Below are 57,671 nucleotides of genomic sequence, written 5' to 3' on the forward strand. Positions count from 1 at the left end.
ACTATTCTATCCTGAATACTCTGTTTATCGTTGTCAAACAACCACTGTTGGAAAGCGAGCGACTTCTGTGAGGACTAGCAAGGTTTTATATTGCTTTTTATTCAAACCTTCTAGGGTGGCACCTAAATCAATTAGCTGTTCAATATGACCTAGGTTTCTTTTGATATATTGGAGTTGTTTTTTAATTGCCTGTCTTCTTTTGTTGCGTGTGGGTCGTCTTTGTTTCGCTACTGCTAAGTAGTCTTTTCTAGCCTTATTACGGTAGGTTCTTGGTTTTTTAGGGGTTTTTTCTTTGATTTGTTTATACAGGATGTCTAGGATTTTTTCTGTATGAACTCTGGCTCTGTTTAATAGTCCTAAGTCTGTCGGATAACTAATGTCGGCTGGGGCGCAGGTTGCATCTATGATTAGTTTACCGCGATTGGGGGACTCATTTTTGCCGTCCGAATCCTTTTTTTTTTCGGGTGTGACTGCCGTGATTTCTCGCATTTTTTCAACCATCCGTTCGTTCACTTTATTAATTAGGTTCGGACTAATTCTTTGCCGAAAGTGTACTAATAGGGATGGATCAAATGCGACTTCATTGCTGTAGTTTGATTGACCGATAAAGTATTGTAGATAGGGGTTTTCACGGATTTGTTCTACCGTTTCGCGATCGCTAATTCCCAGCTTTTCTTTAATAATTAACGCCCCCAATGCCATCCGAAAGGATTTGGCTGGTGCGCCCTTTTCTGTGGGGAAGTTTTCAGCATATTCTGATTCAAATTCTGACCACGGGATTAGTTCGGCCATTTTCACCCAACGGTTGTCTGATGACAACCTTCCTCCAAAGGGTAGTTCAAACTCGGATGGGGGACTTGGAGCAAGCTCAGCTTTTCTGTACACAATCGCAGGTGGTGATGCACGACTTTTGATCTATTTTAGCCGTTTTTCTTGCACACTTCTCTCGATCGCCCGCTCGAATAATCCAGGTCCGTCAGCTTTTGGCGCTTATTCAGCAAGCCCTAATTACATTTGTGTCTACCGGGAAACTTCTAAAATAGTCGGGTTCTGTTTTCTCACCTTCGCACACGATTAAAAACCATCTTCTACTTTTATCTTTTCGATTGTAGTAATCAATCTTGCTTCTAGACGAACTTTTTTTACTCATGAAGTTCACCTATTAGTTCTTTAAAATTACCAATAAAAGGGATAGCGCCATACTTGCCGATAATGTAATCGCGCTCGAATGAGGCATCTTTTCCGACTTTATACTCTACCAAAGAGTACAAATCAGTAGCGCCCTTGTTATCTTTTTCGGTAAACCATATTTGATCTTTGCGAAAACTTTTACTACTGAGCAAGTTTGTGTCGTGTGTAGTGAATATAAGCTGTGCGTTGTGCGGATTAGTCTCGTTAGAATTGAATAAGCAGATTAATTCGCGAGTAATCAGCGGATGCAGTCTGGCATCAAGTTCATCAATTAATAAAATTTTTCCTGTTCTTAAAGTATCCAGGAGAATGCCTGCTAATGCAAATAGTTTGTTGGTTCCCTCGGATTCGTGCGTTTCGATATCAAATAATTCTATAGCAGCCTGTTTCCCATCAGCATCATATTTCCGGTGAACTGTTTTCACGCCTACTTCATATATACCGAACATAGCGGTTTTCTGGGAAATATACTTGTTGATTTGAATATCAGCAATCCCTAAGTCTAATTTCTTGATAAATTCAATAATATCATGTCTGTGGCGATCGTTCTCAAAAGACTCTAAAGTTGCCTCGCGGTATTGTGTATCTTGCAAGCCTGATATCAATTGCAAAGTTTTACTGAACCACAGCAATATTTTGCCAGAAATTTTACCATTAAATTGTGCGACTACAGAAAGAAATAAAGCATTAATTCGGGTTTTATCGCTAATGCCTTGTCCCTCTGGGAAATCATCTAATATATAATTATCAAAATCCCGTTCAAAAATCATTTTTTCTTCACTGTCATCGGCTTGAAATAGCCACTCAGAAACAACTTCCCGCGCGTTCACCTCAAAACCGTACCTAAAAGTTTTGTCTTCTAGTAGAAAAACGATTTCAAAGAAAGACGGCTCTTTTTCTGTCTCCGTACTTAGCCTGAATGCTTCAATATCGATCGCGTCTGAAACTTGCGTTTCTTTGGATGAGTTGAGGACAAACCATTTCATAAAGTAAATTGCAGCAACAATGTTGCTCTTACCACTGGCGTTAGCTCCATAAATAGCAGCACTTTTGAGTAAGCTTAACTTATCATTAATGGGGAATACATTATTTTCGTCCAGCTCTTTCTCTTCCTCAGTAATTGACGAAGCTACCATGCTGAGGGTGACAGTTTCTTTAAAAGATTTGTAGTTGCCGACGCTGAATCCAATCAGCATAACTTGCCTCCGATCGCCTAAATTAGTATAACGTGCAAATTTTGCAATTCTTTCTATAATAACACAACCAGCTACCTCAGCTAACACCAAGTGCTAACCATGCGAATTCTCCAAATTATCCCCTCAATTTCCCTCGTCTACGGCGGGCCGAGTCAAATGGTACTCGGACTGTCTGCGGCCCTCGCGGCAAAAAACATTGATGTGACGATTATCACCACAGATTCTAACGGAGATATCGGTCAACTTCCCTTAGATGTTCCTCTAAATCAACCAATACAACAAAACGGCTATCAGATTATTTATTTCCGCTGTTCTCCGTTTCGTAGATATAAGTTTTCTCTCTCGTTATTGCAGTGGTTGAATCAAAATGCGCGACAATTTGACCTCGCTCACATTCACGCTCTTTTCTCGCCAGTAACTACCCTCGCTGCTACAATTGCTAGATATCACAAGTTGCCATATATTATGCGTCCCTGCGGTATGCTTGACCCCGCCGACTTGCAGAAAAAAAAGCGCTTGAAACAGATTTATGCCACGCTTTTAGAACGCCCTAATTTAGCAGGGGCAGCAGCAATTCACTTCACAAGTAAAGAAGAGGCTAAAATCTCAGAAAGATTTGGTTTGGGTAGCACAGGCAAGATGCCTGTGCCACGGGATTTGGACTTCACAGGCAAGATGCCTGTGCCACGGGCTTTGGACTTCACAGGCAAGATGCCTGTGCCACGGGATTTGGACTTCACAGGCAAGATGCCTGTGCCACTGGATTTGGACTCCACAGGCAAGATGCCTGTGCCACGGGATTTGGACTGCACAGGCATCTTGCCTGTGCCACTGGATTTGGACTCCACAGGCAAGATGCCTGTGCCACGGGATTTGGACTCCACAGGCAAGATGCCTGTGCCACTGGATTTGGACTCCACAGGCAAGATGCCTGTGCCACGGGATTTGGACTTCACAGGCAAGATGCCTGTGCCACTGGATTTGGTGATTCCATTGGGGGTGACAGCAGGTTTGTTTCCTAAGAGATTGCGGGAATCTGAAGTGCCAATCATCTTATTTATGTCGCGAATTGAACCGAAAAAAGGGCTGGATTTGTTAATTCCAGCATTAGAAAGTATTTTGGCATCGGGCATGGAGTTTCACTTTATTTTAGCTGGTTCAAATCCCCAAGATGCTGATTATGAAACACAAATTAAAGTACAAATTCATAATTCACGCTTAGCAAAATACACAACAATAACTGGCTTTGTGAGCGGTGATTTAAAAGTTGAACTATTGACAAAAGCCGACTTATTTGTATTGCCTTCTTATTACGAAAACTTTGGCATTGCTGTAGCAGAAGCGATGGCCGCCGGTGTACCTGTCGCGATTTCCGATCGCATACATATTGCGGAAGACATACAGCAAGCAGAAGCTGGTTGGGTGGGGCCTTTGGAAGTAGGGGCGATCGCCAATTCAATCAAATCAGCACTTCTCAATCCACAGGAATGCCAACGCCGGGGATTGAACGGCCAAGAGTATGCCAAAAAGCATTATAACTGGGAGGCGATCGCCCAACAAACCATCGATGCTTACCAGCAGATTTTGTCATCTATAGCAGAAGGAAGAAGCAAGAAGGAAAAAGCAAGAAGGAAGAAGCAATAAAATCCATCATTTCAGCCATTAACAACGTCCTAACCGTCTTGGCGGTTCCTATATTGACTAATGCAACAGCCATTTACCTTTTACTTCTTCTCCTGCTGCGAGTTCTTGTGCTGCTGCTATCAGAATATGCAGGCAATATTTTTTCAACGCTGCTATTGCTTTTAACATCAGTAGACTCAGAGTTTGAGGTAGCAGTCGGGGATTTTCTTCTAATTATAATCGGAACATTAACAGAGCGACCGCAGGGTCTGCCGAAGGAGTCTATGTTCCTTCGATAATCGCATATTGCAGACTCTGCACTCGGTTCTTGACAATCATTAATAAAGCTTTGCGCTAATTTGTAATTATTTCCGTCTCCCTGCTTTAAGAAAAGTTCTCCCGCTTGTTGAAAATCTGATACGGCTGGCGATTTTGTTCCCAACATACAGCGAATAGCACCTCGTTCCAAATAAGCCAAAGCATAATTAGGATTAACGCGAATAGCTTGTTCGTAATCCCCGAGCGCCTGTTGCTTGTTTCCCAATTCATAGTATGCTTGAGCGCGACCGAAATAAGCTTCTGCCAAGTTAGGATTAAATTGCAGCGCTCGCTCGTAATTGTAAATTGCCTGCTGCTTGTTTCCCTGTTTTGACGTAGCAATCCCCAATCCGAGGTAAGCTTGAGGTATGTTGGGATTCAGCGTTAAAGCTTGAGTAAAATTTGCGATCGCCCCCGGAACATCTCCCTTTTGAACTTTCAAAGAACCTTGGTTGCTAAAATTTGCAGCTTTTTGAGAGATCGCAACTCTTTGACTGATCACAGCGTGATTGGCTCGGTAATTAGATAACTTATTTTGAGCTAGATTATAAACAGGTGTACGTGAATCTATCGCTTCTAAAAGTGCGATCGCCTGTTGCCATTTACTTTGCGACTGCTGCCAAACTTCGATCGGATGAGGCGGTTTTTGCACAACCACAGCAGCTTCCATCGCCAATTTTTGAGCCGTTGCTAGACTTTCTGCCGCCTGTAAGTTTTGCTGTACAGGAACCAAACTCGGGCGCAGTTTAAGCAAATCAGCTCTAGCTTGTTGATATCCAAAGCCGGGAAAGTTAGGAATTTTCTCTAAATTCGCGATCGTTTCTTTAAGTCGTTTATCGAAACTTCTGAGCAGATTTACATCGGTGGCTTTCCCTGCATTCTGCGTTTCCACTGCCAGTATTTTCGCTTGCTTCAGCGTTTCATTTCCCGATCGCATAAACGCGATCGTCCCTACACTTGTTCCCAACACCAAAACCCCTAAACCTGCTAATAAAGCTGCGGGTATTTTGCGACTTCGCGAATTATTATTAACTTGATTGTTAATTCGTGATGGCTGTACCCTTCGAGTCTGACGAGAGTGTTCCGCTTCCGGTTCTGAATCCACCTCCAAATCCCAAGCCGGCAACTGCAAATCATCTGCTGCTGTTCCCGCTGTCAACTCGCTACTCATGGGAGAAATATTATTGCTATTTCCGCTGTAATACTTGTCCACCAAACTCTGCAATCCTGCCTGATATCCTTCTCCTACCGCCTGAAATCTCCACTGTCCATTCTTTTTATACAAACGACCAAACTCTACAGCACTCTCTCGCGAAAAATTCTCTTTTAATTCATACCGAACCAGTTCGCTTCCCGTATCCAAATTGGTAATTTTGATAAAAGCATTTTTGATCTCGCTAAAATTGGCTTTAATTTTATCTGCTTCATGAATAGTGACCGCAAAAGTTATTTCCTCAATTTCAGGATTAATTTTCTCTAAAATAATGCCGTAAATAGTCTTCTTTTCTTGACCTCGGTTATTTTTGTCAGGAATCGATTGCAGCACCGAACCGTCACAGGATTGCAGATTATTGTAAAAGATAAAATATTTATCGTTAGGTATTTTGCCGTCAGCACCTAGCATAAAAGCAGAGACATCAATCTCGTAGCTTTGTCCTGCCTCTGTCACCTGCCAACCGAGGGCGATCGCCATTTTTTTTAAACCGGGCGCTTCTTTAGAGATATTAAATCTCTCACCCTTACTTAATTGCATTGCCATCTGCTTATTTGTTTAAGATAAAAATTTATACTACTCATCTTAAGGTTAAGTGGCATAAGAAGTTCTTTAATTAATGAAATTTAACAGAGTTTCTCTAATCGCAGGCTTGATTAAAAATATCTGGTGTCTGTATCTGAATTTATTGAGATTTACTTAGAGAGAATTACCTAAGTGAAAACCGGGCTTTCTTCCCAAGCGGTTTCTACAATTGAACTTAATTTGACATTGGTTTGGAGCATTTTCAAAACAAGGTAGCAAGTTAACAAAGTTACCAAATGCTCCAGACGAGACTGTTCCGCTTCCGGTTCTGGCTTCACCTCCAACTCCCCAGCCGGGAACTGCAAATCATCTGCTGCTGTGACCGCTGCCAACTCGTGATTAATTGGAGCAATATTATTACTACTTTAGCTGCAATACTTGTCAACAAAACTCTGCAATCCTGCCTGATATCCTGCTCCTACCGCCTGAAATCTCCACTCTCCATTCTTTCTATACAAACGACCAAATTCTACAGCAGTCTCTCGCGAAAAATTCTCTTTTAATTCATACCGAACCAGTTCGCTTCCCGTATCCAAATTGATAATTTTGATAAAAGCATTTTTGATATTGCTAAAATTTGCCTGGATTTTCTCTGCTTCGTGAATAGTGACAACAAAAGTTATTTCCTCAATTTCAGGATTAACTCTTTCTAAGATAACGCCGTAAATAGTCTTATTCTCTTGACTTCGGTTGTTTTTCTCAGGAATCGATTGCAGTACCGAACTGTCAAAGGATTGCAGATTATTGTAAAAGATAAAATATTTATCGTTAGGTATTTTGCCGTCAGCACCTAGCATAAAGGCAGAGACATCTATCTCGTAGCTTTGTCCTGCCTCTGTCACCTGCCAACCGAGGGCGATCGCCATTTTTTTTATACCGGGCGCTTCTTTAGAAATATTAAATCTCTCACCCTTACTTAATTGCATTGCCATCTGCTTATTTGTTAAACATCAAACTTTATAGCGTTAATGTTAATATTAAGTGGGACAATAAGTTTTCTTCTTTAAGAAAACTTAATATTTTGTCTCTAATAGTTGGCATAATTAAAAATATGTGCTATTGCTCTCCGAATTTATTGAGATTTACTGAGAGAGAATTACGTAAGCAAAAACCGGGCTTTCTAAAAAACCCGGTTTCGGCAATTGAACTTAATTTGACTCTAATTTTGAGCATTTTCAGAACTAGGTGGCAGCGTCACAAAATTACCAAAAGCTCCAACCGTTTGATAGCTTTTTTTGCCCAGTTCAGTTGTATAAATGCTGACAACGCCTAAATTCTGACGCTGCGTTGTATTGTCGAGCAAGCTTTCGATCGTGCCCCGCTGCGAAGTCAGCAAATTCTTGCAACTGCCGATCAAAGTATCTGTAATGCCGCCCAAAGCTTTCGGCACGCGAGAATCTTTGCACACAGTGTTTTCCAACTCGGTTTGGAGTACGCCGGAAGCATAAGTTAGGTATTGATCTCTCCCAGGATTTGTAAATGCCATGCCGGCAGCCAGAAGAGTCAGGGCGATCGCGACTTTTCCCACATTGCCGAAAAAATTAGAAGTTGGCTTCTTAGTATTCATTGCGTTATCAATAATCATTTTTTTTAGCCCCGTTGATTTATAAGCTTCTCTTGATTTAAACTACACCTCCCCAGATACAGATTTCCGAAAGGAGGGGACAGTTTTTAGATTGGAGGCGAGTTGCGAGTAAGTCTCTCACTGGTTTACCTTCCTTTTACGTTTCCCCCTCCCTCAAATCCGGTAAATTTTCAACAAAACATTTAGCTGGTTCCCAAGCAGAGCCTGGGGACGACGAAACTTAGTTTCGCTTTGATTTTTGCCGATCGATCTCCCGCTGCAACTCTTCAATCTGACGGCGCAAAGCCTCCGTCTCACTGTTAGGCGTTTGGGACTTCACATCAACCGCACCCTCAGCTACAGCCCGCTTGTAGTTCCCCAGCTTAATTTGGCGGTATTCTTCGGAACTTGCCCAGTCTCGCAAATACCGCAGGCGTTCCACGGGGAAAGGGTGACTCAGCATCACACCTTGACCGCCGTTGTAAAGTAAAAACTTATACACTTGGTTGAGATTGTCTCGATCGAGCTCTTGATAGTTGTCAGACTGGCGGATAAATTCTTGCAAACTGCATTGGTCAGCATATTTACTGCTAACTCCCGCAAGTTGCATCATCGTCTTCATCACACTGTTCAAGTCATCCGTCACCAACAAAGCCGCCCGATCCGCCGACAATTCTGCCTTGCGCCGCCACTCGTAAAAAGCGAAAATTAAACCGCTACCGACCATATTTCCCAGCCCGAAAGTCATCTCGCCAATTGTCGATGCCACGCTCATCGCCCACATCGCCATTTGATTTAAAGTTGGATGACCGCATTTAATGTGTCCCAACTCGTGAGCCAATACTACCCTAATTTCTGACTCTTCTAATAAGTCTAAAAGACCAGTGTTTAATACTACATAAGGTTGGTTTTTTCCCAGGGCATAGCTGTTAACTGAGGGATTCTGAGAAACAAACAAACCTGGTTCTGGAAAAACATCTAAAGCCTGCACGCACTCGCGAAATATATGATAAATGCTGGCATATTGGCGTGGGCCGACTTGAATGCTATTTCCCATTAGGTAAACGAATTGCGGTCGTTCGTAGATAAATTCTACAAATTTGCTGGCAATTAAGTCAAATCCAGGCACGCTTCGCAGCGCTTCCTCAGCTTGGCGATCGAGGGGATGCTGAAATGCTTCGCTAGAAATTCCCGTATAAGTAGGCATAGTTGTTGCAAAAGTTACATTTAAGATATCAGTAATGCCATCGCTGCGGGTGCTAGCTGGCGCCTGACTTATCAATCTTATCTTGACAAATATTCAACTGTTGTGGAACAGGGTGGAAAGCCTGTTCAAATTAGCGTTAAAATTGTGGTTCTGGTACAGGCGCGATCGACAAACATCTTTCACAGTGCCTGTGTATCGCCTCACCCCAAAATTGGAACGTGCAAAAATGGCTATCCTGCAACTCGAAAACGGTACAACCTACACTCAACAAAGCGACATTACCCGAGAACTCGCTTCCTTAAACATTCAACTCAACCGCTGGCCCGTGGGTGACAGCGCTGAAATTCAAAATTTGTTAGCTAAAGATGCTCTTGACGACAATCAAAAAGAGCAAGTGCTGCAAGGCCTCGACGGCTACTTTCAACAACTCAAGGAAACGGCAGGCTATCAATCGCGAGACTTAATTGTACTGCACCCAGACATTCCCAACCTCGACACCTTGCTGTCCAAATTCAACAAGTGCCACATCCACGCCGATGATGAAGTCCGCTATATCGTAGCAGGCGAGGGCATTTTCGGCTTCGTGCGGCCCGACGGTAGCCAAGTCGAACTCACTGTGCAGCCGGAAGAATTTATCAACGTGCCGGCGAATACAGAACACTGGTTTTATTTGACAGCAGCCCGGAAAATTAAAGCGGTGCGCTATTTTACCACGCAAGAAGGCTGGACGCCGGAGTATACCGATACGGAAATTCGATCGGGCTTAGCCATCGTTTAAATATGCCAGCTAAAGATAAGTTTCATGAACTCGTCAAGACTGCCCTCCAAAATCAGGATTGGACAATTACTCATGATCCTTATCATATCGATCTGGGATTTGTTGATTTTTATATCGATCTGGGTGCAGAACAGTTATTAGCAGCGACAAAGGATAATGAAAAAATTGCGGTTGAAATCAAAACGTTTTTGGCACCCTCGACGATTTCAGAATTTCATACCGCAGTGGGACAATTTATTAACTATCGGATTGCATTAGAAGATGACGATCCCGATAGAACTCTTTACTTGGCAATTCCATTAGATATTTACAAAAGATTTTTCAAATACTCATTTATTCAAAGGGTGATTGAACGCAATCAAATTCCGCTTTTAGTTTACGATACCGAAAAAGAGGAGATTTCTCAATGGATAAAGTAAGTTTGTATCGTCAATATATTCAGGAGTTGCTAACTGAGCGATCCCAGCGACGATCGCCTAGCGATCCAGTTTCCAGCGAGACGATTTTCGATCTGGTAAAGGATCGCTATCAACTTGTAAATGTGGGTTGGAAAAACGGTAGCACTCGGATTTATGGCTGTGTGATTCATGTAGATATTAAAGATGGGAAAATTTGGGTGCAGCATGACGGGACTGAAGAAGCGATCGCCGATCAGTTAGTAGCACGAGGTGTCCCATCCCAGGAAATTGTGCTAGCCTATCATGCACCTCATGTCCGACAATACACCGAATTTGCAGTTGGTTGATCCAGCCTCAAACTTTGTGATTTACAGATCGCAATATGCTCAAAGCAACCGCCTCCGCCACCTTAATCCCATCAATCCCCGCCGACAGGATTCCACCCGCATATCCTGCACCTTCCCCAGCAGGATAAAGGCCTTCTGTATTCAAACTCTGATAATCTTCCTTGCGTTTAATCCGAATTGGTGAAGAAGTGCGCGTTTCCACCCCAGTCAAAACCGCATCATCCATCGCAAATCCTTTAATCTGTTTGTCAAAAGCCGGAAGTGCTTCGCGGATAGCTGCGATCGCATAATCTGGCAAACTTTCGCTCAAATCAGTCATCACAACTCCCGGCGTATAAGACGGCTGCACACTGCCTAGCGCCGTGGAAGGGCGATTCGCCAAAAAATCACCCACAAGCTGCCCAGGGGCGTTGTAAGTGCCACCTCCTAACTCAAATGCCCGTTCTTCTAGGCGACGCTGAAACTCAATTCCTGCTAAGGGATGACCGGGATAATCCTCCGGCGTGATACCCACCACAATCCCGCTGTTAGCATTGCGTTCATTGCGAGAATATTGACTCATCCCATTAGTAACAAGTCGCCCCGGTTCTGACGCAGCCGCCACTACCAAACCACCGGGACACATACAGAAACTATACACAGAACGATTGTTTTGGCAATGGTGAACCAGTTTGTAATCGGCGGCACCCAAAAGCTTATGGCCCGCGCGATCGCCAAAACGACAGCGATCGATCGTAGTCTGCGGATGTTCCACCCGAAAACCAATGGAAAAAGGTTTAGCCTCGATGTAAACCCCGCGCGAAAACAACATTTCAAAAGTATCGCGGGCGCTGTGCCCCACCGCCAGAACTATATAATTACTAGCAATATATTCTCCACTGGCGAGGGTAAGTCCCTGCACTTTTCCATTTTCGATGTGGATATCTTCTACACGAGTTTGAAACCGAATTTCTCCGCCTAATGATTCAATTTGGGCGCGAATGCTTTGGACAATTCCCACCAGTTTGAACGTGCCAATATGCGGTTTGTTAATATATAAAATTTCCGGTGAAGATCCCGCATTCACAAGTTCCGTCAGCACCTTGCGTCCATAATGCTGAGGATCTTTAACTTGGCTGTAGAGTTTGCCATCGGAAAAAGTACCCGCACCACCTTCGCCAAACTGGGCGTTAGATTCTGGGTTGAATTCTGCTTTTTTCTTCCAAAATCCAAACGTGTCAACCGTGCGATCGCGGACTGCTTTTCCGCGTTCTAAAAGGATAGGGCGAAACCCCATTTGTGCCAGCATCAGACCTGCAAACATACCGCACGGCCCTGTACCAATCACAATGGGGCGAATCGTCAAATTGCTGGGGGCTTTGGCTACCAAGCGATAACTCGTATCTGGCGTCACCATCACATGAGGATCTTTTTTGAAGCGTTGGAGAAGTTGCTTTTCCTGTGTCGTCTCTACATCCACAATATAGACAAGGAGGATTTCTGCTTTTTTACGAGCATCGTAGCTGCGCTTGAAGATGGAATAGCCGAGTAATTCTTCGGGGGGAATTTGCAGCTTTTTGAGAAGGGCACTGGCGATCGCATCTTGAGGATGATCTAAGGGGAGTTTTATTTCAGTTATTCTTAACATATAGTGGAAGGAAGAAGGAAGAAGGAAGAAGGAAGAAGGAAAGAGGAAGAAGGAAGGAAGAAAGAAGAATAAAAATCCCGAACAGAAGTATTATAACTATTTAACCGGAGATCCTACGGGCGATCGTCCTCGGTCGAGCAATTTTTGATTTTTGAGTGGATAATTGCAGAAGCGTTATAATAAATAAAAAATTAAGTTTTGTAAAGACCCTTGACTGCAACATTTACACCCAAAAACAGCCGCACCTGGCACGCTCTCAACCCCCTGTGGCAAGGAGCCGAAGACGCAGTACAGAAGGGTTTGCCCCACACCAAGCTCGCACCGGCGTGGCAAATACTGCTCCTGGGCGACGGTTCTCCCACCCGTCACCTGCAACTGCTGACAGGGGAACCCACAGAAGTAGATGTGATCGATATGTCTTTAGTGGGTGAAGACGCAGACGGCGCACCAGAGCAAATTGTCGCGGTTCCGGGGCCGCGCCTGCGGCGACAAGTGTGGCTGCGGACTGCTTCGGGACAGCGCTTGGCCTATGCTACTTCTTGGTGGGAAGCGAGCCACGTAGACGAATATTTACAAAATAAATCTTTGCCAATTTGGGCTAGTTTAGCGCGGCTGCGGACAGAATTGTATCGCGATGTGCAGGGCATTTATTGCGGTAATTCGGTGGCTTTGGAGTCAGCTTTTGAACAGTCGGGGCCTTTTTGGGGGCGACACTATTTGTTTTGGCATCATGGTAAGCCCTTGACTCTGATTTATGAGGTTTTTTCTCCTTATTTAACTAAGTATTTGGGGCCGATGCAATTGGATGTTGATTGAGACTGAGATATTGCACCATTATCAAGAACAGGCAAGATGCCTGTTCCACAATAAAATTAACTCTTTGTGGAACAGGCATCTTGCCTGTTCATAAACAGCTTATTGAGAATGGTGCAAGATTTCAGTCTCAACTGAGATATTGCACCATTCTCAATAAGGCTTTCAGGGCGGGCTAGAAGCAACGGCCCACAAGAAAATTTACCGATTGTGGAACAGGCATCTTGCCTGTTCTTAAGAATTGTTCCGCCGAAATTTCACTCGCAAACCGTCGCGGGGATGCGGAGTCGGTACTCGGATTAAATTCAAATCTTGATCCGGTAAAAGCTCCCATTCAAACTCCCGAACAATCTTTGCCGCAAACAACTTCATCTCTAACCGGGCAAATTCTTTGCCCAAACATTCTCGCAAACCGCCACCAAATGGCACGTAACTGAACGGTTTAGCCGATCGAGCCGAGCTAAATCGATCGGGGTCGAATCGATCGGGTTCGGGATAAACGGCGCTATCCTGATGCGTCTGATTGATTTGATAAAGTACCATCCAACCCTTGGGAATTTCGTAGCCGCCGAACTCGCAAGCATTAATTACCTGCCGAAAGCCGCCTCCCACTGGCGGAACCAACCGCAGCACTTCTCGCATAACTTGCTCTAAATAAGTCATTTGTTTGAGTTGTTCCAAGGTTAGCGGTTCAGTTGGGGGGAACTGCTGCTGTTCGGCGCGGACTTTTGCCATCACATCGGGATTTTGAGATAGCAGAAGACAAAAAGAGGCGATCGCCGAAGTTAAAGTTTCGTGTCCTGCAAACAGCAGCAACAGCACTTGATCTTTTAACTCCTCCAAACTCAAACTATTTCCCTCGTCATCGCGAGCCGAAATCAGCAAACTCAAAGCATCCTTGTCGCTAGGGGTTCCTTGCTGGCGATCTATAATAATCTTTTCAAGTTCTGCCAACAGCAGCTTTCGGCACTTTTTCGCCTTGCCAAACTGACTCCAAGGCACATCTAAAGGAATCGAAAATAAACCATTGCACCACGTTTCAAAATAATGTCCTAGCGCCGTTTCCGAACCATTATCAATCCCTACTAACAACTTACCCGCAACATCAAAAGTATAATTCCTCAGTTCGGGATACCAAGTCATGGTTTCCATTCTGGCCCATTTTTCCAAATAGCGCTGAGTGATATCTTCCATCTCGCCGATGTAGCCTGCCAGAGCTCGCGGCCCAAACGCTTGGTACAACAACTTGCGGCGATTTTGGTGGTTAGCACCCGTTTGCAACGCCAAGGAAAGTGGCCCTAAAAGCGCTTTCGTGCTGGCAGGCCAAGTCACAGCAAAATATTGGTTTTCATTGCTTAAAACAAACAAATTAGCCTCTTGGCCACACACAAACACGGTAGGCTGTCCGAAAATGCTGGTTTTGAAAAGGGGCCCGTACTGCTGGTGGCGTTTTTTGGCAAATTGGGAATCTTGCAAAAAGTTGATAGTATCGCCAATTAGGGGTAAACCGAAACTGCCGGGAGGTAATGCCATTTTAGATTTTAGATTTTAGATTTTAGATTTTTAATATCATATCAATTTTAGTTGGAGGGTGGGCAATACGCAGCAGACAAATTTCTGGTAAAATAACTTTTCTCTGTGTGTAGCCTGTAGGGTGCGTCTTTAGATTTTAGATTTTAGATTTTAGATTTTAGATTTTAGATTTTAGATTTTTAATATCAATTTTCGTTGTCTCGTTCATATTGTCAACCCGACCACTTTCTGGTAAAATAAGTTTTATATGTTGGCGTTTGTAGGGTGCGTGTGTCTTAAGGTTAGTACAAAAAAATCATGTCTTTCCAAGTGATGCACCTTAGTATTTTGGCCAAAAAACCAATTTAAATTTTTGTTTTTTTAATCGGAATCTCGATGATAAATTCAGTGCCTTTCCCCACCACCGAGAAACACTTGATTTCACCTTTATGTTTTTCGACAATAATTGAATGGGAAATCGCTAAACCCATCCCCGTTCCTGAACCGACCCGTTTTGTAGTATAGAACGGGTCAAATATCCGATGCTTGACTTGCTCGGTGATACCTGCACCGTTATCAGCAATTCTAATCACAGCGAGACTATCTTTTACCTCTGTACGAATGCGGATAATTCCCTGATTATCGAGCGGTTCTTGTAACACGTCAATAGCGTTGGCGATAATATTCATAAACACCTGATTCAGTAGTCCGGCGTAGCACTCCACCAGTGGCAATTGCCCGTATTCTTTAACGAGTTGAATTGCGGGGCGATCTGGCTGAACTTTCAGACGGTGTTCTAAAATCATCAATGTGCTGTCGATGCCTTCGTGAATGTTAACCTTTTTCATGTCAGATTCATCGAGGCGAGAGAAATTCCGCAAACTCCGCACGATATCCCGGATGCGAGTAGCTCCCACCTGCATAGAAGACAGCATTTTAGGCAAGTCCTCTAGCACAAAATCCAGTTCTAAAACTTCTATTTCCTCCTGAATCGCTGGAGAAGGTTCCGGGTATTCATCTCGATACATTTGCAGCAGTTTCATCAGGCTCCTGGTGTATTCTTCTGTGTAGGTAAGATTGCCGAAGATAAAGCTGACCGGGTTATTGATTTCGTGGGCAATTCCTGCTACCATCTGACCGAGACTCGACATTTTTTCGGCCTGCACGAGCTGAGTTTGAGCAAGCTTAAGTTCGCACAGAGTTACTTCGAGTTTGGCTGCTTGTTCTTGCGCTATCCGGGCTGAATCAACGCTTTTAGTGTAGAGTTCCGCTTGACTGATGGCGATCGACAATTGATCGCAAATTGCCGATAGCAACTCCACTTCGTCTTTGGTCCACCTGTGCACCTCGCGGCAAGAAGTGCAGCCAACAACTCCAGTTAAACCCCCTGCACTCTTAACCGGAAAATCCAAGACAGACTTGTAACCCACCTGCAAAAAGAATTCCCTTTCTACTGGATCGCTGAAAGTTGCCACATCATCTATTTGATACATTTCCAAATTAGCTATCTTTTGCGCCAGCGTCCCCGTTACCTCAGCAGGGTAATAACCCAAAAGCGAGAGCAAGTCATCATTTTTAGCTTCATGGACGATATCCCAAGCGGGCGTCTCGGCATCGGGCGTATACCACATAAACAGGCAGCGATCGAGTTGCAGCAAGTCGCGAATTTGCCGCACAGTTGTTGCCAAGATAGTATCTAAATCTAGAGAAGCGCGGATTTGACTGCCTAGCTGGTTGAGCAATTTTTGCTGCATTGCTGCTGCTTTTGATTCGGCGGCGGCGAGGCGAGATTTTTCGTAAAGTTCGGCTTGATTAATGGCGATCGCCAATTGAGTTCCTACTGCCATTAACAGTTCCACTTCTTCGTCTCTCCACAGCCGCACCCCGCTGCAAGCACCGCAGAGGATCGCGCCAATTTGACCCGACTGTGTTTGAAGGGGAATGTCCAGCAGAGAATTGAGCCCTACAGACATTAAAAATTCCCGTTCGGCTGGATCGGTTAATGCCTCAACATCGTCGATCTGAATTATTTCCAAATTGGCAATCCGATCAGCGATAGAAGCAGTTGGCTCGACAGGATATAAACCCAAACGCGAGGGCAAATCGGCATTCTTTGCCTCGTATCTCACATTCCAAACCGGCGGCGAAGCGTCGGGTAAATACCAGATAAACTGACAGCGATCGAGCAGGAGCAACTCGCGAATTTGCTGCACAGTTGTCGCCAAAATAGTATCTAAATCCAGAGATTGGCGGATATTGCTAGCTAGCTGGTTCAGCAGCGCTTCCTGCTCCGCTAATTTGCGGAATCTCGCTTCCGACTTTTGCAACTGTCTTTGAGCTTCTTTTTGTTTGGTAACGTCCAAACCCAAACCGATTAAGCCGATCGCGTTACCACAATCATCTTTGACCTTAGTTTTAATTGTGTCAAACTGGTGATAGTCACCATCAGTAAGCTCTATAATTTCTTCCGTATAACATGGAATATCTTGGCTCCACGCTTGCGCGTCAGATGCCATGCAGCTAGCAGATTGTTCTAAGCCCAAAACTTCGGAATAGTGAGAGGCTGCTAAAAATCTTGATTCAGGTATAGCCACATCTTCGCAGAAAGTTTTGTTAACTAATAACATCCGCCCGCTAGCATTTGCCATCCATACCCAGATCGGAGCGTTGTCAATAATTGCCCTCAAAGTTTGCTTTTGTGTGGCGAGAGCAACTTCTGTTTGTTTGCGCTTAATCCCCAGGGCGATCGTATCGGCACTTGAGGCCAAAGCAATCAGCGTTGATTCGTTCAACTCGTGACGAGCAAACATCGCTATTACTCCCAGCAACTGATTGTCAACAATTAGCGGATATCCAGCAAAAGCCACCATTCCTTCTCGTGAGGCCCATTTTTTGTCCTTAATGCGAGGATCTTCTTGCACAGAATTAGTGATGTGAGGTTGTCGCTCCAGGGCGATTAAACCAATCTTGAACTCACCGACAGCAATGCGGCTGTGAGCGCCGTCAATATGAGTATATATCCCCGCGCTTGCTTGCAGTTGCAATACATTTTCCTCTTGATTCAGCGTCCAAATCCGAGCAAAGGCAACATCCAAATGGCGCACAACTGCATCGGCGCAATATTGCAAAGTTGCAAGCAAAGTCTGGTTTTGAGTTAGACCAATTCCCACATCTGCTGTGAATAAAGAAAGTTTCAATTGTTCTGCTAAGGCTTGTTCTGCTATTTTGCGCTCTGTAATGTCCGTAGCAGCACCGAGACGCTGCTTAATTTTTCCCTCCTCTGTTCTGCTAAACACAATTTCCCGGCTGACTAGCCAGCGCCAACAGCCTTTTTTGTCGCGCACCCGGTATTCGTACTCACCAACTTCGCCGTCGGGAGCAGTTTCCAATTCCTGCAAATATTCTGGAAATTTAGCTAAATCATCAGGGTGGATAATGGTTCGCAACAGACTGCTGCCCATTTTTTGAACTTCTTCGACGGTATAGCCCAGTGCGACATTGATTGCGCGGTTGTTGTACACATTTCGCTGCTCGATCTCGTCGTAGAGATAGAGAATATTCGGAGTAGCATTGGCAATTTGTTCGATAAAACGCTGGCTTTCTTGCAGCGCTGCTTCTGCTTTTTTGCGATCGCTAATATCGCGAGCAACTCCCACTACACCCGTGATGTTTCCAGCTCGATCGCGCAAAGGACTTTTGGTAGAAAGAACTCTCAGGATGTTGCCCTCGCTATCTTTTACTACTTCCTCGCTCGTTTCCTCAATACCAGATTGCAATATCCGGCGGTCATTTTCCACCAGCATATCTGCAATCTCCGGCGGAAATAATTCTGCATCCTTTTTGCCAATAATTTCTGATTTTGGCAAGCCAATAATGCCCGCCGCCGTAGAATTGAGCAATAGGTACCGGCTCTGAGTATCTTTGACAAAAATGCTGTCGCCTGTACTTTCGATTACGTTTTCAAACAGGATGTTGCTCTCTAGTACCGCTGCTTCTATTTCTTTGCGATCGCTGATGTCGCGAGATACGCCAACTACGCCGATAATATTTCCTTCGGCGTCTTTCCAAGGGCATTTTGTTGTTAGTAGCGTCCGATTTTCGCCATTTTTTGGTACAATTTCTTCATAATTTAAATATTCTCCCGCTGTCACGATCCTGCGGTCTGCTTCGATAATTTGCTGGGCTATTTCTGGGGGAAATAAATTTGTATCGTCCTTGCCGATCATTGCCTCCACCGATGTTGACAGCCAGTCAGCAGCAACGGAGTTAGCGATCGTGTAGCGACCTTGAATGTCCTTGACAAAAATGACATCCGGCGTACTGTCAATCACTGATCGCAAAAGAGAATTGCTTTGCTGGAGGGACTGTTGGGCGAGTTTGGGATCGGTAATGTCGCGGCCGACACCATAGATCAATTCTTCCTCGCAGAAACGGGTAGCAGTCCAGGCTATCCACTTGTAAGACCCGTTTCGACAGCGCCAGCGGTTTTCAAACCCAACGGTATTATTCCCCGCAGCAATACTTTCAGCTTCTTTTAAAGTAGTTTCGCGATCGTCGGGATGCACGAATTCAATGAAGAGTTGGCCAACCATTTCTCCTGGGGCATAGCCGAGGATTTTTTCTGCTGCTGGGTTGATGCGTTTTACATAACCGTCAAAACTAAGGACGCACAGCAGATCTAGCGAGAGGCTAAAAAAGCGATCGCCCCCGTTGGGTTCGCTGGATGGGCGATCGTTTTGGGCTGCGACAGCAGAAGCTTTTGAGCGCCCCGATACCCCCAAAAAGACAATATTGGCTATTCCCAAAAATCCCAGGGCGAGTGGGCTATCGTAGAAATTATCAGCGCTGCCAGCTACGAGCCACCCGTTTAAGACAAGCAGTACAATTATCCAAATTGAGAATACACTGCCAGGGGCGATCGTCCCTACGCTAATTTTTTTTTCATACTCCTTGCTGCCTTCTGCCTTTTCTATTCTGGTGACTGCTGCCGTAATTTTTGTCCACAACACGCGCAGTAAGTTCGAGAATTTAGTGCTTTTTGATTCTTCGATACGAACAGAAGATTTCATTTTTTTACTTTTGATCCCGTTTTACGTGTGGTGAGGCAAAATTACAATAAAGCTGTTTAAATATTGTAATATTTTCCTAGCTTGCGAAATCTAGCATTTTAAAATTTGCCTAAATCTACGCAACCCGACCATAGAATTAAGTGTATTTACGGAATTAGCGAGCAATCTCTTTTTAGCTGGGGTGGGCATTTTCTACTTTTTCCGACTCATAGAGAGAGTTTATCTATAATACTACGCTACATATTGCTGTTAGTCATTGGACATTTGGCCTAATCTAGCTAATCCTAGACGCAGAACCTAATTATGTAGGGTTCGGCTGAAGCAGCTTACCGCGTTATAGTAGCGTGTTATACCACTTTTTTCGTCCAGGAATGACCGGGTTTGATGTATGAAAATACTGCGTGGATCGCGCTGGCTGTGGGTTGAACAACCCGGAATATTAGTCAAGTTCAAGCAGGTTGAATTTGACAATAAATTATGAAGTTAAAATAAAGATAAACTGCGGATTTCTGAAGATAAAATGACAAAAATATTGGTAGCATTTTTTCGTTGCACTCCTATTTTCGCGCGTAAGGGCTAATTAGTAATTGGTAACGGCCAATTGGTAATTGATACGAGTTTAAAACACTAGATATCAATTTTGTTGTGATTCATCTGCAGGCGATGGGGGCCAAGGCGCCACAGCACCCAAAGCAGATTTGCGGCCTAATTGCTGTTGCCGAATTCGCTCCAAATTTCCCGCCGGAATAGAAGCTATGAGTTGCCGCGTGTAAGCTTGCTGCGGTTGGCGGTAAATGCGCTCGGCAGTGCCAATTTCCTCGATTTTACCTTTGTTCATGACGATCGCGCGATCGCTCATAAACTTGACCACGCTCAAATCGTGAGAAATAAAAATATAAGTCAGTCCAAACTCTGTTTGCAACTCCTTCAGCAAATTTAAAACTTGCGCCTGCACCGACACATCTAATGCCGAAACCGACTCATCGCAAATAATAAACTTAGGATTCAAAGCCAAAGCTCTAGCAATACAAATTCGCTGCCGCTGTCCGCCCGAAAACTCGTGAGGGTAGCGCCGCATAAAATCGGGATTTAAACCCACTCTATCCAACAAATAAGCAGCGCGATCGCGCTGTTCTTTCTGGTTCTTACCAAAGCGGTGAATCACCATCGGTTCCATCACCGCATCCCCAACATTCAGGCGCGGATCGAGAGAACTAAAAGGGTCTTGAAAAATAATTTGCAGATCCCGCCGCAGCCATCGCAATTTGCGATCGTACTCTTTTTTCATCCGATAATTAGCCATCCACTGCGATGCCGAACTACTTTTCGCAGGAGGCGTAATTTCTTGACCTTCAAAAAACACTTTACCGCTGGCGATCGGAATTAATTGCAGCAAAGCCCTCGCCAAAGTAGATTTGCCGCAGCCAGACTCACCCACCAAACCCAAAGTCTCGCCAGGGTAAACCTCAAAAGAAATATCGTTGACCGCCATAAATAAGCGTTTAGTTTCGCCAAACATTCCCTGCACCGGAAAACCGACTCGCAAGTTATCAACAGCTAGCAAAGGCTCGGAAATATTCGGCAGCCGAGGCGGTTTTCCTGTTGCAAAAGCGGGATTTCCCCCGCTGTTGTCGCCGTCTAAATCGGCATTTTTCTGGACAATTACTAATTCGCCGCTAGCATTTGTGGTGACATCCATAAAATCGGAAACTGTCGGCAAGCGGCGCCTTTGCCGATCGAGAGTTGGGCGGCAAGCTAACAGACCTTTTGTGTAAGGATGTTGGGGATTGCTGAAAATTTGTTCGATCGCACCGCACTCAACAATCTTGCCTCGGTACATCACCGCCACCGTATCGCCAATTTCAGCAATGACGCCCAAATCGTGGGTAATAAAAATCATTGCCATGCCTCTAGAGTCGCGCAACTCCCGCAGCAAAGCTAAGATTGTTGCCTGCACGGTTACGTCCAAAGCCGTGGTAGGTTCATCAGCAATTAATAAAGTTGGATTGCAAGAAATGGCCATTGCAATCATCACGCGCTGGATTTGACCGCCTGAGAGTTCGTGGGGATAGCGATCGAGCATAGCTTGTTTTTGGCCGTTGACGAGCTGCATCAAATCGCGATCGTCCTCCCGAACCGCTTCTTGCCGCAAAGCCAAACACCGCTGCCTGAGCTCATCGTCGCCCGGTAGCAGCTTCACCTCTTGCAGCAGAGAAGCAGCTTGGCGCCGCGCTTCTGTCTGCGACACCTGTTGGTGCAAACAAATGGCTTCTGTGAGTTGAAATCCGATCGTATAAACGGGATTTAGCGAACTCATCGGCTCTTGAAAAATCGTTGCAATCTGGCTGCCGCGGTATGTTTGTTTTTCCCTGTCCGGCATTTCCAGCAGATTCACAGGCCCCTTGCTAGCGCTGTCTTTTGTCGGAGAAAACCAAATTTCGCCATCGATTTTCGTTGACGAACTCGACAGCAAACCCATCACAGCCAGGGATGTTACCGATTTTCCCGACCCCGACTCTCCCACGATGCCCAGAGTTTGCCCTCGCTTGACCTCAAAGGAAATGCCGTCAACCGCTTTGACGGTTGCAGACGCATCGCCTGCGTCCGCAGATTGAAATTGAACCCGCAGGTTGCGAACTTCTAGAACGGTTTCACTCATGGAGGTCTATGGCAGTTAAATGGAGATTAAGTGGATTGTAGCAGGGCCTGTGGAAGGCAGAAGGCACGGGGAAAGTTTTAAGATTGCTTCGATCCTCGCGAAGCGTGGCAATCTGAAAACTCAGGGCTAGTTATAGATAGCGGCTCTCAATCAGGTGAGGTACTCGCCGGCTTTCTTACCAATTCCCCAATCGAAAATCGAAAATCGAAAATCCCAATCAGTACCTGACTCAATAATTGACAATTGCGATAAGTGCCTTCTGCCTGCAATTTTCCTCAAAAACCGATGATTTGAGTGTCAGCAGGCAGTGCAGTGGCCTCGGAGACCTTTTTAAACACGGTTGCCTGCTCGTTTAAGGAATTAGGTCTGGCCTGTCCGGGATTAGTGCCTTGCAACTGAAGCCGCATTTGACCTTCGGGAGTCAATTCAAAAACAGTCTGAACGGTTTCTGTGCTGCTGAGGCCGACATCAATGTGCATCGGTTTTTCACCGAGATTAACTTTGTACCTCATTTCTTTGGCGCGGGCGGCTCCGTCGGGGCCTTTCGCCATGAGAAACAATTTGCCTTCTGGGGCAAAGACGAAGGTGAAAGACTGACCGGAGGCGACTGTGCCTTGCCATTGGCCTAGGAGTTGCTGGTCGATGCTGCTAGCGGCCGGGGCTGCTGTTTCTTGGGCAATTATTGGTGCTGCTGCGGATGCGGGGCCGTGTGAAGCGGTGAAGCTGGCGAGGATGCCGAAGCAAAGGCCACCTGCGATCGCTTTACCAATCATTTTTGAATTAGACATGAGACCGATCTAAAAATTGGTTATTTGTTTTGTACACTGTAGCGGTAAAACCGTACTTTATTTAGTTTAAATCCCTTTTAAGGATAGATATAGGTTGCGGTTCCAACCTGCAACGCAGTTGTCATCCCCCGACTAAAGCTTTTCCTGAGCTTGTTGAAGCGTCACGGGGCTTTCAGTTTTTTTTATTGTAAAATCCAATACAAATTCGGCTTAAGCTGCACAGTTCGCTGTTCTGAGTAGATTGTTCTTCACTCAAAACAGCTAATTGACTATTGCGTTCGATCGCACTCCCAGATAGTTTGGCAAATCGATCGCATTAATAGTCTTTCATTAATTTTTTTCAGTATCGGGTTCGACTTGTTCTGTCGGAGATTCCGGCGCGGCTTCCTGTGGATTTCGCGATCGTTTCATTCGCTCCAATGCCTCTGCGTAAGACCAAGCCATGCTCACAATAAAAGCTTTCGCCATGCCGGACAAATTTTGTGCATCCTCGCTTTCAGGCGCTTCAGCTTTTTGGTTGCCGTCGTTCATCATGTTTTTGTTTTCTCCCGGGCAGGTTTTTCTAGCGATTTTTTGCAGTGTGCGATCGATACCCAAAAATTATGATTTTGCTTGCACCCGCACCCTACTTATCTTTGAGGGTATGACCTTGATTACCACAAATAATATCATAAATACGCTGATTCGATGACCGGATCAGAAAGAAACCTTAACTTCGCTGGTTGCCCGCAGCACTGACTCTTGCTGGAAAGTGCGCTTGTAAATTTCGATAATTTCATGAATAGCTTGATTCTTGGCCGGACTACTTTCATAAATTAAAATAACTATTTTAGAGTTTTCTCTAATCAGAATTCCAGAACTGTTGAGAAACTGCCCGGAGCCCTCTAATACGGTTAGCCCTTCCCGAAAGCGAGGGGTAATAACCGCCTTGACAAACTCCTGCCATTCGGATTCAGAAATGGTCTCGCCTCCAGGTTTTGTTAAGCCAAAATACAGTTCATCTTTGAGGAGATTTGTTTGCTTGGCATTAGTATCCGAAGTTTCGGGAATTTGAGCGTGGGCAATTGTGGCCGGACAAACAGGCAGGATGAACAGCAGGCCGGTCAAGCAAAGACTGTTAAGATGTTTATTCATCAGGAATTACGCGGAACTTCTATATTGTGGGCCGTTGTTTCTAGCGTGCCCTTGAAATGCTGATAGAGAATAAGCTGTTGGGCATCTAAATTGTATTTTTTGGGCGGGCGAGACGCCCACCCCACAAGACTTTTCTTAAATTTGACTCTACAATTTAAATGCACTTCAGCTTACTGCAATATCTCAGTTTTAACCACCGAGTCTGATCAACGGGTTTTTAACGCAAATTTGATTTAATTTAACATAAAAGACTTCCAACTCAAAAACCCAGTTTCACCTGAGAAACTGGGTTTTTGAGCGTCTGTTCTAGTTTATTTATGATCGCCTACTTGATTGCGTCTGTCGTATTAAGCTGCTACGCATCTAAATTGAATACAGAGACGGGCAGGATGCCCGTCCCACAATAATTGTAGAAAAATTGACTGTCAAATTAGATGCACAGCAGCTTAACTAGCTCAACCTATTTTAAACGTCAAACTTTTCAGGTGTTCAGAAACCCGGAAGGGCGAGAACTCTTGGCTGCGCCCTTAAAGCAATCAGGTTTCTCAGTGTTATATTTTTTTAGGTGGAGCTAGTTATCCTTTAATTCGCGGACACTTCTCTTAGCAGTGTCTTGGTACATCTCCCCCATTTCTTTCACGGCTGCTCCTGCCTCTTGCCCAATCTTCTGAACTCGTTCGCCCGGAGAGTCTGAGGTTTCGCGAGCTTCTTGCCTCCATTCCCGTGTTGTTTGGGGTCTTTCAGGATTGTTTAGATCAGCCTTTGAGCTGGCTTGCGCGCCAAAACCTTTGTTACTGCTTCCGGAATCAACATTTGTTGTTAGCAGCAGAAAACCGACTAGGACAACACTCAAAAAACTCTTGATTTGAAAGCCCTTAAGCAGGGAACTGATGCGAGCAATGGCTGTGGAAATCAAATTCATCTGGGTCATACTCCCTAAGTTTATTGGTGATATTTTTGAACATTTTTTCATCTAATAGACTGGCTCCAAAATCAGCAGCTAACGCGAGGGGAAGCCAATTTAGCTTCAACTTGCTATTAACCAGATAAATAGAGTTATAGGTTAGCGATTAAATCTGGTAAACACGCCACCTATGTGTCAGCCAATTAGTTTTTTCACACATGATTATCACGTTAACAGCAGCCAAAGAGTTCTACCTCTAACTAAAGTCATAACTTAGTTAGAAGTAAAAACAATATTTTTCAGCACAGGGTTAGAGAATTTTTAATCAATCATGCTCTGCAGCGCAAATTCTTATTGCAAGCGATCGCCCGTTTTCACGTCAAACCAGTGCAGCAACTGAGGCGGAAAAACCAGCTCTACAATTTCAGAATTCCAGTGGCGGTCATTTGGCAGCAAAGCCCGCACCGTTACTGACTCCACACCTTTAACTCGGACGCTAACTAAATTTTGCATCCCCAAGTTTTCCACTAAAAAAACCTCACCTTTAATTGCCTCTGGGGCCGACATATTGCCGGCCTCTACATCTGCAAAGCCGACGTGTTCCGGGCGAATTCCCAACACAATTTCTGGCGGCACAGTAGGTATATTTGGGAGTGGAACTCGAAAATCCCCCAACACAGCAAAATTGCCCTGGCATTTAAGCACTAGCAAATTCATTTGCGGGCTGCCCACAAAACCGGCTACAAACTGATTTGCCGGACGAGTATAAATTAAGTGTGGCGGATCTAGCTGCTGGACGCTGCCGCTGTTGAGAACTGCGACTTTTGTAGAAAGCGTCATTGCTTCGGTTTGGTCGTGAGTGACGTAAACTACAGGAGCTTTTTGAGAGGAAAACAATTGTTTGAGTTCAGCCCTAACTTTTTCTCGTAATAATGCGTCGAGATTGCTCAAAGGTTCGTCGAGCAAAAATACTTCCGGTTGGCGCACTAATGCGCGGCCAAGGGCGACTCGCTGCCGCTGTCCGCCTGATAGTTTTCCTGGTTTGCGATCGATTAATTCTGTCAATCCGAGGGATGTTGCAACTTCTGTCACTAACCGATTGATTTCGCTGGAGGAGATTTTGCGAAGTTTGAGGCTCGATGCCATATTCTCGTATACTGTCATGTGCGGATACAGCGCGTAACTTTGAAAAACCATTGCAATATCGCGATCGCCCGGTCTGAGATAAGTGACATCGCGATCGCCAATTCTAATCTCGCCTCTAGTCGGCTGTTCCAACCCTGCAATTAAGCGCAGCGTCGTAGATTTGCCACACCCTGACGGCCCCAACAAAGTCAGAAATTCCCCTTCGCTGACATCCAAACTAATGTCTTTCACGGGAACAACTTTAGGGCTGTAGGTTTTATTGAGGTTTTTGAGTTGCAATTTTGCCATGATTTTTAAAGTGTTGACTGTTGACTGTTGACTGTTGATTGTTGACTGTTGACTGTTGACTGTTGATTGTTGACTGTTGATTGTTTACTCGTTACCAGGCTCTGCTTGGTCACGCATATCCGGAGGCTCTGCCTCCAATTTTCCTGTTTAAAAAGCGAGGCAGAGCCTCTAGATATCGGTTCCCAGGCAGAGCCTAGGAACGAGTTCTAAACTATCCTTTTACCGCCCCGGCTGTTAAACCCTGAACAATGCGCCGCTGGAACACCAAAACCAGCAAAACCAAGGGCAAAGTTCCCAAAACGGTAGCTGCGGCGATCGGCCCGTAAGGAATCTCAAATACTGACACCCCGCTGAGTTGAGCCGTGGCAACGGGGATTGTTTTTAGAGATTCGCGAGTCATAAATGTTAGTGCAAATATAAACTCGTTCCAAGCTGAAATAAATGTCAAAATTCCCGTTGTGACTAAAGCTGGAAATGTCATCGGTAGCACGATTTGCCACAGCATTTGAAAAGTGTTGTATCCGTCAACTTTAGCCGCATCTTCCAAATCTTTTGGCAACTGTTGAAAGAAACTCCGCATCACCAAAATTGTCAGCGGCAGATTGATCGCTGTGTAAGGAATAATTAATGCTAAATAATTATTGCCTAAATCCAAAGCTTTGACAATTTCCAGCAGTCCCAAAAATAGCAGCACCGCCGGAAATAGGGTTACAATCGTCACACTTGCCAGGATGATTCTCTCGCTCCACAGCCGCAACCGGGCTAAAGCGTAAGCTGCGGGAGCGCCTACTGCTAAACACAGCAATGTTGAAGTAATGGAAACAAAAGCGCTATTTAATATGTAAAGTGCAAACGGGCGACGCTGGAACAGCGACAGGTAATGCTCGAAAGTAATTCGTTTGGGAATGTAGACGTTGGGAATCGCTGAAATATCTGCATTTACTTTGAATGAAGTTAGCACTTGCCAGATAATGGGTGCGAGAAAATATGCGACGATTAATATCGCTGAGATTGCCAAGATTAATTGCCGGATGTCAAAGGTTTTTTTGGTGGGTTGTTCGCGGGCGATCGACATAATTTATACCAATTAAAGGAACGTGCTAAGTTGTTCTGCATTTAGATTTAACTTTCTGGGCGGGCTTTCCTGGACACCCCACAAGAGTTTCAAGAAATAGGATTGTGCGGCGAGAAACCGGGTTTCTATGAGTTTTGTGAACAGTCACGAGAAATTTACGAAGAAACCCGGTTTCTGGGCTCTGTGTGCGATCGCAAACTAACTTAACCAGTACCAATCTAAAATCTAAAATCCCAAATCTAAAATTGACTGGCGCGGGCTCTCGATAACAGGTAAGCGGCGATCGCAACTGCTGCCACTAACAGCAAAAAAGTACACACCACCAAAGCAGCCCCATACCCAAAGTCTAAATACCTCATTACCGTGCTGTAAATGTAGATAGAAACCGTCTCAGTTGCCCCCGCCGGCCCCCCTCCCGTCATCACCTGAATCAAGTCAAAAATGCCGAAAGCTTGGGCAAATCGAAACAGCATAGCAATCACAATTTGGGGCATCAACAGGGGCACAGTAACTTGACGGAAACTCTGCCAGCTACTAGCGCCGTCAATCGCGTGTGCTTCGTATAAATCACCGGGAATCGATTGCAATCCCGCTAGCAAAAGCAAGCTGACAAAGGGCGTAGTTTTCCACACATCCGCTGTAATCACTGCCATCATTGCCAAAGTCGGATCTCCCAGCCAGCTAATGCTATTTTGAATCAATCCCAAACGCATCAAAACATCGTTAATTACGCCGTATTGATCGTTAAAAATCCACGCCCAAGCTACTCCCATCAATGCAGTCGGCAGCGCCCAAGGTAGCAGGGAGATTGTGCGAACAATGCCGCGCCCTGCGAAGGATTGATTTAAGACTAAGGCAATTCCCATACCGAGAATTAATTCCAGCACAACAGAGGCGACAGTAAATACTGTGGTGTTGCCTAAAGTTTGCCAGAAACGCCCGTCACCTAACATTCGACTGTAGTTAGCAAAACCGGAAAAAACCAGTTTTAATTCTGTACCGAGGTTTTGGGTGAATAAACTCAGCCAAAAAGCGCGCAATATTGGGTAAGCAAATACTAGCATCAGAATTATCAAAGCTGGTGCTACTAATATCCACCCGGTTTTTTGTTCGCGCTGTCGCATCTTGTCTAATTGCATATTTCTCACCTTTAATTTATTTTGGGGCGGGCTAGAAGCCCACCCCCTACTCCTCACAATTGAATTATTTTTTTGTGGAACAGGCATCTTACCTGTTCCTAACTCTTTGTGGAACAGGCATCTTGCCTGTTTCTAACTCTTTGTGGAACAGGCATCTTGCCTGTTCCTAACTCTTTGTGGAACAGGCATCTTGCCTGTTTCTAACTCTTTGTGGAACAGGCATCTTGCCTGTTCCTAACTCTTTGTGGAACAGGCATCTTGCCTGTTTCTAACTCTTTGTGGAACAGGCATCTTGCCTGTTTCTGACAGAGGCAAGATGTCAAATTTACGAAGCTTTGGGTTGTTTTAAACTGCCTAATAAATTGCGAGTTTCGCTAGCGGCAGCTTTCATTGCTTGTTCTGCACTCATTCTCCCGGTAAAAGCTGAACTCAAATAACGCTGCAAAATATCAGAAGCTTGAGCGTATTGTGCCAGGGGCGGGCGCAAAGCTGATCGTTCCACTACTTTTAGCAGTTGCGGGTAGTGGGGATATTTGGCGACTATTTCTTTGTTGGTAAATAGGGATTTGTAACTGGGAACTAAACCGGTTTGTATAATAAATTTGCGCTGGGTTTCCTCGCTGGTAAGGTATTTAATTGCTTTCCACGCTTGTTCTGGATGTTTTGAGGTTTTGGCAATTCCCCAGCCCCAGCCGCCCAAGCAGGAACCGCCTGTTTGGCCGATACTGCTGAGCATTGGCTCGATCGCAATTTTGCCTCTAACATTCGATCCTTCGGCATTTGCCAGCTTCCAAACATAGGGCCAGTTTCGCAAAAACAGCGCTTTGCCATTTTGAAACAACAGCCGGGTTTCTTCTTCGCCGTAGGTGGTGACACCCGGAGGAGAAATGCCAGAGGCGATCGTATTTTTGAGAAATTCCACTGCTTTAATTGCTTCTGGTTTATCTAAGCCAACTTCAAAAGTTTGCGGGTTAGCCCAAAAGCCGCCGAAACCGGAGAGCACTTCAACAAACATCGCAGATACTCCCTCGTATTGTTTACCTTGCCACAGATAACCCCAAGTTGCTTTTCCCTGTTTTTGCAAGTTTTGAGAGATTTTTACCATCTCTTCAAAAGTTTTCGGGGCTGGAATCCCCGCTTGTTCTAAAATGTCTTTGCGGTAATAAAGCATTCCGGCATCGGAAGCGTGGGGAATTCGGTAAAGTTTGCCCCGATAGCGCCCGCCTTCGACGTTACCTTGGATGAATTTTGATAGTTGTTCGGGGGGAATTCTGTCTGTCAAATCGCTTACCCAACCTGCGGCTGCAAATTTGGGAACCCAGACAATATCCATGTTGATGATGTCGTAGGGCGATTCGCCTAAAAGAAAGGCAGATGTGTAAAGATTTTCTATGAGGTTGCTGTCAAAAGGCCCTTCTATGAGGTTGATGCGAATGTCGGGGTTTTTCTGTTCAAATTCTTTGACAAAGGGTTTCCAGTTAACAAGGTCTTGACCTTGCATTAACATGGTAATCACGACTGGCTGTTGAGTCAGTGCCGGCAGAATAAATAAAAGTAAGACTGTCGCTAATGTGACAGCGAATAAGGCTAAAAGACGGGGACGCTTCTGGCTTCGTTGCTGCGGGGAATTTATTTTTTGCATTTGTTTTTGAGAAATGGCGGTGCGATCGCCTTCTTTCTCTCATAACTCGCTTTCTTTTGTTTCGCTGGATTTACCGAGTTTGTGCAATAAAAGTTTAAGTAAACTTTAGCTTACTTAATAATCCTTGAGTGAAGAATGCAAATTTTGATTAAACTGATTAGATGGCGAGTTAAATCAACATCTATCTACAGATAGATATTAAACCTATTACAAAAATCATCAACTATCTTGAGATTATCTGCGTTTATCTGTGTTTATCTGCCTGTAATCTGCGGTTAATCCTTCTATCAAAGATTTATGCAATTCAAGTCTATTGAGAACATTTAAATAAATAATTCTTCCTTCTTCCTTCTTCCTTCTTCCTTCTTCCTTCTATCCTTTACATCCGTTACATCCGTTACATCCGTTACACAATCCGTTGCCGAACTTCTTCCTTCTAAATACAAAAAACACCGCTCCTCAAAACAGGAGAACGGTGTATAGGGGGTGTTATGGGTTGTTGTCTGGGATTAACCTTAACAAATCAGGGTCGGCTGAGGCTATGCCTTGTGATGGTTAAAAAATTGGCACAAACCTGCATTATCACCCATTGATCGATCGACCGCGAGCGATTAGCCCAACCATTCCACAACAGCATCCTGCTTGGTATTGGTGCGCCGTTCTGGGGTTTCGCGGTTGAATTTCAAGTGGATGGCGCGGTTTTGTTCGCCGTCTGCTGCTACTGCAAAAATCGGATAGTCGATTAAGCCGTCTTGGAAAGACATCTGGAAGCGGAAAGTGCCGTCAGCATTGAGTTTAATCGGCTGTCCGCCTACGTAGACGGTAGCGTCGGGTTCGGTGGCGCCGTAGACGATCAGTTCGGCATCAGCAACTAACCAGAACTGGCGGGGGCGCATCGGGGCGGCGAAGCCAACTCCCGACATACCGACACCGGACATACCGAAACCTGACATGGTGAGACCGGACATACCGACACCCGACGCGGTGAGGCCGGACATACCGACACCCGACGCGGTGAGGCCGGACATACCGACACCCGACGCGGTGAGGCCGGACATGGTGGGAGCCGCCCACATTCCGACGCCGGAGGGGAACACGTAGGAACTGAGAGCTTGTTCGTGGATGCCGACTTGCTGGACGGAACCGGCTACGTGCTGCATGGAACCGAAGACAGAACCCGCTACGCGCAGGGCTTCTGCAGATTCTGCCATGCCGAAGATTTGTTCGTAGATGGCGTTGCTGGTGCTGTAACCACCGCCATTGACTGCTTTTGCGAGTTTCTTGGCCGGAGGAACCAGTTCCGCGAAGGTTTTGCCCTGCAATTCTTCTTCCCAGTCGAGGGTGATGAATTGATCTTCAATCCAGTCGCTGGGATAGACGGGAGGAACCCGGACTTCGGCCGATCGAGCTAATACCAGCCAGCGGCCATCTGCACAGCGGTAGCCGATGTCGATCGCGTAGTCCCGATCGCTCACGGGGATTGGCACGTACCATTCCCGCGCCAATTCGTCGCAGGGATATTCTTGAATGCTGTGCGGGCTTTGAATGTCGAGGTTAACATCTGTAACGTCGTAGATCCGCAGGGCGAGTTGCTGTCCTCCTTGGCGACGCAATTCTTCTTTGCGATCGTTGGGAATGTCCCAGTAAGTGTAGGCCCATTCTGGGTCGCGGGGCATTAAAACCACCCGGCTTTCGCCGTAGCCGTTGGGCAAATCTGCTAAACCTTCATCTACAGATGACAAAGAACCGCCGGTTCTATCTTCTTGACCGAGTTCAAACTTTGCTGCTTCCACTGCTTCTTGTGCCTCTAGTTTGCGAGATGGACTGTATGAAAATTTGGTGCGCTGAATTTCTTGAATTGATGCCAGAAGTTGCGATTTCCGCATCCGGCTGTAGCGAGAGACTCCACATTCGCTAGCAACTCTGCGGAGTTGTCGCAAAGTCATCTCTTCTAATGGTGGGCGTTCTTTTGCCATGAGTTTGTTCTCCACTAATTTAGGATGGCGGGTTAGATTTTTCGTTTCAACACAAATGTGTTGACTTTTTGAGTTAGAAACTCTTTTAAATGCAAATATGATCGAGCTTCCAAATCTCTCCAACCTTTGAAGCCTTGATTGTTTTTAGCTTGTCTTTTCCCCAATGCGATCGAGGGTTGTGACTTCTTGGCTTCTGCGCGCACCGTCCGATCTAAATAAAACTTTTCTGTCGATTCTTGATTGACAAGATCGATTTTGTGAGTGCGATCGGTGCTGCTAGCAACGCTGTGCTGGCAGCACACGCGCTATTCGACTCCCAGTGCTGCTTAATCGAAGCATTTCTTTGGGATCGCTTTGTCATGACTTAATGTTGCAGACAAGTTGCGATCGGGTCAAGGGGTCTTTTCCCTCAATTCTGGGTACTTATACGCATTTTCGTGATTTTGGGGATCACTTTGTCAGGGAATCTTGACATTCGGGAGGTTTGGGGGATCGGTGTTGAAGCGAATGTCAGGATTTGATGACCAATGGGATAGGGGGCTTTTGATGGGTTTGGAGGGTGGGGGCGATCCGTATGCAATATCTATATCTTTAGGAATTCGATCGCACTTCCAGCCAACTATTCTCCCGATGCTTTTCTCTCCATCACTTCCTGTCACCAAGGGATTAAATTTTTGTTGGCGCGCTCATACTATATGCTACTATAGCATATAGTAGCAAAGTAAAATCCAAGATAGAAGATACAATGTCTATAGAATTAAAAGAAAAAGAACTCGTGGGTGGAAAACGCAAGCGGGAGTTGATAGCGGTATACATCCCCAAAGAAAAGAAAGTCGCTTTAGAGGCGTGGGCAGCCTCAGAAGAGCGATCGGTTTCTTGGATAGTCGCCAAGCTGATCGATCAAGCACTTTGCTCCCGTCAACAGCAGCAGGAAGGTTTGGACAATGACAACTAACCCACGGGGCTATCTCGAAGATCCTGAAGATGAAATCCAGCGTATGGGGAGTCCTCAAACCGAATCCGTTGTAGCAGGAACCAGAAAAAAAGCAGTTGAACGTTGCTTAGAAGAAGCAAAAGGACGGAAGTTACTCGCCGTTCAACACTTTCAGAAAAACATTTGGCGGCTCTCCTGAACTTGTGGTTATAATTTTATCTAATCAGAGAAGCAAGCTAATACGCGATTCCTGAAATTATTAAAATTAGAAAAGCCATATCCTTGGCGCATTATCAACTTAATTCGATTGTTGATTCCCTCCATAACTCCACTTGTTGTGCGATTAAGAAAGTAGTTGCAAATACCCTCAAAATGATTTTCACTCGTTGATGCAGATTCTCTAAAAAATACTTGTGCATGATTTAGCCATTCTTTAATTTTTGCCTGCCCTTCTTTGACGGTCAAATTAGTCTCATATATTTTTCTAAATTTTTCTTTCATCTCATACGCAATTCTCAAGCATTCTGATTTACCTAGTGCCATCTCTAATTTATCAATCTGAAGAGGATTCAAGTTTATTCGATTACTTAACAATAAATATTTACTTTTCCTATCTGTTATTCCGGCTGCTCTGCGTAATTTATTCAAATCTTTATTAACTACTTTCATCACATGAAAACGATCGATAATAATTTTGGCGTTGGGAAATACTTTTTTGATAACTTTAGGAAACCCTCCCCACATATCAACACTCACTTCCTCAACTTGCTCTCGAACCTCAATTGCTTGTTGCATAAGGACTTCAATGATTTCTTCACAGCGATGAGAATCAATCATCTCAATTAAATTACCTTCGGAAATGTCCCCAACAACAGTCACAAAATTTCCTTGACCTTTCCGCATACTTATTTCGTCGAGACAAATTCGTTTAACCTGTTCCCAATTCGGTTTTTTTTTCTGCTTATTTGTCTGCTCAAATATTCCTTTTATTTCGTCATAACTCAGTCCTTCTTCTCGTCCAATTTGCTCCATGCTCGATTGTTTGACACGCTCATAAATATTTTGTTCGTATCGTTGAGTATGCCGTCTTTTAATGTCCAAAAAATCTACTTTTTCTGTGGGATATCGTTGGCAATTAGGACAGTAAAACTGCCGTCGCGGGACTTTTAAATACACAGGACGACCAAACACTGGCAAATCTCTTACTAAGATTGGTCGATTCTGATGCAATTGTTCGGTATAATTTTGACAGTGATGACAAACCATACTTTCTCCTACAATTCTCAGTCCTAATAAAATTTTTCCATCAATTTGAGTACAACTTTCAACCTTCACTCCAGGCAAGTCTAATATATAATCCAAATAAAAGTCCATGAGAATAAATGTATTGTTTGTTACATTATACACCATAAAGTCAGGAGAGCCCATTTGGCAGTGTATTTTCCCAGGAGGCGAAGATGAAGACTAAAGATACAATTGTTTGGGACTATAAACAGGGTTGGACTTCTCCAGAACTAGAAGTTCCGGCAACAGGTAAAATTGCTATTTTTGTCGATTACCCAGATGACGACTTAAGTATGCCCATCATTGAACCCGAAGTAGAAGAACTTTTGTCAAGTTTAGGCTATGTTGGTGAGGGTCGCTACATTGGAGAAAACGATCGCCTCAAACCCTGCGATACAAAAACTGTCACTTATGTAGAAACATTCTCTATTGAAGAGTTGAGCCATCATCTCAGAATACTGAATCAAACTATCATTCCGAGGGAATGGTTTTATATCTTAAATTCCGAGGGAAATATTATCCATCTTCAAGAGGCGATCGTTCCAGCATAACCGCTCGATTTAAAAATTAGCGATCGCTTGAGAATAGATATATTTGTCTTTGGGAATATGACAAACTGGAAAACTTCCGGCAGTAGCTGGTGGAGGAGTGAAGGTAAAAAGCATTAATCACATTTTACGGAGTCAGCCTCAAATGACCATACTTACATCAGAACAAATTGCACAATATCGCTCTGAATTGGCGAGCGATCCAGAGGCATTAGCTGCACTTGACGAAGTTGAAGCTTGTGATAACAGTTTAGAAGATGCAGCAGAAGTGTTAGCAATTGAGTCGGGATACACAAAATCCACTCTGGCAGAGTCAGACCAAAGTTATTTAGACAAGTTAACCGAGAAAGCACGAAAAGTTATCTGTAGCAAATACACAGGTGATTTACTAGAATTATTCAAGGATTTGAGAGATTTTATGCCGTTTCCTGCTAATTTAGCAACCTTAGTTGCTATCAACGTGACTAAAATAGGTGTTAATAAGTTTTGCGAGTCGTCAGAGTCTGAAGCTTAGATTCCTGTAGCTGTAAAGGCTGCCCAATCGGAAGGGTGAGCAAAGGGATATGCTTGAGATAGGCGATATGTTATTGAGGCCTCAGCTTTCCTACGCTCTACTTTTGGCAGTTTACTAAGGATTTCATCAATTAGAGGCTTGTATTTAATCAGGCTTTTTTTAAATTCGTCCACAGTTAAATCCCGTAGCCGTTTCTGTGCTAGGTTGAGGGCGATCGCAATATCTCCCTCTTCTAACTGTTTATATTTTCTCAGGTTTTCATAAAACTCAATCATCAGAAAAGCAGCAGACAGTTGATCAACCTCCCAAAGGGTACTGACGACGCTAGGACTACCTGCAAACAGAAAACCACTTGGTAAACCGATATACTCATCGCTGATGCTGTTAAAATCTGTCATGCCAGTTTCACAAGCTGAGAGGATAACCAGGCGACATTGATTTAAGTCTAGAGCAAAGATTTCTCCCAGCGTCAGGTGTCCATCCGCCAAAATTAGAGCTGATTTTTCAAAGTTAAATGTAGCATGACCGAAGAAGTGGAAGCAGTGGGCAGAGCGTAGTTGTTCTGATTGAATGAGGCTAGCTTTTATTGCTTTGTCTCCAGGGAGAACATAGTCATTCGGCTGAAAATAAGGACGGATAGCTTCAACTCCAAAATCAACATAGGGACGGTCTTTAGTAGGATTTTGAACAGCAAATAGGTGGGTAAAGTCGGGGCGTTGTCGTTTTTGTGCTTGTAGTAATAGCTGACAACTCGGTGCATAGCTGACACCTTTGGGGAAAATATCGAGGAGGCACAATTCACCGACTGGTAAAGCATGAAGGGGGAAAAGATGTAAGGCCAGATGGGGGATGAGGATTAGCTGCTGACAATCTTTGGGAAGATGGGAAAGAATCTCATCCAAGTGCAATATCTTTGCTAATTCCTTGAGTCGCGGAGTTAGCTGAGTCATCCAGTTGTCTTTTTGCTCGTAGTAATCATCTATATAAGCATTAGCCCAATATACCAAAGCATTTCGGTCATCGATGGTGGCAGACAAAACGAAGGGTTGCGGGCTGTGGTGGGTAAAGATAAATGTATGGAAGCTTTCACGAGTGATATACCACTCGATAATTGCAGTGTGGTCATCTAAAGTTGCCTGAAAGTGGTCAAAGTTGAAGCCAGAACCGATGGGTAGATAGCGGTTTTGTAAGTCGTTGCGCTGCTGTCGTAACTGCACAAGATGTAGCGCTATAGTTTCTGGGTTATCGGTTTTACCAGTCTGGATTTTGTTCTGATTAGTAGCAATTTCGTCTCGAAGTTGTTCTAGTTCTGTGACAGCTTCTGGGGGGAAAATGTTATGTAAATCACGGGTGAGGATTTGTTCAACTAGGTTACGATTTTTGCTGCGTTCGGCATATTCAATCGCTGCGGTGTAATTGCCCATCTCTAGGCACACTTCCACCAGAGATTGATAGCTTTTGTTCCATTCCTCAGCTAGTTTTTGCTTAGATTCATCTCCAGAGACTATCTCGCTACGCAGAAATTCCACTGTTTCAATAGCAGTGGCAAAGGCATCATAGGCAAGAGGCTGCTGGTTTATTTGTTGGTAGGCAAGTCCAAGGTTAAATAAGGTTTCGGTATAATCTTGGGGCAAAGCATCACGGGTGTAAACTTCAAGTGCTGCTTGGTAATAGCGAATTGCCACTTCTAAATTTTCTGCCTTGTCTCCTGTGATTCTGTTAAAGTAAGCAGCAGCCAGATTATGTTGAGTCATTGCCCAATCTAGGGGAAATACTTCGCGATTGAAAACTGATAGTACGGCTTGGCAATAGCCAATAGCCACTTCTAAGTTTCCTGCCTTATCTCCTGTAATTCTGTATAAGTAGGCAATACCCAGGTTGTTGTGAGTCAATGCCCAATTTTGAGGAAAAGCATCGCGGTTGTAAACAGAAAGTGCTGCTTGGCAATAGCCAATTGTGGCTTCTAAATTCTCTGCCTTGTCTCCTATGATTCTATCACGGTAGGCATTAGCCAGATTATGTTGAATCAATGCCCATTTGTTGGGAAAAGCCTCACAATTGTAAACCGAAAGTGCGGCTTGATAATAGCCAATTGCGAGTTCTAAATTCTCAGACTTGTCTCCTTTAATTCTCTCATAGTAGGCATTAGCAAGATTATTTTGAGTCGCTGCCCAACTTTGAGTAAAAGCTTCGCCTGCGTAAACAGAAAGTGCAGCTTGGCAATGATTAATTGCAACTTCTAAATTCTCAGACTTGTCTCCTTTAATTCTCTCATAGTAGGCATAGCCAAGATTATTTTGAGTCATTGCCCAATATTGGGGAAAGCCATCGCAGGTGTGAACCTCAAGTGCAGCTTGATAATAGCCAATTGCGACTTCTAAATTCTCTGCCCTGTTTTCTTTGATTCTGTATGAGTAGGCATTGCCAAGATTATGTTGAGTCATTGCCCAATCTTCGGGAAGGGCTTCGCGGGTGTGAACCTCAAGTGTGAATTGATAATAGCTAATTGCCACTTCTAAATTCTCTGCCCTGTCTCCTTTGATTCGGTCTGAGTAGGCATTAGCCAGATTATTTTGAGTTGCTGCCCAACCTTGAGGAGAGGCTTCGCGAGTAAAGACAATAGCCACAACTTCATGACCTGCGATCGCAATCTCCAAATTGTTAGCTACACTCCCCAGAGGGAACTCATAAATCCAGTTGCTAAAAGTACCAATAATCGCCGCAATGTATTGTGCTTCTTCTGATTTCACCTCTGACAGTTTCGCTGTTGTCCAATCTCGCAATGCAGAGGCAAAGTCATCATCCAATTTATCTAGGTTATCTTGCAGCAGTTGGTACACCACCTGCTGGTTTCCCTTGCTATCTTGAGTTGCCTGCAATACCTCCATCAAGAAATCAAAATACACCTCTAGGGATGTTGCCGCTGAAGAGTTGGCAATCATCTCACCCAAATGAGAAGCCCAATTTCGCAACCAAGTAGCGTTATTCTCATCCCCCTGCTGTGCCAGATAGTCAGCAACTTGTAGCATCATTTGCACTAACCCATCATCAACCAACTCTGAGTTAGCATTCAAAATCTCTGTTGCTTCATCTTCAGTCGGACAATTTAATAACAAATAGATCAGATGCAGATAGGCTTGACGGTGGCTTTCATCCATTGTGGGCGATATTCGGAGTAGTGATGTTATTTTCTACATCAGGATTTGCACTTTTTCGGGATGCAAAATAATATTCCCTACAGGGGGCCTTAGTTGCTGCTACTACGCATCCAAAAACCCGAATTCTGGCAAAAGTCGGGTTTCTCAGAAATCCTGTATAATAATCGATCTTACCTAGCTAACTCTAATTTTGCCGCCCGCTTGTTTAAATGGTAACTAGCGCTTTCTTCGAGCAATTGACGAGCAAAACTAGGTTGTTGGGAGTTCAATAAATGCAAAATATCTCGATACAAACGACAAGCCTCATCATCATTTAAAATGCGGCTGTGGAGGATTCTAGTCCATTCCGAAGCAACGAGCATTAATTGCGGTACAACTGTAACAAACGCTTGAATCTGTGCTGACACATCAAAAGATTCTAGAAAATGAATCAAACCAAACATGACTTCTGGCTGTTCGCAGCGATCGTCTAAAATCAGATGTAAATCTGGCAAATCTTTATCTTGAGGACGCTCGGCAAGTGAGGCTAAAGCATTTTCAAAAGCTATAACTTCATCAGCCGAGCGCATCAATTTCTTCGCTTCTAAAATACTAATCCAGATTTTTTTTTTCATCAACTATTACCTTCCTCGTCTGATTCACCTATTATCGGTTTTTGAGCAGCGTGTCGCACAAAAATAATCTGAACGCTATCATCAACAATCGTAAACAGAATCCGATAGGCATTTCGTCCCTTGCCGTAAACCAGTTGTCTGATTTCTTCGTCAAAAAAACTATTCTCAAATGCTAATGAACAACGAGAAGGCATATTTTCTAGCGATAAAGTAGCTTTATACAATCCTTCTAACCAAGTTCTAGCCTTCAGAGAAGAATGATTACTTAACCAAAAATAGGCTTCCTCAATGGCTTTTTGCGCTGCGGGTTGGATAATGACTTGATATTTCTGATTCATGGGGAACTGTCTAACTTATCAAGCAGTTGATTAAAGAAATCTTCGGCTTTTTTCCCTTCGCCTCGCGAGCTTTGTTCCAACCCCAGTTTAATTCCCTTTAAAGTTTCCAATAACTCAAACGCATCTAAAAGCTTCTGATAGGATTCAGCATCCTGAACAACTAACTCAGCTTTCCCGTTGACAGTTAGAACCACAGGATGTTTGGTTTGCTTGATCCGCTGCACAAACTCAGTGGTATTGCGTTTAAAATCCGTGAGAGAATGTATGTCTTTTGAAAGGTTTATCATAAATAACATTAAATTAGCATCTAATTTAATGTTAAACTATACCTTCGGAGTTTGTCAATCTAATTTTGAAAGTAAAAAAGACTGTGACACGATAGAATAGATAATAGCCATCGCGAGGCCGCACAATATGTTCAACAACACCATTACCATTCCCCAAACCTTCAAAGTAACTCACGAACAGTTCCAGCAAATTGCTGCCGTCAACCGTGAGTTAAGACTAGAGAGAACAGCTACAGGAGAATTAATTGTTATGCCCCCCACAGGAAGCGAGACAGGCAATCGAAACCTAGATATTGAAGGACAACTCTGGCTGTGGAATCGCCAAACCAAGCTGGGAGTAGCATTTAACTCTTCTAGCGGTTTTCAACTGCCCAATGGTGCCGATCGCTCCCCTGATGCTTCCTGGGTTAAATTAGAACGGTGGCAAACTCTCACACCCAAAGAACAAGAAGGTTTCGCTCCCCTTTGTCCAGACTTTGTTGTAGAATTGCGCTCTAAATCGGACAACATGGAACCATTGCGAGAAAAAATGCGGGAATACATCGCGAATGGAGCTCGTTTGGGGTGGTTAATCGATCGCAAAAATCAGAAAGTCGAAATATACAGACAAAATCGGGATGTGGAAATATTAGATAATCCCACAACTTTGTCCGGGGAAGATGTATTGCCGGGATTTGTCTTAGATTTAACAGATGTTTGGTAGCGACAGCGAAAGATTCACCAACCGCAATATAATAAATTAGAGCAGTACCTCAATCCCAAATCTCAAATCCCATGCCCCTAACGCTTTACAACAGCTTGACCCGTCGCGAATCACCTTTTGAACCCCTCGAACCAGGAAAGGTGCGGATGTATTGCTGCGGCGTTACGGTGTACGATTACTGCCACGTCGGCCACGCCCGCGCTTACATTGTTTGGGACATGGTGCGCCGCTATCTGATGTGGCGAGGATACGATGTGCGCTACGTGCAGAATTTTACAGATATTGACGACAAAATTCTCAACCGCGCCCGCGAAACAAATTCCACAATGGAAGCCGTGGCGCAACGCTTCATCGATGAATATTTCGTAGATATGGACAAGCTGAATATTCTCAGGGCCGATGAATATCCCCGCGCCACCCATACAATCGACGGCATTAAACGGCTGATTCACGAATTAGAAAATAAAGGTTATGCCTATGCTTCCGGTGGCGACGTTTACTACAAGGTGAGGCAGTTTGCCGATTACGGAAAACTTTCCGGCCGCAAGTTGGAAGAAATGCAAGCCGGGGCTAGCGGTAGATTGGAAACCGCAGAAATAGAAGCTCAAAAAAAGCAAGATTCATCTGATTTTGCCCTGTGGAAAAGCGCTAAACCCGGAGAACCTGCTTGGGATTCATCTTGGGGAAAAGGTCGCCCCGGATGGCACATCGAATGTTCGGCGATGGTGCGCGATTGCTTGGGCGAAACAATTGACATTCACTGCGGCGGTTCCGATTTAACTTTTCCGCACCATGAAAACGAAATTGCTCAATCTGAAGCCGCGACTGGCAAGTCACTTGCTAATTATTGGATGCACAATGCTTTTGTGACTGTCAATGGCAAAAAGATGTCGAAATCTTTGCACAATTTTATTACAATTCGCGATTTGTTGGATGGGAATTGGTCGGGCGATTTGGAATCTAACCCCCCCGCAGCCCAGGGCGGGCACGGGGGCACCGCCCCTACGCAGGGGGGGAGTCAGAAGTCAAAAGCGGTGGAACCGATGGCGGTGAGGCTGTTTGTGTTGATGGCGCAGTACCGCAGTCAAATTGATTTTACCGAAGAGGCGATCGCTAGCGCTAGAAATGGCTGGAATACCATCAATGAAGGTTTGCTGTTTGGGCTGCGCTACGGTTCTCAACTGAATTGGGACGTTGAGAAAACTGGACAGGATAGCAAAGCTGTGCAGGAATTCCAATCAGCGATGGACAATGATTTCAATACTCCCGGCGCTGTGACGATTTTGTTTGAATTGGCTAAGGAATTGGCCAAAGAAGGCAATATTTTAGTGCATCATGGAAAAACAGAAACTTCGCCGGATTTGTTGCAGCAAAAATGGCTGACATTGGTGAGTTTGGCGGGGGTTTTGGGTTTAGAAGTTCAGCCGGAAAGTGATAGCAATGATGCTGTTGATGGTTTGAGTGATGGGGAGATTGAGGCGATGATTCAGCAACGGAAAGATGCCCGGAAAGCTAAGAATTTCGCTGAGGGCGATCGCATTCGCAACGAACTTAAGGATCGGGGCATTACTCTGATCGATCAAAAGGATGGTACAACCATCTGGCACCGGAGTTGAAACTAAATTCATAGTCTGCGGAGGCAGACTTTGTTTGACAAGAAGCGGTTTCAACCGCCGAATTCTAAACACGCTCTAATGTCTTCCTCCGTCAACTCTGGAAAGTCGTCCATAATCTGTGCATGAGACATTCCCGCAGCCAGCCAACCCAACACATCATAAACGGTAATTCGCATTCGCCTGATGCAAGGCTTTCCACTGCGTTTACCTGCTTCAATTGTAATGATGTTGTCGCTCATGACAAAACCGAGTTTAGTACATTTTTTTAGTGTAGCCTAGTCTTTGAATAAGCGATACAATTTACTCAACTTCGCAATTTGTTCAACATTAGAGCTAATAGCCTAACTCTATGAATACCCTCGACCAAGTGCTAGAAACTGCTTTACAACTGTCCTACGAACAGCAGGAAATGCTGATAAAAATCCTGCAAAACCGTCACCGCGAGAGTGTCCGCGCGGAAATAGCTGCTGATGCTCAACAAACCTTAGCTGATTTCCGTACAGGCAAATTTCGACAGCAGTCAGCCGAGGATGTTATTTCAACATTACGCCAGTCTTTGGACGAGCCGGAAGCATGAGACAACTGGTTCTGACTCCCAAATTCAAACGAGCATTTCGCAAGTTTGTCGAACTGAGATGTTGCACCATTATCAATAAGCTTTTTAGGAACAGGCAAGATGCCTGTTCCACAAGAAAATCTACTGTTTGTGGAACAGGCATCTTGCCTGTTCTTGAGAATGGTGCAAGATGTGAGTCAAACGAAATCCTGAGATCCAGCAACGTATTGAAGAATCTCTTCAACAAATGGAAGCAGATGTATTTTTTCCAAACCTAGGTACCCACAAACTAGGCGGCAAACTCGACGGTCTTCAGTCCTGCTCTTGCGGCTATGATTGTCGTATCGTTTTCTCGATTGAAGAAGATACGGAAACAAATAGTGAAGTCATTGTTTTACTCGATATTGGGACACATGATGAGGTCTATTAACTGTGTCAGTTATTATTAGACGACCACTTCATAAAGAAATTGAATTTTTATTTAACTTGTTCACAAACTCCGCAACAGCCGCGACAAATTCTGCGGTGGATTCATAGGGCAAAACATTGCGCCCCGGCATTAATAAACCTTCCGCATTGGGAAAGTTAGCCAAATATTGCGCTAATCTTTCATCGGGTTTCTCTTCCTTACCCGCTTGACTGATGCTTGAGGCTTTTTCTCCCATCACAATGAGTGCAGGTCGATCGAACTTTTGAATCGTACCGCTATAATCCTGGCGCCAAAACCCCGCTAAAAACGAGAAAACCGCGTGACGGCTGTCAGGATTTGCCGCCCCAGCCTGCAAAGCATCCAACCATTCGCTGTCAACTTTTGCCGCATCGCCAAACAGTTGTTTCACAGAAAAAGAACGCAAAAACTCACCGCGTCTGGCGTAGCGGTAAAAAGCATTTCCCAAGGGAGAATTTAACAAATTCCAGACAATCCTTTGCTGTCTTTCTGTCGAATGTTTGTTCATGACAGCCCAAGCGGGAGGCCCTGCGAGGACTAAGCCGCGAATTAAATTTGAGCCGCTTTCCTGCTGCATTTTTGCTAAAGCCAAGCCTACAGACAGTAAAGCACCTTGTACGAGGACGATCGCAGGTTTTTTCACTACAGTTTCCAAGAAATACTGCAACTGTGCCGCCCAATCGTCTGGATAGCAAGCCACAGCAGGCATTTCGCAATCGCCGCAGCCCAAAAGGTCGGGATTATAAATCGGATTACTGTTCCCTGCTTTGTACCAACTCTCACAAAATCTATGCCAAAAGATTCTTGACAAACCAACTCCTATCGGATGAATTAATAACAAAGGGATGCTATCTTCTGTCGCAGTAGTTGGGTTATAAACTTCATAAGCACAACGGTAATTTTGCCATTCGTAAAACAGCGTTGGTGATTTTATAGACGAAAGGGTTGACAAATCTTTATTTGAAGGTGGTGATTGCATATTAATCTTTTAATTTTTTACTTGTTTGTTTACTTATGATGCTACGACAATGTGAGTTTTAGCTTGAACATTTGGTGGCGAGTGGGCAATCCTAATCTCTACGTTGCTGCCGAGTGCGTTGAGAAAACGAAATAGGCGTTCCGTAGAGAAATCTAATAATTTACCGCGCATCAATGCTGAGAGTGTAGGTTGATCGATTCCTAATAGCTTTGCTGCTTGGTTCTGGGTTAGTTGGCGTTCCGAAATTAATTCACTAATCTGATGAGCTAGTTCTGCCTTAATCAGTAATTCCTCTGGATTGGGTAGCCCTAAATCAGCAAAAACATTTCCACTACTGGAATGCACTTTTATTTCTTCAGTCATTTTGTTCCTCCAATTCTTGCTGTTCTAAATATTTTTTGTAGTGTTCTTTGGCACGCTTAAGTCGAGAGTCAATCAAATCTATATCTTGCTTGGGGGTAGCAATTCCCTGCTTTGATTTTTTTTGAAAAGAATGAAGAACATAGACTATTCCTTCAAATTTTACGGTATATATCGCTCGGTAAGTGTCGCCATCAAAATTCTCAACAATTTCTAGAACGCCAGCACCTTTAAATCCTTTAAGCGGTTTAGCATCAGGATGCTTTTTACCCAGTTGAGCGCGGTACAAAGCAAAACCCATAATTTGCTGAACATCTTCAGGAAAGTCGCGCAAGTCGTCACGGGAACTGCCGATCCATTCAACGGGTTTTAAGAGCGACTTCATAATCTTAATTATATTATTTATATCATATCGTTTATCATAAAATAGAGAGTGACACGATCGACAACAATATCATTACTCAATTTTGTCAGAATAATCATGTCAGAACAGCGGATTACCATTTCTTTACCTAACTTGCTGCTAATTGTAGCATCGTCCTTGCTGCTAGTGCTGCTGTGGCAATTGCGGAGCCTGCTAGTAATTCTGATGATATCAGTTGTGCTGGCTGCTTCGATCGTCCCGATCGTGAATTGGGCCCAAACGATGCGGGTTCCCCGCTGGCTGGCGGTGATTATGGTTTATTTAACTCTCATCGGCGGATTTAGTGGGACGGTAGTGTTAATCGGGCCCACAGTCATCGAACAAATAGAGTTACTGCTGCGGCAGTTACCAGTTTATGTCGAAAGTTTGCGAACTGTGGCAACTAATGTATTGAGTCGCTTGAGCGACGATGCCCCAACCTTGGTGGGTCTGGTGGACACTCAATCGCTGACTAATTGGCTGATTCGATCGAGTCAACAACTGGTTTTGCGATCGTACAGTTTAACGAGAGGCATTCTCGGCGGTTTCTTCAGCTTAGTTTTAGCATTATTTATTTCAGGTTACATGGTTGCGGACAGCGACACATTAATTAAAAGTTTGGTGCAGTTTTTCCCGAAACCTTGGGACGGAAGATTAGCCGCACAAGTGGCGCCAATTGGTCAAAGAATGGGGAGCTATATTCGCGGGCGAGTGTTAGTTTCGGGTATTTTAGGGATATTTATTACCACTGGTTTGAGCATTTTGGGAATGCCGGAATTTGCTTTAGGCTTGGGTGCGATCGCAGGTGTTACCAACTTGATTCCCTTCATCGGCCCAGTATTGGGAGCAGTACCAGCATTAATCGTAGCATTAGCTAAAGGTGGCTGGGTACTTTTGTGGGTATTACTGTTATTTGTAATCATCCAGAACTTGGAAACTTACGTCCTCGATCCTTTGCTGGTTGGTTCCTCAGTTGGTGTGCATCCTTTATATCAATTGCTGTCTGTCTTGGGAGGCGTTCAAGTATTAGGAATTATTGGAGCAGTCATTGTGCCGCCTTGGTTTGCGGGAGTAGCAGCTTTGATTGAGAACTTGTATTTAAAACCGAAACTTAGGAGTGAACATCGAGAGGCAATAGATCGGGCTAAAAATAATTCTGACTTGCCACCTCTTACACCTTCGGCGTGACAGCAGGGGAGAAAAGGAGAAGGGGAGTAGGGAATTGAAACATACAATTTATATCGTTTCTGTTGGCATCGGAATAATAATTTTCGGAGTTCAGCGCTTACGTGACCGATCGCGGGGACACTCGTACTTGGGTATAATTCCGTAGTTGCCAGGTTTGATCTTAAATTCACAACAGCAATTTTAACATCCCAGAAGCCGTTTGATATCAAATCCGTTGGCATAGGAATTATTCATCTCTCTCTTCTCTTCCTCTGCGTCCTCTGTGTCCTCTGCGGTTAAATCATTCCGGTTCAACCGGATGTGATATGACTCCAATTATTCGATCGCTACCATTGACACTTCAACAGTATCTACAAGTCTGCCGACTAATGACTGATGACTGATGACTAAAAACTAAGGATTAATTACCACTTCAATGCGGCGGTTGCGCTGCCGATTAGTATCCGAACTATTGTCTACCGAAGGGCGACTTTCCCCATAGCCGATCGCCACCCAATGATACTTCTGACCGAGTACACCCGACAAATACTGCACCACAGCCTGAGCCCGCGCAAACGACACATTGCGATTATCCGCCGCTTCCCCCGCGTCGTCAGTGTGGCCCGCAACCCGCACAGTTGCCCCCTCGTGATTGCCCAACTCCGCCACCAAATTGTCCAAAATCGCATTAGTACCCGCGCGCAAAGAAATGCTGCCAGTATCAAACAAAACATCGCTGGGCAGAGTCACCATCAGCCCATCCCCCCCAAACACCGGATTATTGGCATTCTGTGGGGCAGTATTCACCGTTTCAGGGTTCAGACTGGGGCTGCTGCCGATCGCCGGTAAAGCAGGAACAGGACTTGTCGCCGTTTCCGGCCCCGCCAATTCCCGCGACATCAACTGCAAACGCTTTTCCAAAGTTTCCGTCGGGCGGCTGCTGCCCAACTGACTCTCCAAAGCCGCCGTGCGACCAATCAGCGCGTTCAGTTCGCCCTGCAACTGTCTCAAATCTGACAGCAATTTCTCTCTCTGGGCAGGACTGACTGTTGACTGGGGACTTGGTGTAGCGGTTGGTGGCGGAAGCGCCGGAATTGGCGTTGCTGGGGCGCGTTTCGGGCTGGAGGTCAAATTTTGAGTTCCACGCAGCAATCTCTCTGCCAGCGGCATTTCCGTCGCGCCTGACGGATAAATTTGAGCGATCGCCATCCCCAAAACCCACGCAAAACCGCTGCCCACCCCCAGCAGCAGCAGTCGAAAAATCAGCGACAGTAAAAGCAAACCTTTTCCCCGCGACTTGGAGACGCGAGTGGGGGGGATTGAAGGTTTTTGGTTAAAAGATCGCGTCATATTTCATCCCTCTCGGTGTACAGACCACATTAATTTCGATACTATCTTACCTATCCGATTGGAAATTTGAGATTTGAGATTTGAGATTTGGCCTCCAATCTAAAATCTAAAAAAGAAACCCGGTTTATATAAATCTGGGGTTTAGTGGCGAAGCATCGAGGCAGAAACCGGGTTTCTAGTCCGTTGCGTGCCAGCCTGAATCTGTTGGATAATTCAGTAAAACTTTTGGAAAAAAAACCGATGACTGACCCTTTAAATAGCCCTTATCCCGTTCCTTGGGAATGGATTAGTGCCACTCATGCTAAAGTGAGCTCCACTGCCGGCACAGGCCTCCGCTATTATCGCAGTCCATCCCTAGTATCAACTAACGGCCAATACGCAGCTTACAGTCGAATTGAGTTGCAAGTACAGCCGGAATTCTCCCGGTGTCGGGTTAGCAGCGTCATGTTTGTGGAAAATCTCAAAACCGGGGAACTGCAAACAGTGGCGGCTGCTTCGCCCCTGGCCGAAAGTGGGATGTATGCTAGCGATGATACAGATATGTCCGGGACGATCGCCATTTTAGTGCCTGTTTCTTGGAATCAAGACGGTTCCCGCATTCTCGCCCGCGAATTTGAAGCACTTTTCAACTCTTCGGATATGTCCGACTACGGTGTCATTTGGGACAAAAATGATAATTACACTTATACAGTTGCTCCCGCTCGCAGTCTTTACACTCATGCTGTATTGTTGGGTTGGAGTCAAGTTTGTCCCGGACAAGTTCTGTTCCGCGCAGGCAATTTGGGCGATCGATCTTGGCCTCTTTGTGCAGTGGATATGACAGGGCAAACCGTAGCAGTCACCGAGGACAAACCCCTAGTTTTCGGCAGTCAAGCCAGCACAGACTGGATCGAACCTAAAACTCGTTTTTAGATATTATGGCGGCATTTTCTTGGATATGGCCCACAATTTTTCTAGTGTCAGGTCAGTCTTTCAACCAATTCATTTTGACGCTGGCGCTGATAGTTATGGCTGTTATTTCCGGTCTAACAGCTTTTATTTTTATTCGGATTTTCATTAATTGGTTGCAAGCGAAATTGGAGGCAAACCGCCCTTTTTTTATACGCTCGTTTACCCGAAATACGGGCAATTCAACCGCTAATATTTCCGAACCAGAAAACTTGTTTTTAGAACCCCGATTCGTAGAAAGTGACGGGAATTTAACTGCTACTATTTTTGGAGGCAAAAGCGATATTTCAGCAGCGCTTCAGCCGGAGATAATTTGCGATAATTCAGCATCCGTTGCCTATCTCTACAAGCCGATCGCTCTTTGGCACGGGCGCTTAATTTTGCCCTCACATGAACAGCGCCAGCCCTACGGTACCGTGTTTTTTGAAGTAATAAATGCACCCAAAAAATATAATAACTTTATTGGCAAAACAGCATTTTTAAAATGGAGTACAAATCGCGAAGTACAGTTTTTTGTCCACGCAGTCAGTCAAGATATAAACTTTACACAAGAAACTAAAAAAAGTCAAAAATCTGGCAACATCCATCCAGATAGATTGAACGGTTGGCGAAATGTCGGCCCTTTAGAAACTCTAGCAGGCACCCGACTCGAAGACAGCGTGACTGTGATGCTGCGAAGACCGGTGATTGCGATTCATTATAGCAGCAGCGATCGCCAGGAACTCACGATCGATCGCGAACCAGTACAAATTATCGGACGTTTCTGCGCCTTAGTCACACTTTTACAGCGAAAAGAACCCGACAGCGACAAATTCATTGTCCGGCATTTCAACAAAACATCTCAACAATTTGACGGCGCCGCCGAAATCATTCGGATTCCCCAAGTACAGCCAGACAAACATGGCGTAGCGAGGTCTACCAATCACCTGATCGAAAAATCGCCATTAAATCCAGACGGCTGGTACATTTACGGCGAAAGAGACGAAGACAGTATATTTGTAGTGGAGGCAATCGAACCCCGCAAAATTGCTCAATTAATCCCAGATGAAACACATTTCGGACTAAAAAAATCTCTCGATTATTTAAGCAGCCAAAATTGGGCAAATACACCAGCCCAAAAAGGGCAAGCAAAAAGAGTATTGTTAACCCCGAATGAGGCTACAGAAAACGCTTCAATCTCTCCTTGGCAAGAAGGAGATATCGGGATAGTGATTCACAGTTTCGGGGGTATCGGCGGCAAAAAAGGCGAACGGCCACCGCTGGGAATTGTCACCGGACATTTTGCTTTCGGAGTAGCAAAAGTAGTGCGCGATCGCTTTACCAGCGAACTGCGTTTTGACATAGAATACAAACAAGTTTACGCCCACAATCCCGACGGAATTGTTGCCGGTTCCAGCAAATGGCAAAGCTACATGGGAGACTTGCAGCGCGGCTGGTTGGGCGATCGCCCGGTTTGCGATATCATCTGTAAATTAGACTGCGTGTGTTGCGACTACGATTTTGACGGCATAACCTTGTCGCCTTTAACCGAATTAAACCAGCAACTAGATATCATGATGGCCCGCTACCGCAGCGGAGACGGCACCGGCGCAAGTTTAGTCACGCCAGCAACTTCTTGCGTCCAAGATTCAAGTCAGGCAATTTACGCGACAATTAAAAAAATCACTTCCGAAATAGAGTCAAATCCTCAGATTCAAGACTGGTTGAAAACACATCCCACCGACGCACAAACCCAAAGGTTTCACCAATTAGTAGCTTTAGGAGAGAGTTTAGAAAAAGTATTAATGCCCCTCGGCATTGTCCGTCCAGATTGGCGGAAAAATTCGAGATTAGCGGGGATTGATTCTGAACTAAAAAAAACCTTTTTTGCTGGTATAGCAACCCTGATAAAAGCTGCTATTAGTTACCGAACAATGCTGCCGAGGCGAACCCAAGATGAAATCGCCAAAGTTTTATTAAAACAAGGAGCTTTTTTGTGGATAATTCGCACAAATCAAGTCGGAGGATTTGACCCAGATATTGAGCCGATCGCACCGACAGGGTTTTGAATAGACCTCTTGCAAAAATAACTAGGACGGGCTCTTCGGCCCGTCCCACAAGAGTTATTTTTTCTTGTGGGATGGGCCGAAGAGTCCGTCCAATAAATTTATGAAAAGGACTTTTGCAAGAGGTCTAATCAGCAACCGGTTTGTAGATGATTCGGCGATTTAAATCGCTACTAGAAAAACCAAGTCTGCCTCCCCAGACTAAGAGATTGATATCATGTCCGGTCAATTAGCCTGATTCCTGTAGGGGCGGGTTCACCAACAATATTTGCTAAAAACCGACAATCTCAAAAACCCGCCCCGGCAATTGTATTATGCGCGATCGATCGGACATGGTATGAGGCAGCATTTAAGCGGGATTTGGTATCAGTCAACAGTCAACAGTCAACCGTTAACAGTCAACACTTAACCGTTAACAGTCAACAATCAACCATTACCAAGGAGTGACTTGAACTTTACCACCCGGTGCCAAAACTACGCGGAAATCAGCCAGCGGTTCCGCAGGTGGCCTGGTGCCAACAGGTTTGTAAAGCAACTCCGACAAAGGCGTTTCGGATCGATCGACTGCTGCCGAATTTTCCGGCTTGTAACCGACAATCGCCCCGTCTTGGGCCGCACTCACCCGATAAACCAACTCCGCATCAACCGGAGGCTTATCCTTCACAACTCCGTCAATTTGCTGGGAAAGTTTGCCCCTCAACAGCTCAATTTGCCCTGGATCGGTAATTGGCACCGCGCCCACCTCTGGGCTTGCCAAACCTTCAGCAACAGGAGTGGGCGTGCTTTCCGGCGAAGTGCTCGACTGCGGTGTGGCCAACGGTGAAGCGTCCGGCTGCGGCGCGGGGCTCGGAGTCGGCGAAAGCGATTCAGCGTTTGGAGTTTGAGTCCCAGGCAGCAAACCGTCAGCAGGAGGCGTGGGATTGGGATTAGGCGAACCCGATCCACCCGGATTCGCCGTCCCCTGATTCTGGCCGGCTGGATTCGGCTGCCGCACCGGATCTCTCGGACGTTGGACTTCCGGCACCGGCACCAAGAAAAACGCCATCGCAGCCAAAGCCAAACTCGACACGCCCACGACAGCGGGCAAAGTCCGCTTCGCCAAAGGTTCGGCCGACTTGACGTAACGCTTGGAAATTGGGGTTAATTGCAGCGACAATTCCGGCAGCGTCTGCGTGTCGGCAAAAAACTGATCGATCGCCTCTACCAAGTCAAATAGCTGTACCGTCGTCAAATCAACTTTTGCCGACAGTTCTGTTTTTTGATCGATTTGGGGTGGGCTGCCTGTGGAGGCGGGTAGAACGGTCAACCGGTGCAAATTCCCGTCAATTCTGTGCAACTGTACCATACCCAAATTCGGGCCGTAGCGATCGGGATAATGCACTCCGCTCATAAATTCTTGAGCGTAGCTGCTGACGGCCCTCACCAAGCTTTCAAAAAAGTCTCGTCCCCCGCTTAAAGGCTCGCGGAGACCGTTCACATAGCATTCAGCGCTCATTAGTATGGAAAGCACCGGCCGTATATCTAACTGGCTGGCTGCCGATCCATCGCTCAACCCTTCTAGAACCAGGGTGCAATTTGGCAGACTGTACTGACGCCTAATAGTCATTTTTTATTCAACTTCTCCATCAAACAGGCTAACCCAGAAGCGCTGCATTCCGGCTGTGCCTGTACAAAATAGCAGCTTGCTCAACAAGTTCAAAGCTAGTTCGTTGAGCTTGTCGTCGGAATCGTAAGCTGCAACTAGCGATCGCTTGGGGTTCATGCGCGATCGAAAGTGAGCTCGAAAGCGTTCTAAATACTCCGCCAGCGGCTGGTTCTGGTTGAGGGGGATATTTTTCGATCGCAACTGCTGGGAGTCTAGCAGCAACTGCCGAATTGTGGCGGTTAACTTACGCGCCATATTACAGGCGATCGCCACCAGCGCTTTTGCCTCCACAATGGTAAGGGAGCGGCGCTGGGTATAGCGTCTCAGCGGGTTAGTATTACGCATCAGCCAAAGGGCAACCCGATTTTTGATAATTGATCCCAATTCCAGGTCCTTTGACACAGCCAGCATTTCTTCCGCACCTCCGAGATACAAGGCTTCGATCGCCAGCAACATCAAGTCAATTTGCAATCTGGCTCGGCGGGGACATCCCCCATCGGAGGGCGACAAGTCTGGCAAACTGTCTAAAATTAACGGGTTTGACTGGGTAAGCGAAGTTTCTGACGGCATTAAGATCACGGCAACATCCATTCCAAACAAACTATACGGGCAGGGGGGGTCTTGAGCAAGACAAATTCTCAACCAAGAACTTCTCTGGGATACTTTATTTCGATCGTTGACTTTTATGTATATATATTCAATCTAGCAGCAACCGACCGTCGCGGGCGAGCTCCGGCGAGAGTTCGATCGCCCACTCTCCTACCCCCGCCGCCGCTTTGTGATTCCTTGCTTCGCGTGGGGTGAAGGGAAGAGTCAATCGATTTTAGATTTTAGATTTTAGATTTTAGATTGAAGCATTGACCCCACGGATGAATCCGGGGGGCAAGTTTCATCGGATACAGGTTTTTTATTTCTGGACGGATGAATCCGGCGGCTTGTATCCTGGATGCTTTCGGTCAGAAAGCGACAAAGAATTACCCATTTCCCCTTTCTTATTCTCTATTGGGATCAATCAATGTTCCTGCTTCTGGCGTTGCACCGCCGCTTCTCTTTGAGCCGTAAAATCAGTAGCCGCCGCCTTATCAGTTAGACTAATTTTTCCCTTGAGGGTTTCTTGCTCCACAATTCCGCGCATTTTAACAGAACTGTTTTGACCGGTTGCTGTGGAGTCGCTGCAACCCGCTAAATTAGGAACCGCACCCGACAAGTTCAATCCTTGAGTTTCCCACTTACCAAATAGAGAAGGTTTCTCCTCGCCTGTTTTTTCCCTGCCCTCCCTGCTGCCCGATCGCAAATTACCGCTTAAATAAACACCCGATTGCTCGATTGTCAATTCCAAAACATCAGAATTCAGACATTCGGGCAAATTTTTAGGATCGAAGCGATAAGTTCCCGCAATTGCCGGGGCCGCCTTTAAATTTGTTTCGCCGTAAGCAGTTACTACTTTAAACAGCAGTGCAACTGAGCCGATCGCAATCCCGTAAAATGCCAGTGATTTGAGGCTTAAATGATTCATCATCTTGGTAATTAATAATTGGGCATTGGGCATTGGGCATTGGGCATTGGGCATTGGGCATTGGGCATTGGGGATTGGGCATTGGGGATTGGGCATTGGGCATTGGGCATTGGGCATTGGGCATTGGGCATTGGGCATTGGGCATTGGGCATTGGGCATTGATACTAACTCACAAATAACCAATAACCAATAACCAATAACTAATAACAACAGTCAACAGTCAACAGTCAACAGTCAACAGTCAACTGCCAACAGTCAACAGTCAACAGTCAACAGTCAACAGTCAACAGTCAACAGTCAACAGTCAACAGTCAACTGACTACCTTTGAGGAAGTACCGATGCCAAGTGCGATCGCACTTTAACGTAGCACCGCGCAATCAGTAGCGAAGAATGACACTGCACAGCCAATTCATCAGTATACTGTCCCAAAGTTTGGCGCTCAATTCCCCACTCCCGACTCGTACCCGCAATAGTTAAATCAGCATTAGCAGAAGCCGCCACCACTGCTTGAATTGGCTCAGCAGCCTCCACAATCGGAGTTTCAATTCGCGATCGCACCTCAACCGGTAACTGATCCATCACTCGCTGAAACTCGTAACTCAGATTGTTTTCAGCTTCCCCGCCAACCGCCACCCGCAGCACCGTCAAACGGCGTTCCTCGCTATTAACTAACAGTCTCAGCGCCAATTCTAACCCCAAATCATCGTGAATGTTTGCCGCGTAAGGTACTAACAAGTTATTCAACCTTTCTCGGCCTCTGTCAACAAAAATTGCTACATCCACCTTAGCGTTGCTGAGAATTTGGCCGACACGTCCTCCCAAACGGTTGCTGCTAAAAGTTGGCCTGTGCCATCCTACTAAAATCAAATCCGCGCGATCTATTTCCGCAATTTGTGCCGTTTCCCTGGCTACATCATTAGTAACCCGAATGATGGGATGTACGAATTTTCTCGCATCGGACACTTGCAAACTATCAATCAATTCTGATAATTTCGAGCGGCGCTCTTGAATAATGCGATCGGCTTCCGCAGGCGTACTTTCAAAGGCATAGTCATCATTTAATTCTATCAAACTCAGAGGATGAACCGCCGCCGACTGTAAATCCTCACCACCCATACCAGCAGCCGGCTGCGCCAGCGCTACGGCTAGTCGCAGTAAACCTTTCTGCGTGCTGGGATTGGCAACCGGTACTAAAATTCGATAAGTTGGCAGCAATTTCTTAGCAGTTTCTTCGGTGCTGTCAGCCATTTCTAAATCCTCTAATTCTGAATCCTCAGAGTTAACTTCTGAAATATCTAACCGAATTAACCGTTTTGGATAAGTCCACTCCAACAGAGGCGAAGTCATAAAAGTTGTCACTAAAGCCATGATGACTAACATCGTAAATAGCAGCGGCGAAACTACCCCCAAGGAAAGACCGATATTCAGCACAATTAGTTCAGTCAAACCGCGAGTATTCATCAGCCATCCCAGCGCTGAAGCTTCGCGGTTGCTGATGCCACAAACTCTAGCCGCAACGTAAGTGCCGACGTACTTGCCGATAATTGCCACTCCTAAAACTGCGGCGCACAGCAGCCACAATTCGGGACTGTTGAGCAAGCCGATTTCAGTCCGCAAGCCGCTGTAAGCAAAAAATATTGGCAGCAGAAATATTAGTACAAAGTCTTCGGTTTTTTCGGCTAATTCTCTGGTTAATCCCGCATTTTTCGGCATGGCGGCACCCAGCAAAAATGCACCGAAAATTAAATGAATGCCGATCCATTCAGTAATTAAGGCAGAAGCTACAACTCCCATGTAAATTCCAGACAGCACTAACTGTGTTAATCTGCCGGTGCGGTTGTACTGTTTGGAAAGTCGCTGCAAGAACCAGCGGACTACAGTCAGCATGAAACCGATGTAAATTAAAGACTCAATAATTGTCGGCAAAGCACCGATCATCGAATTAGTACGAGTAACTGCGATCGCCACCGCTAACAAACACCACGCCGTCACGTCGTCTACCGCAGCGCAAGTCAGGGCCAGCGTCCCCAATTTGGTATTCTGCAAGTTGTGTTCTGTAATAATTCTTGCCAGCACTGGAAAAGCCGTAATTGACATCGCAGCGCCCAAAAACAAAGCAAATGCGGTAAAGGAAACGCTATTATTTGAAACGATAGGATACAGCAGCAGTGCGAGCAAGCTTCCCAGGGAAAACGGCACTAGAATGCTGACGTGGGAAGTTAAAATCGCTATATCTAAATTGCTTTTGAGGTACTTGGGATTCAGTTCCAACCCAATCAAGAACATGAAAAATATCAGCCCCACCTCAGACAACACGTTGAGGAAGGGAACGGCCTCGGCTGGAAAAAGGGCTGTTGCTAAATCAGGTGCAACTAAGCCAAATAGAGAAGGCCCAAGCATAATTCCTGCTACAATTTCTCCAATGACTTGAGGTTGTTTGATCGCTCGAAATCCTAAACCTACAAGTCTCGAAAGTGCGATGACAATTAGAACTTCAAGCAGAACGAGAATGGGTATGGGCATGGCGTTTTTAGCTTTGGGATTTTTGCGGATGGAGAGGGCAGGGTACTAAAGCTGACTGAATTGCCGATCGAAAAAAATGGATACCAGCTCGATCGAAGGTAGAAGGCACCAGAGGTGAACCAACAAGGCCATTCTCTCACAAGCGAACAAAGGCTTTGGCAACCTCCCACCTGGATTTTTCGTTTTTTAGAAGCGCTTGCAAGTAACTTTAACCGCAGCGTGCGTACCCCGCACTCAACCCGCGCACTAAATCTCATCTCCGGGTGCCAAGCCAACCCTACGGATATCAGAATTGTCAGCAAAAGTAGCGCGCGCTGTGATAAACTAGAAAAGTTGTTTAAATTCGCACATCCGGGTTTTCGGGTGTTTCTAGGGCGCAAACCTTCAGAAATACGACCGGGTGGAGGATTAACCCGAATTAGGAGTTAAAAATACAATGCCAGTAGTCAGTTTGGCTCAAATGTTAGAGTCAGGGGTTCACTTCGGACACCAAACCCGTCGGTGGAACCCGAAAATGTCTCCATACATTTTTACAGAGCGCAACGGGGTTCACATCATCGACCTCGTGCAAACCGCTCAGCTTATGGAAGACGCCTACGAATACATGAGAGTTGCCTCAGAAAAAGGCAAAAAGTTTTTGTTCGTGGGTACGAAGCGCCAAGCTGCCGGGATTGTAGCCCAAGAAGCTCAACGCTGCGGTGCTTATTACGTCAACCAGCGCTGGCTGGGGGGAATGCTCACAAACTGGACGACGATTAAGTCCCGCGTGGAGCGCCTCAAGGATTTGGAGCGCCGCGAGGAAATCGGCGCCCTCGATTTGTTGCCGAAAAAAGAAGCTTCGGTACTGCGCCGAGAAATGGCAAAACTCCAGAAATATCTGGGCGGGATTAAATCTATGCGGAAGATTCCCGACGGAGTGGTGCTGGTAGACCAACGCCGCGAGTATAATGCGGTGTTGGAATGCCAAAAGTTGGGAATTCCGATCGTCTCTCTGTTGGATACCAACTGCGACCCGGATTTGGTTGACATTGCGATTCCGGCGAATGACGATGCTATTCGATCGATCAAGCTGATTGTCGGCAAGTTGGCTGATGCCATCTACGAAGGTCGTCACGGTCAGCAGGGCGGCGACTCTGATGAAGACTACGACTACGAAGGTGGTTACGAAGGCGCTGAATATGATGTCGAAATCGAAGAATTGGATGACCCCGATTATGTAGATCCCGACGACGCTGCTGAGGCCGACGGCGAAGAAACCGAGAGCTAGTATTGCCCTCGGAATCTGACACCAGGAAATTAAAAATTAAAGATTGAAAATTAAAAATAATTATTATTTTTAGTTGGATATTTTTAATTTTTAATTGTACATATAGCAATCCTTGCAGGAGTCGTAAATTTTTTACCCCACCCCAGCCCTCCCCGAACCCGCGGGGAGGGAGTAAGAAATTCAGAAATGATGCCAGGATTGCTATAGCACGAGTCTAAGTCATTAGTAGAGTTCTGGCAAAAGCATTCATTGTGTCAGGGCCAGAATTAATTCTG

The 57,671-nt window shown here is 45.2% G+C and carries 53 protein-coding genes and 1 pseudogene; 17 read left to right on the forward strand and 37 right to left on the reverse strand.

Going from position 1 to position 57,671, the window contains the following annotated elements; all coding sequences use genetic code 11:
• Both QUB35_RS16690 and QUB35_RS16695 read right to left on the reverse strand, forming a co-directional pair.
• Nucleotides 1-885: pseudogene (locus QUB35_RS16690) on the reverse strand (IS5 family transposase); the annotation flags it as partial.
• Nucleotides 886-1,142: 257 nt separating this feature from the next.
• Entirely contained in the window at nucleotides 1,143-2,387 is a 1,245-nt protein-coding gene (locus QUB35_RS16695; protein WP_333142920.1) for an ATP-binding protein, read from the reverse strand.
• Nucleotides 2,388-2,486: 99 nt separating this feature from the next.
• On the opposite strand from QUB35_RS16695, the gene QUB35_RS16700 reads away from it, so the two are divergent.
• The gene (locus QUB35_RS16700) at nucleotides 2,487-4,031 is read left to right on the forward strand and encodes a glycosyltransferase (RefSeq protein ID WP_333142921.1); all 1,545 of its coding nucleotides are present in this window, start codon (nucleotides 2,487-2,489) and stop codon (nucleotides 4,029-4,031) included.
• A 73-nt stretch (nucleotides 4,032-4,104) separates the two neighbouring features.
• On the opposite strand, the gene QUB35_RS16705 is transcribed toward QUB35_RS16700, so the two are convergent.
• The 5 genes from QUB35_RS16705 to QUB35_RS16725 all read right to left on the reverse strand — a co-directional run bounded on the left by QUB35_RS16705 (nucleotide 4,105) and on the right by QUB35_RS16725 (nucleotide 8,897).
• The gene (locus QUB35_RS16705) at nucleotides 4,105-6,087 is read right to left on the reverse strand and encodes a TerD family protein (protein ID WP_333142922.1); all 1,983 of its coding nucleotides are present in this window, start codon (nucleotides 6,085-6,087) and stop codon (nucleotides 4,105-4,107) included.
• A 167-nt stretch (nucleotides 6,088-6,254) separates the two neighbouring features.
• On the reverse strand, nucleotides 6,255-6,458 hold the full coding sequence (locus tag QUB35_RS16710) for a hypothetical protein (protein ID WP_333142923.1): 204 nt from the start codon (nucleotides 6,456-6,458) through the stop codon (nucleotides 6,255-6,257).
• A 33-nt stretch (nucleotides 6,459-6,491) separates the two neighbouring features.
• Nucleotides 6,492-7,058 carry a TerD family protein gene (locus tag QUB35_RS16715; RefSeq protein WP_333142924.1) on the reverse strand — a complete coding sequence of 189 codons (567 nt, stop codon included), beginning with the start codon at nucleotides 7,056-7,058 and terminating at the stop codon, nucleotides 6,492-6,494.
• Nucleotides 7,059-7,285: 227 nt separating this feature from the next.
• Nucleotides 7,286-7,711, reverse strand: a complete 426-nt coding sequence (locus QUB35_RS16720; RefSeq protein WP_333142925.1) for a DUF4359 domain-containing protein — start codon at nucleotides 7,709-7,711, stop codon at nucleotides 7,286-7,288.
• A gap of 220 nt (nucleotides 7,712-7,931) precedes the next feature.
• Nucleotides 7,932-8,897, reverse strand: coding sequence for a M48 family metallopeptidase (locus QUB35_RS16725; RefSeq protein WP_333142926.1), 966 nt, complete (start codon nucleotides 8,895-8,897; stop codon nucleotides 7,932-7,934).
• 226 nt (nucleotides 8,898-9,123) lie between these two features.
• On the opposite strand from QUB35_RS16725, the gene QUB35_RS16730 reads away from it, so the two are divergent.
• From QUB35_RS16730 to QUB35_RS16740, 3 genes are read left to right on the forward strand one after another with little or no spacing between them, the layout of a single operon-like run.
• Entirely contained in the window at nucleotides 9,124-9,675 is a 552-nt protein-coding gene (locus QUB35_RS16730; protein ID WP_333142980.1) for an acireductone dioxygenase, read from the forward strand.
• A 2-nt stretch (nucleotides 9,676-9,677) separates the two neighbouring features.
• Nucleotides 9,678-10,094, forward strand: coding sequence for a XisH family protein (locus tag QUB35_RS16735; protein ID WP_333142927.1), 417 nt, complete (start codon nucleotides 9,678-9,680; stop codon nucleotides 10,092-10,094).
• A complete protein-coding gene (locus QUB35_RS16740) occupies nucleotides 10,082-10,420 on the forward strand; it encodes a XisI protein (protein ID WP_333142928.1) in 339 nt (112 codons plus the stop codon). Before QUB35_RS16735 ends, QUB35_RS16740 begins: the two co-directional genes overlap by 13 nt.
• Before the next feature lie 7 nt (nucleotides 10,421-10,427).
• Here QUB35_RS16740 and QUB35_RS16745 read toward each other — a convergent pair whose 3' ends face one another.
• A complete protein-coding gene (locus QUB35_RS16745; RefSeq protein ID WP_333142929.1) occupies nucleotides 10,428-12,047 on the reverse strand; it encodes an NAD(P)/FAD-dependent oxidoreductase in 1,620 nt (539 codons plus the stop codon).
• Nucleotides 12,048-12,257: 210 nt separating this feature from the next.
• Between QUB35_RS16745 and QUB35_RS16750 the strand changes: the two genes are divergently transcribed.
• Complete coding sequence (locus QUB35_RS16750; protein WP_333142930.1) at nucleotides 12,258-12,863, forward strand: chorismate lyase; 606 nt, start codon at nucleotides 12,258-12,260, stop codon at nucleotides 12,861-12,863.
• A 231-nt stretch (nucleotides 12,864-13,094) separates the two neighbouring features.
• On the opposite strand, the gene QUB35_RS16755 is transcribed toward QUB35_RS16750, so the two are convergent.
• The 15 genes from QUB35_RS16755 to QUB35_RS16825 all read right to left on the reverse strand — a co-directional run bounded on the left by QUB35_RS16755 (nucleotide 13,095) and on the right by QUB35_RS16825 (nucleotide 32,854).
• Nucleotides 13,095-14,393, reverse strand: coding sequence for a cytochrome P450 (locus QUB35_RS16755; RefSeq protein ID WP_333142931.1), 1,299 nt, complete (start codon nucleotides 14,391-14,393; stop codon nucleotides 13,095-13,097).
• 344 nt (nucleotides 14,394-14,737) lie between these two features.
• Entirely contained in the window at nucleotides 14,738-19,441 is a 4,704-nt protein-coding gene (locus tag QUB35_RS16760) for a PAS domain S-box protein (RefSeq protein ID WP_333142932.1), read from the reverse strand.
• A gap of 634 nt (nucleotides 19,442-20,075) precedes the next feature.
• Nucleotides 20,076-22,100, reverse strand: coding sequence for an ABC transporter ATP-binding protein (locus QUB35_RS16765; protein ID WP_333142933.1), 2,025 nt, complete (start codon nucleotides 22,098-22,100; stop codon nucleotides 20,076-20,078).
• A 275-nt stretch (nucleotides 22,101-22,375) separates the two neighbouring features.
• On the reverse strand, nucleotides 22,376-22,888 hold the full coding sequence (locus tag QUB35_RS16770) for a hypothetical protein (protein WP_333142934.1): 513 nt from the start codon (nucleotides 22,886-22,888) through the stop codon (nucleotides 22,376-22,378).
• Nucleotides 22,889-23,218: 330 nt separating this feature from the next.
• A complete protein-coding gene (locus QUB35_RS16775) occupies nucleotides 23,219-23,422 on the reverse strand; it encodes a hypothetical protein (RefSeq protein WP_333142935.1) in 204 nt (67 codons plus the stop codon).
• 162 nt (nucleotides 23,423-23,584) lie between these two features.
• Nucleotides 23,585-24,022, reverse strand: a complete 438-nt coding sequence (locus tag QUB35_RS16780) for a DUF3574 domain-containing protein (RefSeq protein WP_333142936.1) — start codon at nucleotides 24,020-24,022, stop codon at nucleotides 23,585-23,587.
• Between the two features lie 571 nt (nucleotides 24,023-24,593).
• Entirely contained in the window at nucleotides 24,594-24,953 is a 360-nt protein-coding gene (locus QUB35_RS16785) for a hypothetical protein (protein WP_333142937.1), read from the reverse strand.
• Between the two features lie 324 nt (nucleotides 24,954-25,277).
• Nucleotides 25,278-26,360, reverse strand: coding sequence for an ABC transporter ATP-binding protein (locus QUB35_RS16790; RefSeq protein ID WP_333142938.1), 1,083 nt, complete (start codon nucleotides 26,358-26,360; stop codon nucleotides 25,278-25,280).
• Between the two features lie 211 nt (nucleotides 26,361-26,571).
• Nucleotides 26,572-27,435: a carbohydrate ABC transporter permease gene (locus QUB35_RS16795; RefSeq protein ID WP_333142939.1), complete on the reverse strand. Its 864-nt coding sequence runs from the start codon at nucleotides 27,433-27,435 to the stop codon at nucleotides 26,572-26,574.
• Between the two features lie 239 nt (nucleotides 27,436-27,674).
• Nucleotides 27,675-28,574 (reverse strand): sugar ABC transporter permease, encoded by a 900-nt coding sequence (locus QUB35_RS16800; RefSeq protein ID WP_333142981.1) that lies wholly within the window; start codon nucleotides 28,572-28,574, stop codon nucleotides 27,675-27,677.
• A 325-nt stretch (nucleotides 28,575-28,899) separates the two neighbouring features.
• Entirely contained in the window at nucleotides 28,900-30,216 is a 1,317-nt protein-coding gene (locus QUB35_RS16805) for an ABC transporter substrate-binding protein (RefSeq protein ID WP_333142940.1), read from the reverse strand.
• A gap of 323 nt (nucleotides 30,217-30,539) precedes the next feature.
• Complete coding sequence (locus QUB35_RS16810; RefSeq protein ID WP_333142941.1) at nucleotides 30,540-30,662, reverse strand: hypothetical protein; 123 nt, start codon at nucleotides 30,660-30,662, stop codon at nucleotides 30,540-30,542.
• 165 nt (nucleotides 30,663-30,827) lie between these two features.
• Complete coding sequence (locus QUB35_RS16815) at nucleotides 30,828-32,192, reverse strand: DUF4912 domain-containing protein (RefSeq protein WP_333142942.1); 1,365 nt, start codon at nucleotides 32,190-32,192, stop codon at nucleotides 30,828-30,830.
• A 32-nt stretch (nucleotides 32,193-32,224) separates the two neighbouring features.
• Nucleotides 32,225-32,494, reverse strand: a complete 270-nt coding sequence (locus tag QUB35_RS16820; protein ID WP_333142943.1) for a hypothetical protein — start codon at nucleotides 32,492-32,494, stop codon at nucleotides 32,225-32,227.
• Nucleotides 32,495-32,650: 156 nt separating this feature from the next.
• Entirely contained in the window at nucleotides 32,651-32,854 is a 204-nt protein-coding gene (locus QUB35_RS16825; protein WP_333142944.1) for a hypothetical protein, read from the reverse strand.
• A gap of 83 nt (nucleotides 32,855-32,937) precedes the next feature.
• Between QUB35_RS16825 and QUB35_RS16830 the strand changes: the two genes are divergently transcribed.
• Together QUB35_RS16830 and QUB35_RS16835 are read left to right on the forward strand one after the other, a co-directional pair.
• Nucleotides 32,938-33,147: a ribbon-helix-helix domain-containing protein gene (locus tag QUB35_RS16830; protein ID WP_333142945.1), complete on the forward strand. Its 210-nt coding sequence runs from the start codon at nucleotides 32,938-32,940 to the stop codon at nucleotides 33,145-33,147.
• The gene (locus QUB35_RS16835) at nucleotides 33,137-33,325 is read left to right on the forward strand and encodes a hypothetical protein (protein WP_333142946.1); all 189 of its coding nucleotides are present in this window, start codon (nucleotides 33,137-33,139) and stop codon (nucleotides 33,323-33,325) included. Before QUB35_RS16830 ends, QUB35_RS16835 begins: the two co-directional genes overlap by 11 nt.
• A gap of 20 nt (nucleotides 33,326-33,345) precedes the next feature.
• On the opposite strand, the gene QUB35_RS16840 is transcribed toward QUB35_RS16835, so the two are convergent.
• Nucleotides 33,346-34,554 carry an ISL3 family transposase gene (locus tag QUB35_RS16840; RefSeq protein WP_333142947.1) on the reverse strand — a complete coding sequence of 403 codons (1,209 nt, stop codon included), beginning with the start codon at nucleotides 34,552-34,554 and terminating at the stop codon, nucleotides 33,346-33,348.
• Nucleotides 34,555-34,583: 29 nt separating this feature from the next.
• Here QUB35_RS16840 and QUB35_RS16845 point away from each other — a divergent pair, with 29 nt between their 5' ends.
• On the forward strand, nucleotides 34,584-34,961 hold the full coding sequence (locus QUB35_RS16845) for a hypothetical protein (RefSeq protein ID WP_333142948.1): 378 nt from the start codon (nucleotides 34,584-34,586) through the stop codon (nucleotides 34,959-34,961).
• A gap of 142 nt (nucleotides 34,962-35,103) precedes the next feature.
• The gene (locus QUB35_RS16850) at nucleotides 35,104-35,472 is read left to right on the forward strand and encodes a hypothetical protein (RefSeq protein WP_333142949.1); all 369 of its coding nucleotides are present in this window, start codon (nucleotides 35,104-35,106) and stop codon (nucleotides 35,470-35,472) included.
• Here QUB35_RS16850 and QUB35_RS16855 read toward each other — a convergent pair.
• From QUB35_RS16855 to QUB35_RS16870, 4 genes are all read right to left on the reverse strand, one after another.
• On the reverse strand, nucleotides 35,469-38,630 hold the full coding sequence (locus QUB35_RS16855; RefSeq protein ID WP_333142950.1) for a CHAT domain-containing tetratricopeptide repeat protein: 3,162 nt from the start codon (nucleotides 38,628-38,630) through the stop codon (nucleotides 35,469-35,471). The genes QUB35_RS16850 and QUB35_RS16855 overlap by 4 nt on opposite strands.
• Before the next feature lie 170 nt (nucleotides 38,631-38,800).
• Nucleotides 38,801-39,244 carry an Imm30 family immunity protein gene (locus QUB35_RS16860; RefSeq protein WP_333142951.1) on the reverse strand — a complete coding sequence of 148 codons (444 nt, stop codon included), beginning with the start codon at nucleotides 39,242-39,244 and terminating at the stop codon, nucleotides 38,801-38,803.
• Nucleotides 39,244-39,582: a type II toxin-antitoxin system RelE/ParE family toxin gene (locus QUB35_RS16865; RefSeq protein WP_333142952.1), complete on the reverse strand. Its 339-nt coding sequence runs from the start codon at nucleotides 39,580-39,582 to the stop codon at nucleotides 39,244-39,246. The genes QUB35_RS16860 and QUB35_RS16865 overlap by 1 nt, the downstream gene beginning before the upstream one ends.
• Complete coding sequence (locus QUB35_RS16870) at nucleotides 39,579-39,869, reverse strand: type II toxin-antitoxin system Phd/YefM family antitoxin (protein WP_333142953.1); 291 nt, start codon at nucleotides 39,867-39,869, stop codon at nucleotides 39,579-39,581. Before QUB35_RS16870 ends, QUB35_RS16865 begins: the two co-directional genes overlap by 4 nt.
• Before the next feature lie 127 nt (nucleotides 39,870-39,996).
• On the opposite strand from QUB35_RS16870, the gene QUB35_RS16875 reads away from it, so the two are divergent.
• Together QUB35_RS16875 and cysS are read left to right on the forward strand one after the other, a co-directional pair.
• Nucleotides 39,997-40,572: a Uma2 family endonuclease gene (locus QUB35_RS16875; RefSeq protein ID WP_333142954.1), complete on the forward strand. Its 576-nt coding sequence runs from the start codon at nucleotides 39,997-39,999 to the stop codon at nucleotides 40,570-40,572.
• A gap of 71 nt (nucleotides 40,573-40,643) precedes the next feature.
• Entirely contained in the window at nucleotides 40,644-42,188 is a 1,545-nt protein-coding gene (gene cysS / locus QUB35_RS16880; RefSeq protein WP_333142955.1) for a cysteine--tRNA ligase, read from the forward strand.
• 50 nt (nucleotides 42,189-42,238) lie between these two features.
• Here the strand turns inward: cysS and QUB35_RS16885 are convergent, their stop codons facing one another.
• Nucleotides 42,239-42,427 carry a DUF433 domain-containing protein gene (locus tag QUB35_RS16885; protein ID WP_333142956.1) on the reverse strand — a complete coding sequence of 63 codons (189 nt, stop codon included), beginning with the start codon at nucleotides 42,425-42,427 and terminating at the stop codon, nucleotides 42,239-42,241.
• A 110-nt stretch (nucleotides 42,428-42,537) separates the two neighbouring features.
• Between QUB35_RS16885 and QUB35_RS16890 the strand changes: the two genes are divergently transcribed.
• Nucleotides 42,538-42,765 (forward strand): hypothetical protein, encoded by a 228-nt coding sequence (locus tag QUB35_RS16890; protein WP_333142957.1) that lies wholly within the window; start codon nucleotides 42,538-42,540, stop codon nucleotides 42,763-42,765.
• Between the two features lie 226 nt (nucleotides 42,766-42,991).
• Nucleotides 42,992-43,174, forward strand: coding sequence for a plasmid stabilization protein (locus QUB35_RS16895; RefSeq protein ID WP_333142958.1), 183 nt, complete (start codon nucleotides 42,992-42,994; stop codon nucleotides 43,172-43,174).
• Nucleotides 43,175-43,202: 28 nt separating this feature from the next.
• Here QUB35_RS16895 and QUB35_RS16900 read toward each other — a convergent pair whose 3' ends face one another.
• The 3 genes from QUB35_RS16900 to QUB35_RS16910 are packed head-to-tail and all read right to left on the reverse strand — an operon-like array spanning nucleotide 43,203 to nucleotide 44,916.
• Nucleotides 43,203-44,171 carry an alpha/beta fold hydrolase gene (locus tag QUB35_RS16900; protein WP_333142959.1) on the reverse strand — a complete coding sequence of 323 codons (969 nt, stop codon included), beginning with the start codon at nucleotides 44,169-44,171 and terminating at the stop codon, nucleotides 43,203-43,205.
• A gap of 33 nt (nucleotides 44,172-44,204) precedes the next feature.
• A complete protein-coding gene (locus tag QUB35_RS16905; protein WP_333142960.1) occupies nucleotides 44,205-44,534 on the reverse strand; it encodes a helix-turn-helix transcriptional regulator in 330 nt (109 codons plus the stop codon).
• Nucleotides 44,527-44,916, reverse strand: a complete 390-nt coding sequence (locus QUB35_RS16910) for a type II toxin-antitoxin system RelE/ParE family toxin (protein WP_333142961.1) — start codon at nucleotides 44,914-44,916, stop codon at nucleotides 44,527-44,529. Before QUB35_RS16910 ends, QUB35_RS16905 begins: the two co-directional genes overlap by 8 nt.
• 96 nt (nucleotides 44,917-45,012) lie before the next feature.
• Here QUB35_RS16910 and QUB35_RS16915 point away from each other — a divergent pair, with 96 nt between their 5' ends.
• Complete coding sequence (locus QUB35_RS16915; protein ID WP_333142962.1) at nucleotides 45,013-46,122, forward strand: AI-2E family transporter; 1,110 nt, start codon at nucleotides 45,013-45,015, stop codon at nucleotides 46,120-46,122.
• A gap of 393 nt (nucleotides 46,123-46,515) precedes the next feature.
• On the opposite strand, the gene QUB35_RS16920 is transcribed toward QUB35_RS16915, so the two are convergent.
• A complete protein-coding gene (locus QUB35_RS16920; RefSeq protein ID WP_333142963.1) occupies nucleotides 46,516-47,451 on the reverse strand; it encodes an OmpA family protein in 936 nt (311 codons plus the stop codon).
• Between the two features lie 240 nt (nucleotides 47,452-47,691).
• Here QUB35_RS16920 and QUB35_RS16925 point away from each other — a divergent pair, with 240 nt between their 5' ends.
• Together QUB35_RS16925 and QUB35_RS16930 are read left to right on the forward strand one after the other, a co-directional pair.
• The gene (locus QUB35_RS16925) at nucleotides 47,692-48,363 is read left to right on the forward strand and encodes a hypothetical protein (protein ID WP_333108427.1); all 672 of its coding nucleotides are present in this window, start codon (nucleotides 47,692-47,694) and stop codon (nucleotides 48,361-48,363) included.
• 95 nt (nucleotides 48,364-48,458) lie between these two features.
• Complete coding sequence (locus QUB35_RS16930; protein ID WP_333142964.1) at nucleotides 48,459-50,447, forward strand: abortive infection protein; 1,989 nt, start codon at nucleotides 48,459-48,461, stop codon at nucleotides 50,445-50,447.
• Between the two features lie 430 nt (nucleotides 50,448-50,877).
• On the opposite strand, the gene QUB35_RS16935 is transcribed toward QUB35_RS16930, so the two are convergent.
• The 4 genes from QUB35_RS16935 to QUB35_RS16950 form a co-directional block, all read right to left on the reverse strand.
• Complete coding sequence (locus tag QUB35_RS16935) at nucleotides 50,878-52,050, reverse strand: DUF4335 domain-containing protein (protein WP_333142965.1); 1,173 nt, start codon at nucleotides 52,048-52,050, stop codon at nucleotides 50,878-50,880.
• A gap of 3 nt (nucleotides 52,051-52,053) precedes the next feature.
• A complete protein-coding gene (locus QUB35_RS16940; RefSeq protein WP_333142966.1) occupies nucleotides 52,054-52,680 on the reverse strand; it encodes a DUF3038 domain-containing protein in 627 nt (208 codons plus the stop codon).
• A 421-nt stretch (nucleotides 52,681-53,101) separates the two neighbouring features.
• Nucleotides 53,102-53,764, reverse strand: coding sequence for a hypothetical protein (locus QUB35_RS16945; RefSeq protein ID WP_333142967.1), 663 nt, complete (start codon nucleotides 53,762-53,764; stop codon nucleotides 53,102-53,104).
• A gap of 160 nt (nucleotides 53,765-53,924) precedes the next feature.
• Nucleotides 53,925-56,129, reverse strand: a complete 2,205-nt coding sequence (locus tag QUB35_RS16950; protein WP_333142968.1) for a cation:proton antiporter domain-containing protein — start codon at nucleotides 56,127-56,129, stop codon at nucleotides 53,925-53,927.
• A 436-nt stretch (nucleotides 56,130-56,565) separates the two neighbouring features.
• Here QUB35_RS16950 and rpsB point away from each other — a divergent pair, with 436 nt between their 5' ends.
• Nucleotides 56,566-57,396, forward strand: coding sequence for a 30S ribosomal protein S2 (rpsB, locus tag QUB35_RS16955; RefSeq protein WP_333142969.1), 831 nt, complete (start codon nucleotides 56,566-56,568; stop codon nucleotides 57,394-57,396).
• Nucleotides 57,397-57,671 lie beyond the last annotated feature (275 nt).

The organism is Microcoleus sp. B13-B6, assembly GCF_036705405.1.
Taxonomy (GTDB): domain Bacteria; phylum Cyanobacteriota; class Cyanobacteriia; order Cyanobacteriales; family Microcoleaceae; genus Microcoleus.

Bases quoted from the DNA above. Each gene is read 5' to 3' on its own strand.
- QUB35_RS16695 (WP_333142920.1), bottom strand. From the start codon at position 2,387: ATGCTGATTGGATTCAGCGTCGGCAACTACAAATCTTTTAAAGAAACT.
- QUB35_RS16700 (WP_333142921.1), top strand. From the start codon at position 2,487: ATGCGAATTCTCCAAATTATCCCCTCAATTTCCCTCGTCTACGGCGGG.
- QUB35_RS16705 (WP_333142922.1), bottom strand. From the start codon at position 6,087: ATGGCAATGCAATTAAGTAAGGGTGAGAGATTTAATATCTCTAAAGAA.
- QUB35_RS16715 (WP_333142924.1), bottom strand. From the start codon at position 7,058: ATGGCAATGCAATTAAGTAAGGGTGAGAGATTTAATATTTCTAAAGAA.
- QUB35_RS16720 (WP_333142925.1), bottom strand. From the start codon at position 7,711: ATGATTATTGATAACGCAATGAATACTAAGAAGCCAACTTCTAATTTT.
- QUB35_RS16725 (WP_333142926.1), bottom strand. From the start codon at position 8,897: ATGCCTACTTATACGGGAATTTCTAGCGAAGCATTTCAGCATCCCCTC.
- QUB35_RS16730 (WP_333142980.1), top strand. From the start codon at position 9,124: ATGGCTATCCTGCAACTCGAAAACGGTACAACCTACACTCAACAAAGC.
- QUB35_RS16735 (WP_333142927.1), top strand. From the start codon at position 9,678: ATGCCAGCTAAAGATAAGTTTCATGAACTCGTCAAGACTGCCCTCCAA.
- QUB35_RS16740 (WP_333142928.1), top strand. From the start codon at position 10,082: ATGGATAAAGTAAGTTTGTATCGTCAATATATTCAGGAGTTGCTAACT.
- QUB35_RS16745 (WP_333142929.1), bottom strand. From the start codon at position 12,047: ATGTTAAGAATAACTGAAATAAAACTCCCCTTAGATCATCCTCAAGAT.
- QUB35_RS16755 (WP_333142931.1), bottom strand. From the start codon at position 14,393: ATGGCATTACCTCCCGGCAGTTTCGGTTTACCCCTAATTGGCGATACT.
- QUB35_RS16760 (WP_333142932.1), bottom strand. From the start codon at position 19,441: ATGAAATCTTCTGTTCGTATCGAAGAATCAAAAAGCACTAAATTCTCG.
- QUB35_RS16765 (WP_333142933.1), bottom strand. From the start codon at position 22,100: ATGAGTGAAACCGTTCTAGAAGTTCGCAACCTGCGGGTTCAATTTCAA.
- QUB35_RS16770 (WP_333142934.1), bottom strand. From the start codon at position 22,888: ATGTCTAATTCAAAAATGATTGGTAAAGCGATCGCAGGTGGCCTTTGC.
- QUB35_RS16775 (WP_333142935.1), bottom strand. From the start codon at position 23,422: ATGATGAACGACGGCAACCAAAAAGCTGAAGCGCCTGAAAGCGAGGAT.
- QUB35_RS16780 (WP_333142936.1), bottom strand. From the start codon at position 24,022: ATGAATAAACATCTTAACAGTCTTTGCTTGACCGGCCTGCTGTTCATC.
- QUB35_RS16785 (WP_333142937.1), bottom strand. From the start codon at position 24,953: ATGACCCAGATGAATTTGATTTCCACAGCCATTGCTCGCATCAGTTCC.
- QUB35_RS16790 (WP_333142938.1), bottom strand. From the start codon at position 26,360: ATGGCAAAATTGCAACTCAAAAACCTCAATAAAACCTACAGCCCTAAA.
- QUB35_RS16795 (WP_333142939.1), bottom strand. From the start codon at position 27,435: ATGTCGATCGCCCGCGAACAACCCACCAAAAAAACCTTTGACATCCGG.
- QUB35_RS16800 (WP_333142981.1), bottom strand. From the start codon at position 28,574: ATGCAATTAGACAAGATGCGACAGCGCGAACAAAAAACCGGGTGGATA.
- QUB35_RS16805 (WP_333142940.1), bottom strand. From the start codon at position 30,216: ATGCAAAAAATAAATTCCCCGCAGCAACGAAGCCAGAAGCGTCCCCGT.
- QUB35_RS16815 (WP_333142942.1), bottom strand. From the start codon at position 32,192: ATGGCAAAAGAACGCCCACCATTAGAAGAGATGACTTTGCGACAACTC.
- QUB35_RS16830 (WP_333142945.1), top strand. From the start codon at position 32,938: ATGTCTATAGAATTAAAAGAAAAAGAACTCGTGGGTGGAAAACGCAAG.
- QUB35_RS16835 (WP_333142946.1), top strand. From the start codon at position 33,137: ATGACAACTAACCCACGGGGCTATCTCGAAGATCCTGAAGATGAAATC.
- QUB35_RS16840 (WP_333142947.1), bottom strand. From the start codon at position 34,554: ATGGGCTCTCCTGACTTTATGGTGTATAATGTAACAAACAATACATTT.
- QUB35_RS16845 (WP_333142948.1), top strand. From the start codon at position 34,584: ATGAAGACTAAAGATACAATTGTTTGGGACTATAAACAGGGTTGGACT.
- QUB35_RS16850 (WP_333142949.1), top strand. From the start codon at position 35,104: ATGACCATACTTACATCAGAACAAATTGCACAATATCGCTCTGAATTG.
- QUB35_RS16855 (WP_333142950.1), bottom strand. From the start codon at position 38,630: ATGGATGAAAGCCACCGTCAAGCCTATCTGCATCTGATCTATTTGTTA.
- QUB35_RS16860 (WP_333142951.1), bottom strand. From the start codon at position 39,244: ATGAAAAAAAAAATCTGGATTAGTATTTTAGAAGCGAAGAAATTGATG.
- QUB35_RS16865 (WP_333142952.1), bottom strand. From the start codon at position 39,582: ATGAATCAGAAATATCAAGTCATTATCCAACCCGCAGCGCAAAAAGCC.
- QUB35_RS16870 (WP_333142953.1), bottom strand. From the start codon at position 39,869: ATGATAAACCTTTCAAAAGACATACATTCTCTCACGGATTTTAAACGC.
- QUB35_RS16875 (WP_333142954.1), top strand. From the start codon at position 39,997: ATGTTCAACAACACCATTACCATTCCCCAAACCTTCAAAGTAACTCAC.
- cysS (WP_333142955.1), top strand. From the start codon at position 40,644: ATGCCCCTAACGCTTTACAACAGCTTGACCCGTCGCGAATCACCTTTT.
- QUB35_RS16885 (WP_333142956.1), bottom strand. From the start codon at position 42,427: ATGAGCGACAACATCATTACAATTGAAGCAGGTAAACGCAGTGGAAAG.
- QUB35_RS16890 (WP_333142957.1), top strand. From the start codon at position 42,538: ATGAATACCCTCGACCAAGTGCTAGAAACTGCTTTACAACTGTCCTAC.
- QUB35_RS16895 (WP_333142958.1), top strand. From the start codon at position 42,992: ATGGAAGCAGATGTATTTTTTCCAAACCTAGGTACCCACAAACTAGGC.
- QUB35_RS16900 (WP_333142959.1), bottom strand. From the start codon at position 44,171: ATGCAATCACCACCTTCAAATAAAGATTTGTCAACCCTTTCGTCTATA.
- QUB35_RS16905 (WP_333142960.1), bottom strand. From the start codon at position 44,534: ATGACTGAAGAAATAAAAGTGCATTCCAGTAGTGGAAATGTTTTTGCT.
- QUB35_RS16910 (WP_333142961.1), bottom strand. From the start codon at position 44,916: ATGAAGTCGCTCTTAAAACCCGTTGAATGGATCGGCAGTTCCCGTGAC.
- QUB35_RS16915 (WP_333142962.1), top strand. From the start codon at position 45,013: ATGTCAGAACAGCGGATTACCATTTCTTTACCTAACTTGCTGCTAATT.
- QUB35_RS16920 (WP_333142963.1), bottom strand. From the start codon at position 47,451: ATGACGCGATCTTTTAACCAAAAACCTTCAATCCCCCCCACTCGCGTC.
- QUB35_RS16925 (WP_333108427.1), top strand. From the start codon at position 47,692: ATGACTGACCCTTTAAATAGCCCTTATCCCGTTCCTTGGGAATGGATT.
- QUB35_RS16930 (WP_333142964.1), top strand. From the start codon at position 48,459: ATGGCTGTTATTTCCGGTCTAACAGCTTTTATTTTTATTCGGATTTTC.
- QUB35_RS16935 (WP_333142965.1), bottom strand. From the start codon at position 52,050: ATGACTATTAGGCGTCAGTACAGTCTGCCAAATTGCACCCTGGTTCTA.
- QUB35_RS16940 (WP_333142966.1), bottom strand. From the start codon at position 52,680: ATGGATGTTGCCGTGATCTTAATGCCGTCAGAAACTTCGCTTACCCAG.
- QUB35_RS16945 (WP_333142967.1), bottom strand. From the start codon at position 53,764: ATGCCCAATGCCCAATGCCCAATGCCCAATGCCCAATGCCCAATGCCC.
- QUB35_RS16950 (WP_333142968.1), bottom strand. From the start codon at position 56,129: ATGCCCATACCCATTCTCGTTCTGCTTGAAGTTCTAATTGTCATCGCA.
- rpsB (WP_333142969.1), top strand. From the start codon at position 56,566: ATGCCAGTAGTCAGTTTGGCTCAAATGTTAGAGTCAGGGGTTCACTTC.